Genomic DNA, 56,689 nt, shown 5'->3' with positions numbered 1-56,689 from the left:
CCGTGACCACTTTCTCGCCGTTCTGCACACCCTTGGTAACCATCACCCGCCCGTCGCGACGCTCGCCGGTTTCGATGAAACGCCGCTCGGCGATCAGGACGGGTTGGCCCTTGTCATCTTTCATGACGCTGCCGTCATCGGCTTTTTTCTGCGCCACCACGTACAGCGAGTTGCCATAGAGGGTGTAGGTGATTGCGCTTTCCGGTACGACGATGCGCGGCTGCGGGTCGGGCAGCAACACCTGCAGGCTGGCGAACATGCCCGGCAGCAATTTGCCATCGGGGTTGGCCAGGGTTGCGCGGACCTGCACGTTGCGCGTGGTGTTTTCGACTTTCGGGTTGATCGCACTGATGGTGCCGGGGAAGGTTTCTTTCGGATAGGCCGCGACGATGACCTGCACCGACTGGCCAATGCCAATTTTCGGTATTGCCTGCTCCGGCACGAAGAAGTCGACATAGAGGCTGCTGAGGTCCTGCAGCGTGGCGATCATCGTGCCGCTGGCGACATAGTCGCCGACATCGACCTGACGAATACCGATGGTGCCGCTGAACGGGGCGAGAATGCGTTTCTTCGCCAGCGAAGCCTTGAGCTGGTTGACCGTGGCCTGATCCTTTTTCATGATCGCCAAGAGTCGGTCGAACTCACCTTTGGAGATGGCCTGGCTGCCGACCAATTGGCTGCCACGGTTGTAGTTGACCGTCGACAGCCCGAGGTCTGCCATTGCCGTTTCCAGCAACGCCTTTTCCACATCGCTGTCGAGTTGCACGATCGGTTGGCCGGCCTTGACCTTCTGCCCTGACTGGAACTGCACATCCGTGACGGTGCCGGCAGTTTCCAGGCTCAGGTCGACCCCTTGCAGCGCCTTCAGCGTGCCGACGGTGGGCAGGCGCGCTTGCCACGGCTGCTCGGTCGCGGTGGCCACGGCGACACTGATCGGTGGTTTCGGTGCGGAAAAGCCTTGAATCATCGTGTAGATGGAGAAAGCTTTGTAAGCGGCCAGGACCAGCACGATCAGCAGAACAACACCCAACATGATCAGCATGCGGCGACGCAGCATAGTTCCAGTTCCTTGGAGAAATCAGGTGAGACAGTCCGGCACATTACCCCGAGTCGGAGGGGGTTTCCAACTGGTAGAACTTACAGGCAAACGGCGTCACGCCCTGTAGCCGCTGCCGATGGCTGCGCTTGCGGCTACAGGAGAGCGTGTTTAGACGAGGTGAAGGTGGTTGTCCCAAAGCCCTGCGGGAAGCTCCAGCGGTTTTGCAACCAAATCTGTCTGACGGCAATCGTAGAACCGGCAACGGCCCTGACCCGAGGTCACGACAAATCCATCCGCCACGGCACCCACCCCAGCACAGTCGGGAAGCGGTGCATCCAGGCGTACTTCGCCGCTGTCCATGTCCCAGATAAAGAAGCGGTTGCCGCGCGGCGCGGTCAAGGCGACCAGCCGCAATTCACCGTGTACCGCGACGCTGGCGGTGTAATGCCCCATCGCCTGCAACTGATGCTCAGGCACTGGGAACGCCACGAACGGTTGGCCGGGACGCTTGATCGCCAGCAACTCCGAAGACTCGTGGGACGGCCCCATGAATTGCTGGCCGGCGACGATGGTGCCGTCGCTGGCGACCCCCAGATGACGCACGCTGTTCATCTGCTGGGCGAGGGTTTCCTTGCTCAGCAGCGTGCCGTCGCGTTGCATCAGCACCAGGCTTGGTTCCATGGCATTGAGGTTCATCTCGACCCGGCTTTCAGCCTCGGTGCGAATGCCGCCGTTGGCCACCACCAAGGTCTCGCCATCGGGCATCCACGACACCTGATGCGGACCGATGCCATGGGTCGAAATCTCGCCACTGTGCACCAGTCGTTCGCCCTCGAACTTATACACACCCAGCAATCCGCGACCCGGATCGGAGGTGTCGTTCTCGGTGGCGTACAGCCAGTCACCGCTCTTGTGAATCACCGCATGACCATAGAAATGCCGGTTCTGCCGCGAGACCACGGTTTGCAGCAGCGTGCCGTCGCGCAGATCGATCAGATAACTCTCGGTGCCCGGACGCCGGGCGACGAACAGCGCGATCGGCAGCGTCGGGTGGTTGATGATGTCGTGGCAACGCTGGCCGACCCGGGTGGCGAACACGCGGGTGCCGTCCAGCCGATAACCGACGGCGTAGTGCTGGCCGTCGGTGTCGTCCCGTGCCGAGAGCAGCAACGGGCTTTTGTCCTTTTGCTTGAACAGCGTCCAGCCGCCCAGTGTCACTGCTCCCAGCAGCAAACTACCTAAAGTCAGAGCCTGACGTCGCAGCATGGCACTCGCCCTCATCAGTCACCGTCGTTGGCGTTGAAGCCCAATTGAATGCCCAGCGCCTTGGCCAGTTCGCCTTCGTGCAAGCGATGGACGACGTTGAGGCTGTCGTAAAGGTCATTGAGTTGCTGGCGTCCGGCGTCATCGTTGAGCATTTCGCTCAGCGAACGCTGGTTGCTGGCGAACAGTTTCAGGGCGGCTGCGTATGCGGCATCGATCTTGTCGGCCAACGGCTTCTGCTCGCTCGGCAACAGACCGCGAAGGCCTTTGTTGTCGACGCCTTCCCACACCGTTCTGGCGGCGGCGAGGCTGGCTTCCATACCCGTGAGGGATGACTGGCTACGCCATGCATCGGCCTGGAACGGTTGTGGCACGCCCTTGGTCTGGCGGCCCATCGGCGTGCCGAGTTTTTTCTTCAGGGTGTCGAGGGCGGTGACCTGCACACGCAGCAAATCGGCGATCGCCTCGTGGGAATCGGCGTAGCGCTGGTTCGGAAACTTGCTCATCTGCGCGAGCATGCCGTCGGTGTTGTTCCAGGTTTTCAGGATCTCTTCGGCCAGCTGTTTCTGCCGCTCGCCAATCGCCTTTAACAGCGGGCAATACCTGGCTTTCTGCGCTTCGTTGGCCACATCAGGCTTGCTGTCGAACAGGATGTATTCGTAGGCGGAAAGGCCCTGCACCACGACGCTGGACTTGGCCAGCTCGGCGGCATCGATCTGCGGCTGCGCGGTAACCAGTTGTTCGACCTGACGGCCCACAAGGTTTTTCTTGTCCGGCCAGAACTGCACCTGCCAGGCGCGATTGCCTTCGGCCAGCGGCCCGATCAGCAGCGGTTGCAGTTCGGCCCAGGCTTTCTGCGCGTGCAGGAAATCGGCGCGGGCGGTGTCGAGGTTTTCCTTGCCTTCGCAGTAGGCGAGGGCGCTGACGGCCAATTGACGGTCGGCTTCAACCCAGCGCGTGTAGGTCGGCAGGATCACTGACTTGGCAATCGCCGCAGAGGTGACAGCTTGTGGGTCCTGTGGCGAACAGGCGCCCAAGGCTAGCGCTGCAAGGCTGGTGAATAACAACTTGGGACGGAACATGTCGGGCTCCCGATTCTTTATCAGTGTTCAAAGAGAATTCAAAAACGCCAGCAACGCAGCGCGCTGCTCGGCATTGAAAGACAAAACCTGTTGCTGCGCCGCCTGGGCTTCGCCGCCATGCCAGAGCACGGCTTCGAGCAGGTTGCGGGCGCGGCCGTCATGCAGGAACTGGGTATGGCCACTGACCGCCTGCGTCAGGCCGATGCCCCACAACGGCGGGGTGCGCCAGTCGCGGCCGCTGGCCTGGAATTCGCTGCGGTTGTCGGCCAGACCGTCGCCCATGTCGTGCAGCAGCAGATCGCTGTACGGGCGAATCACTTGATTGGCCAGTTCCGGTTCGGCGGCGTTGGCGGCGGTGGTGTATTTGGGGGTGTGACAGGACTGGCATCCGGCCTGGAAAAACAGGTTCTTGCCGGCCAGCACTTCGGGCGCGTTGACATCGCGGCGGGCCGGTACGGCAAGGTTGCGGCTGTAGAACAGCACCAGGCGCAGAATGTTGTCGCTGACTTCCGGCTCGCCCTCCGGACCATTGCCGTTGGGCGCCTGTTTGCACGCAGTTTGCGCATCGGTGCAGTCGTCGAAGGGCCTCAGGCTGGTGGTCAGGCCCATGTCTCCGGAAAACGCGTGGACGTTTTGTTGATTCAGGTTCGGTTGTCCGGCCTTCCAGCCGAATCGGCCGAGGACGGTTTTTTGTTGCGCGTCATCCCAGACCCGGTTCGGGCGTCCGGCGATGCCGTTTTTGTCCTTGGCCTGAGCTTCGGCGTTGGCCAGGATCGCCTCGTCGGGAATGGCTTCGAGCAAGCCCAGGCCGATCATTGGTGGCGCGACCCGGGCTGAGAATCGGGTGTCGGGGTGCATCGGGCCATAGCCCAACCGGGAAATGTTCAGGCTCGGCTTGCGCAATTCGACTTCGGTGCCGTCCTTGAAACGCACGGGGACCGATGTGTAATCAACACGCACTTTGCCTTCCGGGGCCACGCCCGGCACGGCCATGTCCTGGAGTTGGCCACCGTAGACCGGCTCCGGAACCACACCCAACTGCTCGATGACCTTGGCATAGGCCGGCGCGTCGGGGATCGACAAACGCACCAGCATCGACACCGCATTTGGCGCATCGGGTGTGGGCGGATGACCGCGGCCATCCTTGATATGGCAGCCCTGGCAGGCGTTGGTGTTGAACAACGGGCCGAGGCCATCCCGGGCGGTGGTGGTCGATGGAGCGATCACCCAGGGGCTGCGAAAGAAACTGTTGCCGACACTGAAGTCCACGCGCCGTGATGGCGGCAGGTTGGCAGAGGGCAGGGAAAAGGCGTTCTGATCAGTCTTGCGCACGGTCGCTGCGCCACCGGACCGGGATTCACCGGGTTCGGCCTTGGTAAAACGCGGGGCGTCATCGCAGGCACTCAGGCCCAGGGCCAGAAACAGTGCGGACAAGCGAAGAAGCAGCGAGGGCATCAGACATCCTGCAAGACGAGCAAAACAAGGGCGCAAAGTCTAACAGGGCATGGGAGTTTGAATAAGAGGAATTATCGTTTACTTGATGTGGGGCAAGAATTGTTGGGTTAACACGATCCCCCTGTGGGAGTGAGCCTGCTCGCGATAGCGGTGTGTCAGGCGCCAGCGATTTCAACTGACACACCGCTATCGCGAGCAGGCTCACTCCCACAATGGATCGGCGGTTGGCAGGCATTAAAAAGGCGACCCGAAGGTCGCCTTTTTTGTACAGCGAGCGTTGATCAGAACTCGTGATCAGCGTTGTCCGGGTTCAGGTCGCTGATGCCCAGTTTGCCGGCGGCGGCTTCGATCGAACCGGTCTGCTTGACCAGCGAAGCAATTGCGTCGCGCACGATCTGGTTACCGGCAGTGTTGCCGGCAGCGATCAGTTGGTCGTAGTGCTCACCCTTGTTGGCGTGATCGACCATGACCTGGATCTTGGCTTCGGTTGCGGCCAGGTCGGCTTTCAGCGTGGCGTCGGCGGCCGGGTCGGCCTTGGCCACCAGGGACGACAGGCTCGCGCCAGTCATTTTGGTGCCGTCGACGCGGGTGTATTCGCCCAGGTACACGTTACGAATGCCCTTGGCATCGTAGAAGTGCGAGTTGTGGGTGTTGTCGCTGAAGCAATCCTGTTCGTCTTCCGGGGAGTTGGCTTCCAGGGAAACCTTCATGCGCTCGCCGGCCAGTTCGCCCAGGGACAGGCTGCCCATGCCGAACAGCATTTTGCGCAGGCCCGTATCAACCGGTTCCGCTTCCAGGGTGGCGCGGTAGTTGTCGGCCACGTTCGGCTTCCAGTTGCCGACCATTTCTTCCAGGTCGCTGACCAGCAATTGGGTCACGGCCTTCAGGTAGGCGCGGCGACGATCGTTGTGACCGCCGGTGGCACCATTGCCTTCCAGGTAGTCGGAGGCCGGGCGGTTGCCGGCGCCAGGGCCGGTGCCGTTCAGGTCCTGGCCCCACAGCAGGAATTCGATGGCGTGGTAACCGGTGGCAACGTTGGCTTCCGAACCGCCCAGCTCGTTGAGGCTGGCGAGTTTTTCCGGGGTGATGTCTTTGACATCGACCTTGTCTTCGCCGACCTGCACTTCAGTGTTGGCGATGATATTGGCCGTGGCGCCCGGGTTACCCAGTGCGTGTTCGTAGGACTTGTCGACATAGTCGATCAGGCCTTCGTCCAGTGGCCAGCTGTTCACCTGACCTTCCCAGTCGTCGATGATGGTGTTGCCGAAGCGGAATACTTCGCTCTGCAGGTACGGAACGCGGGCAGCGACCCACGCAGCCCTGGCGGCTTTGAGGGTGTCGGCGTTCGGCTTGGCGAGGAAGGCGTCTACGGCGGTTTGCAGGGTTTTCGCGGTGGATTCGGCATCGCTGTAAACGGCGAAGACCATGTCGGCGTAATGCGCGATAACGGCTTTGGCGGCGGCTTCGTCGACTTTGCTGGCGGCTGCCGGGGCGGCAGCGGGTGCCGCAGTGCTGGCAGCCGGCGTTGGCGCAGGCGCCGCGGCGGTCTTGTCTTTGCCTTCGCCACAACCGGCGAGGGAAATAGCGATGGCCAACAGACTGGCGGTGGCCAGAGGCATACGAATCATGGCGAACATCCTGCTTCGAGAGGGTGGAATGGCGCAGCAAGCGCGCAAAGCTGCGACATAATGCAAATCTTTCGCATTATGTGTAAAGGGCGCGGTTGGAAATATTTCTTATTCAGACAGGTGTTGTTCATGGATCAAAAGATCGCAGCCTCGTTTCACTCGACAGCTCCTACAGGGGGTTCATGATTCCTGTAGGAGCTGTCGAGTGAAACGAGGCTGCGATCCTTGATCTTCTACAAAATGGCCGCATTGCTGCGTTGCGCCTGCCTGAGGTAGGCGCTCAATTCCCGTGCCGGCAGTGGCTTGCTGTAGTGGTAGCCCTGACCTTCATGGCAGCCTTCGGAAATGATGTAGGCCTCTTGCTCGGCGGTTTCCACGCCTTCGGCAATCACCTGCATGCCCAGGCTCTTGCCCAGCTGGATGATCGCCCGGACGATGGTTGCATCGTCGTCGTCATCGAGCAGGTCCTGCACGAAGCTCTTGTCGATCTTGATCTTGTCCAGCGGCAGGCTTTTCAGATAGCTCAGTGATGAATAACCAGTGCCGAAGTCGTCGATGGCGATCAATGCGCCGGAGCGACGCAGGCTCAGCAAATGTTGGGCGGCGGTGCTGATGTCTTCCATCAGGCCGGTTTCGGTTACTTCCAGTTCCAGGCTGCGCGGCGGCAGACGGTACATTTGCAACAGATTGTTGACCACCCGTGGCAGCTCGGCGTGGTGCAACTGCACGGTGGACAGGTTCACTGCCATGCGCAAATCGGGGAAGCCCTGATCGTGCCAATCGCGCAGTTGTTTGCACGCTTGATCCAGCACCCATTCGCCAATGGCAATGATGGTGCCGTTCTGCTCGGCCAACGGGATGAACAGGTCCGGCGGTACCAGGCCATGCTCGGGATGCTGCCAGCGTATCAGCGCTTCGACGCCCACCACGCGGTGATCGCGGTAGCTGATCTGCGGTTGGTAGACGAGGTAGAACTGCTCGCGGGCGAGGGCGTCGCGCAGGTCTTTTTCCAACTCGCGACGTCGGCGCATTTCGGTGTCGACGCTGGCGATGTAGAACTGATAACGGTTGCGCGAGCGGGTTTTGGCCAGGGTCATGGTCTGCTCGGCCTTTTGCAGCAGCTTCTCGGTGCTGTCACCGTCCTCGGGGAACAGGGTGATGCCGATGGTGGCTCGCAGGCGGATTTCCTGATGATCAAGGGCGAATGCCGCTTCCAGGTCATCGAGAATGCTTTGTGCGAGTTCGGCGGCTTCGTAAGGTTGTTCGATATCGGCCTGGACCAGGGCGAACTGGTCGCCACCCAGGCGGGCGAGGGCGCCAAGACGACCGCTGTGAGCCCGCAGGCGATCGGCCAGGGCCAGCAGCAATTGGTCGCCGGTCTGATAACTGAACTGTTCGTTGATGCCTTTGAAATCGTCCAGGCCTACCACCAGCACCGCGACCCGACGTTGCAATTTGCCGGCGTCGACCAGGATCTTGTCCAGTTGCTGCTGCAATTGCTGGCGGTTCGGTAAACCGGTGAGGAAGTCGTACTGGGCCATGCGCAACAGGCTGTTTTCCGCCTCGTGACGCAGGTGGGTGTTGCGTTCGATGGATTCGAGCAACTGGTTGGCGGTGCTGATCCAGATCCCCAGTTCGTTCTTTTCGTGGCCTTTGAGCTGCGGAATCTTGTGTTCGCTGGGGCGGTCCGGGTTGATTTCGGTCAGGTGTTCGATGATGCGCGACAGCGGTTTGGTCAGCAGCCAGTGGTAGACCAGGTACAGCACCAGGCCCATGGCCAGGGCGCGCAGTACGCCGGAAATGAAGATGATCACCGAGCTGACGATAAACCCCTGGCCGTAGGTGGCGGTGTCGAGGGTGATGCTCAGGTCGCCGTAATATTCGCTGTAGGGGCCTCGGCCGACGAGTTGGGTGGTGAAAGTACGCTCGTTGCCGAGGATCAGGTCGGTCAGCCAGCGACTGTGCGAATGCTGCAGTTCGCGAGATTTTTGCGCGAGCATGGCTTCGTTGGGATGGCCGATGGAGGCCTGGCGCACGGCGTCGTCCTGGAACAGGCCTTCGATGACCTGCATGCCCATTTCCCGGTCCAGGCTGTAGACGGCCTGGGTGGAGGGGTCGCGGAACATGTCGAGGATGCGTTGGGCATCGTTGGCCACGGCCTGGCGTGTTTTATAGGCATCGAAAACGATCTGGGCGCAGCTCAAGACTACGCCGACGATCAATGCCGACAGGAGTACGACCCGGAGCAACTTCACCGACAAGCTGTTCTTGAGTTCCAGCTTCAAAGGGTTATTCCTTGTTCCGTGCGGGTAGCATCAAGTTGCCATGAGTATTGGCAATCCTGTGACGGCAGTCAAAGGGACATTCAATCACAAGGGAGTTGTCTGTGGGCTTGGACGATTTGCTGTTGTTTTGAGTCTTTGCCCTATTTGTACTGTGTCGGTTGTTGGGGCCTTCAACTTGAGCGGGATTGGGATATTTTTCCTTACTGGTTGATGGTAGCCGGGTATGGCGTTGGGGCAAGGGGCTGAACGCTGGTTTCATTGTCGGAAATTGTCACTGGGCTTTGGCTGTTTTTCGTGTCGGCCTTTGGGCCGACCATGTTTTGGGGTTGACCGGGTGTATATCCGTTGCTGCGGTAACGGCGACTTAGGGTTTCGCCCTGACGGCGACTCACTTTTTTTGACAGACGCCTCAAAAAAAGTAAGCAAAAAAAAGGCTCGCCCCGGCGTCCGGCCCCTCGCTGGGGCTCGGCGTCCCTTCGTTCCGGCATTCATCTGGGGGCATCGCCTCCGGTCTGCTTCGCGACGACCTCCTCTCGATGTGTTCGACTTCGTCGAACGGCGCTACGCGCCTGCCCCCCAGATGAACGCCTCCACTCAGCCTCCCGAAGGGGCGGGTAGATCAAAAGCCAGATCAAGAGCTGCAGGCGAGCTACCGCTCGGCCTGTTGAGTGGTTAGGAGCGGGCGGTAGACACCGGTCTATTGTGGGAGCTGGCCTGCCAGCCGACCAATCTCTTGCAGGTGTACCCGGTCAACTGTGGGAGCTGGCCTGCCAGCGATGGCGGCCTGTCAGCCAACCAGTCTCTTGCAGGCGCACATCGAACCCTGTGGGAGCGAGCTTGCTCGCGATGGCGGCCTGTCAACCGACCAATCTCTTGCAGGTGCACACCAAACCCCTGTGGGAGCTGGCCTGCCAGCGATGGCGGCATGCCAGCCGACCAATCTCTTGCAGGTGCACACCGAACCCCTGTGGGAGCGGGCTTGCCCGCGATGGCGGCCTGTTAGTCGACCAATCTCTTCCTGTTGCCTATTGATCGTTCCCTACGCTCCGCGTGGGAATGCAGCCAGGGACGCTCTGCGTTCCATTTTTGTGTTTAACGATGTGTAAGAAACGCAGCACTTTCCCACGCATTTTTCAGGTTGCCGGGTAGGAAGCCATGTCTCTAACCTCTGGCTGTCGCTGAAACCTCAGCGACCGGGTGTGAGAACCCGACAGGTTAAGAGTTTTAATCGAGCGCCAGTACCACCATAATTGCCGCCAGCTTTTTCGCTGTCTGCAATGCTCTATGGCGGCTGTGTGCGGGCAGACTTCGGTCTGGCCGGGTTGGCTCTTCACCGGTTTCTCACTCCGCACATAGCTGTCACCACTTCGTCGCGTGAGAAACGGCAAGTGATGGCTCCAATTGAGAAAGAGCATATCCATGAATAAGCCAGTTCCTGACCCACCCTTCAATACCGTCACCCCTGAAGCCGAAGCCACCGAAGCCGAAGCGCTCATCAAAGACCGCGAAGCCATAAACCGCGCCCTCGATTACTACCTCGATCCGCCCGAACCCTACAGCGTCAAAACTCGACGCCCGAGCACGATGTTCATGATCGCTCCCGACACGGATACCGAAAGTCTGCTGGCCCAGGCCTGTGAGTCATTGGCTTCTGCCAGTGTCATGGCCAGCGATTTCGCCACAAACCTGATCGGCCCTCAGCGCAACACCGTGTTGGCGATTCAGCAGATCGTCATGCTCGCGGAGTTGGCGGTGAACCGGGCGCTGGATAATGTCGATCCGCAAGGGGCCTGACTTTTTCCAGGCCATAAAAAACCCGGCATAAAGCCGGGTTTTTTTGACTGGTGTCGATCTTAAGCGGTGAAGGTTTTGCCTTCGAACTGCTCAGCCACGAATTTCCAGTTGACCAGGTTCCAGAACGCTTCGACGTATTTCGGACGAAGGTTACGGTAGTCGATGTAGTAAGCGTGTTCCCAGACGTCGCAGGTCAGCAGCGGGGTGTCGCCGCTGGTCAGCGGGTTGCCGGCGCCGATGGTGCTGGCCAGGGCCAGGGAACCGTCAGCCTTTTTCACCAGCCAGCCCCAACCGGAACCGAAGGTGCCGATCGAGGTTTTGCTGAATTCTTCTTTGAACTTGTCGAACGAACCGAAGGAAGCGTTGATGGCTTCAGCCAGTGCGCCGGTTGGTTGACCGCCGGCGTTTGGCGCTAGGCAGTTCCAGTAGAAGGTGTGGTTCCAGACCTGAGCGGCGTTGTTGAAGATGCCACCCGAGGAAGTCTTGACGATTTGTTCCAGGGTCTTGCCTTCGAACTCGGTGCCTGGCACCAGGTTGTTCAGGTTCACGACGTAGGTGTTGTGGTGCTTGTCGTGGTGGTATTCCAGAGTTTCCTTGGAAATGTGCGGCTGCAGGGCATCGTGTGCGTAAGGCAGCGGCGGCAATTCGAAAGCCATGATGATTCTCCTAATCAGGTCAGTTGCGGTGAGCGCAAGGCCGATCACGGGCGGCCAGACAAGCGCCGGGGAGTTTGTACTCTTTGCGGCGCATCGGATCGGATCATAGCACCGGGGGTGCGGCATAACCACGCAACAACTGTGTGGGATAGAGGTTCCAGAGCCTTTTGGAATAATCAGGGGGCGACGATTAATTGAAAGGCCACCGCAAACATCATCACCGCCACCAGCAGATCGAGAATCCGCCAGGTGCTGGGCCGTGCCAGCCACGGCGCCAACCAGGCCGCGCCCAGGGCCAGGGTGAAGAACCACAGCAACGACGCACTGGCCGCACCGACGACATACGCGCCGGGCTCGGTTTGTTGGGCGCCGAGGGAGCCGATCAACAAAACCGTATCCAGATAAACGTGCGGGTTGAGCAAGGTCACCGCCAAGGCGCTGAGCATTACTGCACGCAGTGAGCGAACGGTTTGGTTTTCACCTTGTTGCAGGCTCTGTTTCGAGCAGGCCCGACGCAGCGCCTGACTGCCATACCAGATCAGAAACACCGCGCCACCCCAACGGGCGACTGCCAACAGGGTCGGGTTTTGCGCGAGGACGGTTGCCAGGCCGAATACGCCCGCGGCGACCAATAATGCATCGCAGGCCACACACAGCGCCGCCACCGGCAGGTGATGTTCGCGGCGAAGGCTTTGCGCCAGGACAAACGCATTCTGGGTGCCGATGGCCATGATCAATCCGGCGGCCACCAACAGGCCGTTCACATAACTTTGCCACATAGGTTTTACTCCGCGTTGGCTGCTAGGTCGCGCAGCACTTGCAGTGCGCGTTGGGCGTCGGCCTGACCGACGAATAAATGGTCGTGGTAGTAGCCGGCGATCACGTTGCAACTGATGCTGGCCTGACCCAGGGCCGTGGCGAACGCGGCCGTCAGGCCGACGGCTTCGAGGGCCGAATGCACGTTCAAAGTGATCCAGGCCGCGACGTAGTCGAAGCTGAAGCCGGCCTGTTCAGCGTGGGAACGTTGCAGAATCACCGTCAGGCCTTCCTGCTCGCGGAAGCTGCCGATGATCTCAAGTCCTGCCGGCAACGTGCTGTCGCGCAGGGTGCAAAACACGTATTCGCCGTCGTTGAGTTGCGGGCTCATGCTGCGCAGCAAGGTGGCCAATGAAGTTTCGCCAGCCATGTCGATGTTCCTTGTGAAAGAGTGCTTGCCGGGCATTCTCCGCTGCTAACCTGTATAAGAAAAACCAATCATGCTGATCGCTCATTAGGAAAACTGATGTTCGACTATAAATTGCTTTCCGCCTTGGCCGCCGTGGTCGAGCAGGCTGGATTTGAACGCGCAGCGCAGGTGTTGGGGTTGTCGCAGTCGGCGATTTCCCAGCGGATCAAACTGCTGGAAGCGCGAGTCGGCCAGCCGGTGTTGGTGCGGATCACTCCGCCAGCGCCGACCGAGATTGGTCGGCGCCTGCTTAACCACGTCCAGCAGGTGCGTTTGCTTGAGCGGGATCTACAGACGCTGGTCCCGGCGCTGGACGAAGAAGGTCTGCCGGAACGCCTGCGAATCGCCTTGAACGCTGACAGCCTCGCCACATGGTGGGCCGCTGCCGTTAGTGACTTCTGCGCCGAGCAGCACTTGCTGCTGGATCTGGTCGTCGAAGACCAGACCGTCGGCCTCAAACGCATGCGCGCGGGCGAAGTGGCCGCGTGCATTTGCGCGAGCGAACGGCCGGTAGCCGGTGCGCGCAGTGTGTTATTGGGCGCCATGCGTTATCGGGCGTTGGCCAGCCCGGCGTTTATTGAACGGCATTTTCCTCAAGGGGTTCGGGCTGATCTGTTGGCGAAAACCCCTGCACTGGTCTTCGGCCCGGACGATTTCCTGCAGCATCGCTACCTTGCTTCGTTGGGGGTCGAGGGTGGTTTCGAACACCATTTATGCCCCTCATCCGAAGGCTTCATCCGCTTGACCGAGGCCGGTCTCGGCTGGGGCCTGGTGCCGGAATTACAGGTGCGCGAGCAACTGGAGCGCGGCGTTCTGGTCGAGCTTTTGCCAGATAAGCCCATCGATGTGCCGCTGTACTGGCATCATTGGCGCAATGGCGGTCAGCTTCTGGGGTTGTTGACCGATCAATTGGTGCGTTCGTCGAAGCAATGGCTGGTGCCCTGGAAGCAGCCATAAGCGTCAAGCTGCAAGCCGCAAGTGAAGCGCTTGCGGACCGTTTTTAACTTGCAGCGTGTAGCTTGAAGCTCACCGCTGCATTTGTTGGAGCTCTACATGAAAATTCTGGTCACCGGCGCAAGCGGCTTCATTGGCGGACGCTTTGCGCGTTTCGCCCTGGAGCAAGGCCTGGACGTGCGGGTCAACGGTCGCCGGGCCGAAAGCGTTGAACACCTGGTGCGCCGTGGCGCCGAGTTTATCCAGGGCGACTTGAGCGACCCGGAACTGGCGCGCGAGCTGTGTTCAGATGTCGAGGCCGTGGTCCATTGCGCTGGCGCGGTCGGATTGTGGGGGCGTTATCAGGACTTTCATCAAGGCAACGTGCAGGTCACCGAAAACGTGGTCGAGGCCTGCCTCAAGCAGCGCGTTCGGCGCCTGGTGCATTTGTCGTCGCCGTCGGTCTACTTCGATGGCCGCGATCATCTGGGGCTGACCGAAGAACAGGTGCCTAAACGCTTCAAGCACCCTTACGCGGCCACCAAGTTTCTGGCCGAGCAGAAGGTCTTTGGCGCCCAGGAGTTCGGTCTCGAAACCATCGCCCTGCGCCCGCGTTTCGTGACCGGGGCCGGTGACATGAGCATCTTCCCGCGCCTGCTGAAGATGCAGCGCAAGGGCCGGCTGGCGATCATTGGCAACGGCCTGAACAAAGTCGATTTCACCAGCGTGCACAACCTTAACGAAGCATTGCTCAGCAGTTTGCTGGCCAGCGGTTCGGCTTTGGGCAAGGTCTACAACATCAGCAACGGCGCCCCGGTGCCGTTGTGGGATGTGGTCAATTACGTCATGCGCAAGATGGATGTCCCACAGGTGACGCGCTACCGTTCCTATGGCTTGGCCTACAGCGTTGCCGCGCTCAACGAAGGGGTGTGCAAGCTGTGGCCGGGCCGTCCCGAACCGACGCTGTCGCGACTGGGCATGCAAGTCATGAACAAAAATTTCACCCTGGACATCAGTCGCGCCCGGCATTATCTGGACTACGATCCGAAGGTCAGTCTCTGGACGGCCCTCGACGAATTCTGCGGCTGGTGGAAGGCTCAGGACCTTCGCTGACTGTCCGGTTGCCCGTCTGCCAGCACTGAACCGAGTTTGCGGTTGAGGGTCAATCCGTCGGCAGTGGGGTTTATACTCGCCGCATAAAGCCATCACCGCGTTCCACAAAGGTTGACTCAATGTCCATGCGTAACGATGCCAACGACGACTTCGACGATGTCCCAAGCCTGCGTGCCGACGTCCTCGACGACGATGATTTCCCCACCACTGCGCGCACTTCCGTGCACTCGCGGCCGGTGCCTGTCGTCAAAGTCAAAAGCGCCAGCACCGGTCCGTTGTGGGCGTTGGTCGGCGCACTGTTCTTTGCCTTCGCAGGCCTTGCCTGGTGGAGCTTCCAGCAGATTTCGCTGATGGAACAGCAACTGGTGGCGACCCAGGAAAGTTTCGCGCGCATCAGTGAGGAAGCGGCGGGGCGCTTGCAGGATATTTCCGGCAAAGTGGTCGCCAGCCAGACCAACGTCAATAGCGACAGCGAAGCCTTGAAGCTGCAAATCAAGCAACTGGAAAGCAAACTCCAGGACCAGAGCCAGCAGCAGCAAGGCGTGGTCGGCCAGACCTCGGAGCTGGACAAACGCCTGGCGCAGATGACTGCGCAAACCGCCGATCTGGATAAGCGCCTGGCGCAAATGACCGCCCAGAACACCGAGCACCAGACCGCCAATACGCAATTGCAGGCGCAGGTCAAAGCCCTGAGCAGTGAATTGGCCGCGCTGAAAAGTGCCTCGGACGACACCAGCAAATTTGACGCGCAGCTCAAAAGCCTGGGGGCCGACATCGTCGCTCTGAAGAAACAAGGCAACCCGAGCGCCGCCATCGAGCGTCTGGAACAAGAAATGATCGTGCTCAAAAGCGAGCAGGACAACCGCCCGGCCGTTGCGCAAGGCGCCACCAATATCGCCGAGTTCGACGCCTTCCGCGGCCAGACCACCCGCAACATCAACACCCTCCAGGCGCAGATCCAGAATCTGCAACAGCAGCTGCGCGCCCGGCAGTGAGGCCTGAATCATTCCCGGGCAGTCCGGGAATGATTTCCTTACACACTGCGATTCGCTGAATATTCATACATATCCCATTGCCGTCTACGCTCTTGAAACACTGACAAGAACGGGGGATGGACAATGGGGGTTCTGCACAAGTTGGCGGGGCTGGGCGCGATGCTGTTGCTGTGCCTGGGGCAGGTTCATGCCGCCACGGCGCAAAAGGACGACAGTCAGGCAGCCAAGGCCTTGCTGGAAAAAGCCCTGGCTTACTACCACGACAATGGCGACAAGGCGTTCGCCGCCTTCAGTCGTCAGGGCGAATTTGTCGACAAGGATCGCTATGTCTTCGTGGTCGACACCAAAGGCGTGATGCTCGCCAGCGGCGGGCCATCTTCGGCATTGATCGGGCGTGATGTGTCCGAAACCCTCGGGCCGGAGTTGCAGAAAGCGTTCAAGGACGCCTTGAGCGTGCCGGAAGGCAATGGCATCCAACAGGCGGAATATCGCTGGCAGAACTGGTCCGACGGCAAGGTTGAACGCAAGCATGTGTTCTACCAGCGCGTCGGCCAGCGGATTCTGGCTGTGGGTTATTACCTGCCACGTGCCTCAGCGGAACAGGCGATGGCTTTGCTGAACAAAGCGGCGACCGATCTGGTCAAGGACGAAAAGGGCACGCTGAACGCGATCAACTCGCTCAAGGGCGGTTACTTGCAGGATGACCTGTATGTGTTTGTGGTCGACCTCAACACCCAACGCTACGTCGCGCACGGCACCAACCTGCGGTTGATCAATACCGACTTCGGCAAGATCAAGGACCCGGAAGGCAAACCGGTGGGCGAGCCGATCCTGGGGTTGATTGCCAAGCAGGATTACGGCGAATACGAATACCGCTGGAAAAACCCGGTGACCGGCAAGGTTGAAGACAAGCATGCGTACCTGAAAAAGGTCGGGCATTTTCTGGTGGCGGTCGGGTATTACAGCCCTTGAATGGCGGTGCCTGACAGACCGCATTCGCGAGCAAGCCCGCTCCCACAGTTGACCGCGATCTCAGAATCAATTCGGTCTAATGTGGGAGCGGGCTTGCTCGCGAAGGCAGGCGACTCGGTCCCACTATCGGACCTTATCCTCGCGCCCCCGCAACACCATATTCGGCATCACAATCGCCGCCGCCAGCCCCAGCAACGACACCGCCGCGCTGACCATCAGCAAATGCCGGAAGGTCAGCAGCAGTCCCGCGCGCAGGGCATTCTGCGCATCGCCGGGTGCGGCATTCAAACCATCGAGCAACACATTCCCCGAGTGGCCCTCGCCAATCATCGACGAGCCGGCCAGGTGGGCAAAACTCGAATCCTGCAACAACGCCAGCAGCAACGCTGACATCAATGCCACACCCACCGCGCCACCCAGGGAACGAAACAGGTTGGTGGTGCTGGTCGCGACGCCGATATCGCGCTGCTCAACCGAGTTCTGTGTGCCGACCAGTGACGTCGGGAATTGCATGCCACTGGCGATACCGCTGAGCAACATAAACAGACTGCTCAACAGAAAAGCCTGGGGCGGGCTGAAGGCCATGCCGAGAATAGAGATCGGCATCAGCACCGCCCCGGTCAGGATCATCGGTTTGTAGCGCCCCGTCACCGACGTGCGGCGCCCGGCGAAATACGCGCCAATCGGCAAGCCCATGGCCAGCGGCAACAGGTGCAGCGCGGCGCTGTCGGCCCCGGCACCCGTGACGCTCTGAAAGCGCAGTGGCATCAGCACAATCAGCGAGATGGCCTGGAAACTGGTGAAGAAAATCGTGCACCAGCACAGGAGCGCGTTGCGGTTGGCGAACAGATGCATCGGCAACAACGGCTCACGCGCCCGGCGTTCATGCCAGACAAACAGCGCGAGCACCAACACCGCGCACACGAGCAGGCTCAACACTTCGGCACTGCGCCAGGAATGGCCTTGCCCGACCTGAGTTATACCCAGCAACAAAGCGGTCAAGCCGATGATCATCAGCAAGGTGCCGAGGTAATCGATGATCGGTTTGCGTTGCGGCACCGGCAGCCCGACCAGCGTGCGATTGGCCACCAGCCAGGCACCGAGGCCCAGTGGCAGGTTGATCAGAAACACCCAGCGCCACGACAAATACTCGGTCATGTAACCGCCCAGCACCGGACCGGCGACGCTGGCCACCGCGTACATGCTGCTGAAATACCCCTGATAACGACCGCGTTCGCGGGGCGGGATAATGTCGCCGATGATCGCCTGGCTGACCGAAATCATCCCGCCCGCGCCGATGCCCTGAAGAATCCGCGCCAGCACCAGTTGTTCCATGCTCTGGGCCATGCCGCAAAACAGCGAAGCGATCGTGAACAGGCCCATACCGAACAGCATCAACTTGCGCCGGCCATACAAATCGCCGAGCTTGCCGTAGATCGGCACCGCCACGGTCATCGCCACCATGTAGCCGGAGATCACCCAGGCCAGCAGGCTGACGTCCTTGAATTGCGCAGAAATGGCCGGCATCGAAACGGCGACGATGGTTTGGTCCAGCGCGCCGAGGAAAATCGCCAGCATCAGAGCGATCAACACGCTGCGGATGGCCGGTTTAGGCGATTCAGGCTGGTTTAGATTGGTCACGGGTAAAGACCTGCGGGCAGTGATTGACCCGCAAGGGCAAGGCGAGCGGGGATGCTCGCCAGTGTAAGTCGGTAGCAGGCTATTCGATAGCCTCATAAGGAAGGCCTACGTAATTTTCTGCAATGGTTTTGCGACCGGCCTCGGAGTCGACGAAGTAATTCAGCTCCGACTCGCTGATGCGCTGGCTGAAGGCGTCGTGATCGTCAAAGCGGTGCAGCATCGAGGTCATCCACCACGAGAAGCGTTCGGCTTTCCACACCCGGCGCAGACAGATTTCCGAGTACTTCTCCAGCAAATCCACGCGTCCTTCGCGATAGACCTTGAGCAAGATCTTGAACAAGGTGCTGACGTCGCTGGCCGCCAGGTTCAGGCCTTTGGCGCCGGTGGGCGGGACGATGTGCGCGGCGTCGCCGACCAGGAACATCCGTCCGTACTGCATCGGTTCAACCACAAAACTGCGCAGCGGCGCGATGCTTTTTTCGATGGACGGGCCGGTCACCAAGGTGTTGGCCAACGCAGAAGGCAGGCGCGCTTTAAGCTCATCCCAGAAACGCTGATCCGACCAGTCCTCGACCTTTGCGTCCGCCGGCACTTGAAGGTAATAACGTGTGCGGGTGGCCGAGCGCATGCTGCACAAGGCAAACCCGCGCTCGTGGCGGGCGTAGACCAGCTCTTCATGGACCGGCGGCGTATCGGCCAGGATGCCGAGCCAGCCAAACGGATAAACCCGCTCGAAGACGTTCAGGCAATCAACAGGAATCGACTGTCGCGCCACGCCATGGAAACCGTCGCAACCGGCGATGTAGTCGCAATCGAGGCGATAGGTTTCGCCATCCTTTTCAAATGTCACAAACGGTTCGGCGGTTTTCATCCCGTGCGGTACGACGTTGGCGGCTTGATAAATCGTCTGCGCGCCGGCCTCCCGACGAGCGGCCATGAGGTCGCGGGTGACCTCGGTCTGACCATAAATCATCACGGTTTTGCCGGCGGTCAGTGCGTGCAGATCGATGTGCACCCGACGGCCGTCGAGGGCCAGTTCGAACCCACCGTGGACCAATCCTTCGGCATCCATGCGCTGTCCCACGCCGGCCTCACGCAACAGCTCTACCATGCCTTGTTCAAGGACTCCGGCGCGGATGCGTCCGAGCACGTAATCCGGGGTCTGGCGTTCGAGAATAAGGGTGTCGATGCCGGCGTTGTGCAGCAATTGGCCGAGCAATAAACCGGCGGGGCCGGCGCCGATGATGGCGATTTGGGTTTTCAGCGTTTTCATTGTTTTTATGACTCGCAAGCTTCACACGGCCCAGGCCGGTGAATGATTTTTATGGATCGAGTGCTTGCATTTTTCCCTTGCGGGTCTGTCAATTGAAGGTGAAAACTGAGCCGATACCTGTACATTCTGCCAATCGGTGCGATTATCGCCCGTAAACCTCTGAGGCCTGGATTGAAGTGATGAACAAGCCTGACCTGCCTTCGATTCCAGTGTTCAAGCTCTACGGTGAAAGCCTGGACTGGCCGACCCCCGACTTGCTGCACTGTGAAACCATTTCCAAACGCAGCCGCGAACATCAATGGGAAATCAAACCCCATCGTCACGCCGATTTGTGTCAGTTTCTCTTCGTTTTCAAAGGTCAGGCAGAGCTTGAAATCGAAGGCAAACGCACTCAGTTGACTGAGCCGACCGTTCTGGTTTTGCCGCCGTTATCGGTGCACGGTTATCGTTTTTCCGAGGATGTCGAAGGATTTGTCGTAACGCTGGCCGCGCCGTTGGTGGCCCATCTTCAGGCGCAGTTGGGCAGCTCGGTGAGCACACTGACCCAGGCCGAAAGTTATCCGGCAGGCAAGGACGGCGACTACCTCAACAGCCTGTTTTCGGCGTTGCAAGAGGAGTACACCGGCCACCAACCGGCACGCGAGATGCTGATGCATTCGCTGGTCAGCGTGATCATGGTCTGGGTCAGCCGCCAGGTGATTTCCCGTCGCAACGCCAGCCAGCGACCGCAACGGGCCCGGGAATACCTCAACGGCTTTATTCAACTGGTGGAAGAAACCTACCGTCAGCACGTCAAGGTCGAAGACCTCGCGCATAGGCTGGGGATTTCCGTGTCCCACCTCAACGGCACCTGCCGAGAGCTGGCGGGGCAACCGGCGTTGCAGATCATGCACGAGCGTCAGTTGCTGGAGGCCAAGCGTTTGCTGACCTACACCAGCATGACCATTTACGAAATGTCCGACGTGTTGGGGTTTTCCGATCCCACCAACTTCACGCGTCTGTTCCGACGTCGAGTGGGGATCTCGCCCAAGGCGTTCCGCGACCGCTTGAAGGCCGATCAGGACAACGAGGCCTGACCGCTTTCGTCACCGAAGGGCGTTGAGGGTCGCGTTGTGGGGGATGCAGCGCTCGAAGTTACAGCTCGCATAGTCGCGGGGCAGTTGCCGCAACTGCTCCACGCGCCAGGCGGCGGTGCCATACAGCGCCAGCGTTGCCGCGCAGGTGATGAAAATGGCGAGGTATCTTCTTGTTCTGGTGTTCATGGCGTGGACCTCTGAACGAATACCCTTCGGTATTACTTTGAGCATAGGTCAGCGCCACTGAGTTGCCAGCAAAACGGCTCGTGTATGTAACCCGACATTCAGAACACTGATATCCCCTGTGGGAGCGGGCTTGCTCGCGAATGCGTCGGTACATCCAGCATTGATGCGACTGATACACCGCTTTCGCGAGCAAGCCCGCTCCCACAAGGGAATCCGGTTACAGGCCGATATCCCACTCCGGTTCTTCCGGGAATCTCGAAACAAGAAAATCCAGCAGGCTGCGCAGCGCCGCCGGCATGTGCTTGCGTGAGGCGTACACCGCGTAAATGCTCATCTGCCGTGGCTCGGCATCGGGCAGCAGTCGCACCAGTTCGCCGCTGTGAATATTCACACCGGCCTGATAAGTCGGCAGCATCGCCACGCCGGCTCCGGCGAGGGTGAGGCGCAACAGCGTGCTGGCTTCGTTGGCGCTGATGCTGCCCTGCACGGGCACCGACACCGGTTCGCCATCCTGATCGAAGTGCCAGAGGCTTTTGCCGAAGTAGGAGTGCGTCAGGCAGTTGTGCTGGCTCAAGTCCTCGACCCGTTGCGGCGTCGGGTGTTGGCTCAAATAAGCGGGGGAGGCGCAGATCACCGAGCGGCAGACCGTCAACCGCCGGGCGATCAGGTTCGGGTCCAGGTCGTTGCTGGTGCGGATGGCCAGGTCGATGCGTTCATCCACCAGGTTCACGGTGCGGTCGAGCATCTGCAGGTCGATGCTGACGCCGGGGTAGCGTTGGACATACGCCGCCATCGCCTCTGCCAGTTGTGCCTGGCCAAACGAGGTGCTGACGCTGATCCGCAACAGGCCGCGTGGCGCTTCATCCGGCTCGCTGACGGCGGCTTGCATGTCCGTGGACAGGTCGAGCATCTGCCGGCAGCGCGGCAGGATTTCGCTGCCGGCGGCGGTCAGGCTCAATTTGCGCGTGGTGCGGTGCATCAGGCGTGCGCCGACCCAGTCTTCCAACTCCGCCAGATAACGCGACACGACTGGCCGTGACAGGTCCAGATGATCGGCGGCGGCCGACTGGCTCCCCAGGTCTACCACCGTGACGAATACGCGCATTGCTTGAAGACGATCCATGATTTGCCCGATTTTAGAAACAAACTATGTTCAAGCATCGCATTTTTTGTACTGAGTTACGCAACTAAGCTCTGTCCCATCGCCAAGCACGGCATTCAGATTACGGAGCAACAGATGATCGGCTTCACCTCTCTCAAGCGTATTTTGCTGGCCACCGCCACCCTGGGTTTCGCGGTCCACGCCGCTGCGGCGTCGACCCTGACCCTGGATGTCTACAACCCGGGTGAGAAAGCGATCTTCCCGGTTACCTCGGTGCTGGTCAGCGGCGAGAAGGAAGCCATTTTGGTGGACGCGCAGTTCGGCAAGTCCCAGGCCGAACAAGTGGTGGAAAAAATCCGCGCCAGCGGCAAACAACTGACCACCATCTACATCAGCCACGGTGACCCGGATTACTACTTCGGTCTCGACACCCTGACCGCCGCTTTCCCGAACGCCAAAGTGCTGGCTTCGCAACCGACCGTGGATCACATCAAGAAAACCGTCGACGGCAAGCTGGCGTTCTGGGGCCCGAAAATGGGCGCTGATGTGCCTGCCAAGACCCTCGTGCCGGGCGTGCTCAAGGGCGACAGCCTGATGCTCGAAGGACAGAAGTTGCAGGTGGTGGGCCTGGACGGCAAGCAGCCGGATCGCACTTTCGTCTGGATCCCGTCGATCAAGGCCGTGGTCGGTGGCGTGGTCGTCGCTGAAAACATTCATGTGTGGATGGCGGACACCCAGACCGCGCAGTCCCACGCCGATTGGTTGACTACGCTCAAGGCCATCGAAACCCTCAAGCCGAACACCATCGTGCCGGGTCACTACCTGGATGAAAGCAAGCGTTCGCTGGTCGCCGTGCAGTTCACCGCCGATTACATCAAGGCCTTCGACGAAGAAACCGCCAAGGCCAAGGACTCCGCCGCGTTGATCGGCGCGATGAAAAAACGCTTCCCGACACTGGGTGAAGAAAGCTCGCTGGAGCTGAGCGCCAAAGTCGCCAAGGGCGAGATGAAGTGGTAACCCGATTTACCCACCCACTGGAGTGATCGTTCCCACGCTCTGCGTGGGAATGCAGCCCGGGACGCTCTGCGTCCCATCAACTGCCGAACGCGGAGCGTCCGTTGAGGCATTCCCACGCAGAGCGTGGGAACGATCAACGTGGGAACGATCTATCAGGTACAACCAAGCCAACTGGAGAACGTCATGAGCAAGATCGCAATCATTGGTGCCACCGGTCGCGCTGGTAGCCAACTGCTGGAAGAAGCCCTGCGTCGCGGTCACAGCGTCACCGCCATTGCCCGCGACACCTCGAAAATCGCCCCGCGTGCCGGGGTGGTCGCCAGGAATGTCGATGCGCTGGATGCCCAAGCGTTGCAAGCGGCCATCGCCGGCCATGACGTGGTGATCAGTGCGGCGCACTTTGCGACCCTGCCTGCCAGCGCCGTTGTCGGGTCGGTGAAAAAAGCCGGGGTGAAACGTCTGTTGGTGGTTGGCGGCGCGGGTTCGTTGTTGTTGCCGGACGGCACTCGCGTCATCGACAGCAAAGGCTTCCCGGAGGAGTACAAGGCTGAGGCCAGTGCCGGTGCGCAATTCCTGCAAAACCTGCGTGAAGAAAAAGACCTGGACTGGACCTTCCTGTCACCGTCGGCGGAGTTTGTCGAAGGTGAGCGCACAGGAACGTTCCGGATCGGTCAGGATGATTTGCTGGTGAGCAGTGCAGGGCGCAGTTGGATCACGTTTGCCGATTATGCGATTGCGATGCTCGATGAAGTGGAAACACCGAAGCATTCACGTCAGCGGTTCACCGTCGGATATTGAGCTCATGATCGTTCCCACGCTCTGCGTGGGAATGCAGCCCGTGACGCTCCGCGTCACTGGACGCGGAGCGTCCCTTGAGGCATTCCCACGCGGAGCGTGGGAACGATCATCACCGCGCCTGAGCCTGCTCCACCAACCATCCCATTAATTCGCGCAATTTCGGCGAAGGTCCAGGCTTGTCGGGGAATACCAGGTAATACGCCAACCCCGTTTTTACTTTCAATTCAAACGGCATGACCAGCCGCCCGGCGCTCAGGTCATCGCCAATCAACGACCAGTCCCCAATGGCCACGCCCGTCCCCTGGGACGCCATCGACATCGCCAGGTCCAGCGTTTCAAAATGCTGACCCTTGCCGACATTGCTCAAGCGAACATTTGCGCTGGCCAGCCAGGCCTTCCAGTCCCGCTCATCGCGAGTCGGGTGCAGCAGCATGTGCTGTTCCAGATCTTCGGGCGTTTGCAGCGGCACCGGACCTTCGAGCAGTGGTTTGGAACAGACCGGCGTCAGTTGTTCATCAAACAGCCGATGGGAGTCCAGTGAGGTGTCCGGCGGCACGCCATACACCACCGCCGCATCGAACTGCTCGCGATGAAAGTCCACGCCGTGCTTGACCGTGGTGGTCAATTCCACCGGCACGTCCGGACGCTCCCGTTGCCACTGCAACAGGCGCGGCAGCAGCCAGCGCATCACGCAAGTCGGCGCTTTGAGTTGCAGGGTTTCGCGCTTCTCGCCGATCTGCTCCACCGCCTCGTCGATCAGCCCGAAAATCTGCTGCACCCGTGGTAGCCATTCGCGTCCTTCGGCGGTCAGGGTCAGGCCCCTGGCCTGGCGAATGAACAGCTCATAACCCAGGTTTTCTTCCAGCCCGGCGATCTGCCGACTCACTGCGCCTTGGGTGATGTAGAGCTGTTCGGCGGCGCGGGTGAAGTTGCAGCACTGCGCGGTGATCAGAAAAGTGTGCAGCGCCGGCAAGGGAGGCAATCGTTTCATTTGGATCCAAGGTATGACGTAAGGACATGGCTAGTATGACTTTTTATCCATTGTTGCGGCTATGTGTCGCCCGTTCCAATGAGGCCATCCCTGGACCTGCCAACTCATCATAAACACTGCGCAGGCCCGGCGTCTCAAACGAACAAAAAGGGCAATGACATGGCGACGTGCGGCGAAGTATTGGTCAAGTTACTCGAAGATTACGGGGTCGAGCAGGTGTTCGGCATTCCCGGGGTGCATACCGTGGAGCTGTATCGCGGCCTGGCCCGTTCGAGTATCAACCACGTCACTCCGCGTCACGAACAGGGCGCTGGTTTCATGGCCGACGGTTATGCACGCACCAGCGGCAAACCGGGCGTGTGCTTCATCATTACCGGCCCTGGCATGACCAACATCACCACCGCGATGGGCCAGGCTTACGCCGACTCGATCCCGATGCTGGTGATCTCCAGCGTGCAATCGCGCAGCCAGTTGGGTGGCGGTCGCGGCAAGCTGCACGAGCTGCCGAACCAGAGCGCCCTGGTTGGCGGCGTGGCGGCGTTCTCCCACACCCTGATGTCGGCGGCTGAATTGCCGGGCGTGCTGGCCCGCGCGTTTGCGCTGTTCCAGGCCGGTCGTCCGCGCCCGGTGCACATCGAAATTCCGTTGGACGTGCTGGTCGAAGAAGCCGATGACTTGCTCGCCAGCCTTCCGGTGAACATCGACCGTGCCGGTGCCGCGCCGAGCGCCGTTGCCCGCATGACCGAGTTGCTGGCCGGCGCCAAGCGTCCATTGATTCTGGCCGGTGGTGGCGCTATCGACGCCGCCGCCGAGCTGACTGAACTGGCCGAGCTGCTGGATGCGCCAGTGGCCCTGACCATCAATGCCAAAGGCATGCTCGAATCCGGCCACCCATTGCTGATCGGCTCGACCCAAAGCCTGGTCGCAACGCGTGCCTTGGTAGCCGAGGCCGACGTGGTGCTGGCCATCGGCACTGAACTTGCCGAGACCGATTACGACGTGACCTTCGCTGGCGGCTTCGAGATTCCTGGCGTGCTGCTGCGGGTGGACATCGACCCGGACCAGACCGTGCGCAACTACCCGCCGAAAGTCGCCCTGGTGGCGGACTCGCGCAACGCCGCCCAGGCCTTGCTGAGCGAGCTGTCCCATCACTCGCTGGCCGAGCGCCGCAACGATTGGGGCCAGGTTCGCGCCGCCCGTCTGCGCGAAGACCTCGCCGCCACGTGGGATGCCCCGACTTTGGCCCAGACCCGTTTCCTGGAAACCGTGCTGCACGAACTGCCAGACGCGGTCTTCGTCGGTGACTCGACCCAACCGGTTTACACCGGCAACCTGACTTTCAACCCGGAACGCCCGCGTCGCTGGTTCAACTCCTCCACCGGTTACGGCACCCTCGGTTATGCCTTGCCGGCAGCGATTGGTGCCTGGCTCGGTGGCAGCGTCGAGGGCGGTTCGCGTCCTCCAGTGGTGTGCCTGATCGGTGACGGCGGCCTGCAATTCACCTTGCCGGAGCTGGCCAGCGCCGTTGAAGCGCGCACCCCAGTGATCGTGTTGCTGTGGAATAACCAGGGTTACGAAGAGATCAAGAAATACATGGTCAACCGCGCCATCGAGCCGGTGGGCGTGGACATCTACACCCCGGACTTCATTGGTGTCGCCAAGGCGCTGGGCTGTGCAGCCGAAGCGGTCAACACTGTCGAGAAACTGCGCAGCGCATTGCGCCACGCCGCTGATCGTCAGGGCCCGACCCTGATTGAAATCGATCAGACCCAGTGGATGAAGGCGGTGTCGAAATGACTTTGCGCATGACGTTCCCAACGGCCCTCGACGGCCTGTACATCAACGGCCAATGGTCGGCGGGCAGCGAACACCTTCGCGTGATCAACCCGGCGACCGAAGCCCTGCTGACCACCGTCAATGGCGGCGATGAGCGCTCTGTCGAACTCGCCGTCACGGCCGCGACGGACGCCTTTGCCGATTGGTCGAAAACCACCGGCGCCGAGCGTGGCGCGATCCTGCGCAAGATTGCCGCTGGCGTTCAGGCCGGCCGCGAACAACTGATGAACTTGCAGTCGAGCAACAACGGCAAGCCGCTGTTCGAAGCCGCCATCGACGTCGATGACGTGATCGCGACCTTCGAGTATTACGCCGGTCTGGCCGAAGGACTCGATGCCAAACAAGACAGCAACGTCGAGCTGCCTACCGACGACTTCAGCGCTCGCGTGCGTCGTGAACCGTGCGGCGTGGTCGGCCTGATCGTGCCGTGGAATTTCCCGATGGTCACCACGGCGTGGAAACTCGCCCCGGCCCTGGCTGCCGGTTGCTGCGTGGTCCTCAAACCGTCGGAAGTGACGCCGTTACCCGAGCTGCAACTGGCGACCATCATCGCCGAGGCCGGTCTGCCCAAGGGCGTGTTCAACCTGGTCTGCGGCACGGGCCTGGCGGTCGGTGCGCCGATGTCGGCGGACCCGCGCATCGCCAAGATTTCCTTCACCGGCAGCAATGCGGTCGGCGTACAGGTCATGCAGCGCGCGGCTGAAACCGTCAAAGGCGTGAGCCTGGAACTGGGCGGTAAATCCTCGCTGCTGGTGCTCAAGGATGCCGACCTCGATCTGGCCGTGGACGTGGCCAGCGGCGGCGGGTTCTTCAACGCCGGGCAAATGTGCTCCGCCACCAGCCGCGTGTTGGTTGCTGATGAACTGGCGGATGAATTTTTATCGAAGCTGAAAAACCGCGCTGAAGCCATTCGCGTCGCAGACCCGTTCGACCCGGACGTGGAAATGGGCGCGCTGGTCAATCAGGCCCAATACCAGCGTGTACTCGGTCACATCGATCGTGGTTTGAGCGCCGGCGCGACGCTGGTGTGCGGCGGCAATCGCCCCGCAAACCTGCCGCGCGGATATTTTTTGCAGCCGACAATTTTCACCGACGTGCCCCAGGGCAGTGCGTTGTGGTGTGAAGAGATTTTCGGCCCGGTGATCTGCGTGCGCAGTTTTGCCAGCGAAGCCGAGGCGATTGCCCTGGCCAACGACAGCCAGTTCGGTCTGGTCGCCAGCGTGGTGACCCGTGACGCCGAGGCGGCGGATCGGGTCGCCAATGCTTTGCAGGCGGGGCTGGTGTGGATCAACGCACCGCAAGTGATCTTCCCGCAGACCGCCTGGGGTGGCTACAAGCAGAGCAGCATCGGCCGCGAATTGGGGCCGTGGGGCTTGCAGGCTTTCCAGGAAATCAAACACGTGATTCGCGCCGTCTGATGGCACGAAAAAGGTGAGCGCATGCCTCCATACGAGGCATGCGTTGGCGTCATGGCTTCAATGAATTTTTATCGATAGTCAGGTGTTTTGCACGACCTCAGGATGAAGCGGTCGGCTCAGCTCAAGCCCTTTGAAACCGGGGGTTTAAGCGGATCCGATCGCGCGGATGCAACGGTTGCGACCAACCTCATACTTAAAAAAACAAAGGGAGTCCTTCATGGGCGAGCATGATCTAAACAGACGTCAATTCATCAAGACCGTAGGCGTAGCCTCGGTCGCAGCGGCGGCCATGAGCATGCCGTTCATCAAGGCCAATGCCAGCGACACGCGCTTTCAGGGCAAAACCCTGCGGTTGCTGACCTGGTCCGATGACACCGGCCTCGCGGCACTGCGCAACATTGCCGCGACCTTCGAAGACAAATACGGCTGCAAGGTCATCGCTGACCGCACCGGCAGCACCTCGGAAATGGTCGCCAAGCTCAAGGCTGGCGGTGATCGTCCGCAGTACGACGTCATCACTTTGGCTGGCGTCGGCGCCGAAGGCCTGGCGGCGGCCAACCTGCTGGAAAAACCCGATCTCAACCGCATTCCCAACCTGGTCGACGTGCCGGAGAAATACCGCACCGGCGCCAATGGCCACGGTATCGGTTACCTGCTCTGGTGCAACAGCCTGGTCTACAGCACCCGCACCCTCAAGGAAGCGCCGGACAGCTACGCGTCGCTGTGGGATCCGGAGTTGGCGCCGAACATCTTCCTGCCGCCGCCGAACTGGACCGAAGCGATGGACCTGATCATCATCGCCGCCAAACTGGCCGGTGGTGACGAGCACAACATCGAGCCTGGCTTCAAGAAACTCGCCGAGCTGAAAAGTCGCGTGGTCACCCTGGGTGAAAACCCGAACCAGATCGCCGAGCTGTTCCGCACCGGTTCCCTGGACATGGGCGGCCTGTACGCACCGGCGTTCTTCCCGAAACAGATTCGCGACCCGGCCTACGGCCTGAGTGCAACATTTGGCATGAAGGAAGGTTTCTACACCGACTTGATGCAATCGGTGATGCCGAAAAACCGACCGGGCGACACCGACATGGCGTACGCCTTCATCAACCACTCTCTGGACCCGCTGGTACAGGGCAAGATGGCTGAAGACATCTACAACGGCCCGGTCAACTCCAAGGCGATCATCTCCGCCGAAGCGCGCAAGAGCCCGTACATCCTCACGCCAGAGCAGATTGCCGAGAAGGCGATCATGCACGACAACGCCTTCCTGGCCACCGTGCATGACCAATGGATTCGTCGCTACACGGAAATCTTTTCTTCCTGATCGAGTGACGAGCGCAAGTCTTTAGAACACTGCCCCCCATGTGGGAGCGGGCTTGCTCGCGAATGCGTCGGTACATCCAACATGGATGTGACTGACACTTCGCTTTCGCGAGCAAGCCCGCTCCCACAGGGTTCGCGATGGTTTTGAGACTTGTGTTTTGTCAGCTGCTTTCCATTGACGAGACCCTTGCTATGGAACACCAACCTCTGACTCATCCGGTCGCCGCCGCTGCATCGCGCACCAATCGGGGTGTTTCGCCGACGACGCGCGCCTGGTTTTTCCTCTCGCCGTCGATGCTGTTTCTGGGCGTGCTGATTGCCGCCAGCCTGCTGGTCTTGCGCATGAGCGTGGGCACCAAAGGCGCGGAATGGACCGGGTTCAGCCTGGCCAGTTATGCCCAATTGCTGGAACCGTATTACCTCAAATCCTTGCTGCTGACCCTGCGCCTGGCGCTGATCAGCGCAGTGATCGCGGTCATCCTGGCGATTCCGGTGGCCTACACCATGTCGCGCCTGACCTCACCGTTTGTGCGACGGATTTTCCTTGCCGCCGTGTTGCTGCCCCTGCTGGTCAACCTGTTGCTGCAAAGCTACGGCTGGCTGGTGATTCTCGGTCCTGGCGGCATGCTCAATCAGGCGCTGATGGGCCTGGGCCTGATCAAGCGGCCGATCATGCTGCTCTACAACCAGAACGGCGTCTTGATGGGCCTGGTGCAAACCGCGTTCCCATTGGCCGTGCTGCCGATTGCCAGCGCCATGCGCGGCGTCGCCCGTACCTATGAAGAAGCCGCTGCGACCCTGGGCGCCAGTCGCTTCCAGGTGTTTCGCCAAGTGGTGTTGCCGATGAGCATGCCGGGGATCATCACCGGTGCGACGTTGGTGTTTGCCTACAACGCCAGCAGCTTCGTGGTGCCTTTGCTGCTCGGTGGCCGTCGCGTGCCGATGCTGGCGGTGATGGTGCACGACCAGATCGCCCCGCTGATGAACTGGCCCGCCGCGTCCGCTGCCGGTGTGGTGTTGATTGTCACCACGCTCGCGATCATGACCTTGTCCGAATTCATCACTGGCCGTCGTCGGCGCATGCTGGAGGCTTCCCAATGAGCACCCTGACCAAGAAACGTTATGGGCTGCTGCCCGGCGAGACCGGCAAGTTTGCCGGCATCCTTTCGGGCTTCATCCTGCTGCTGGCGGTGTTGCCGATCCTGACCATGATCGTGATGTCGTTCAGCGGTGCGTCGAACCTCGACTTCCCGCCGAGCAGCTACAGCCTGCAATGGTACAAAGCCGCCTGGCACACGTTCGTGTCGCCCGATTCCAGCGATGTGCTGAGCCTGGGCAAAGCCATGACCACCAGCCTGATGGTGGCGTGCCTGACCATGGTTTTCGCGACGATTGTGGCGGTGCCAGCGGCGTACGCGCTGACCCGTTGCGAGTTCCGCGGCAAAGCCGTGGCGCTGCAATTGATGTCGCTGCCACTGGTGTTTCCGATGGTGGTGTTGGGGCTGGCGCTGCTGTTGGTGTTCGACAGCCTGCCATTCCAGATCACCACCTCACGGCTGGTGATCGCCCATGTGATTCTGGCCTTGCCGTTCGTGGTGAAGAACTGCACCGCCGCCATGCTTTCCATCGGCAGCGAAGTCGAGGAGGCCGCGCAAATGCTCGGCGCTTCACCGCTGCGCGCGATCGTCGATGTGGTGGTGCCGTTGATGAAGTCGGGGATCCTGGCGGGCATGCTGCTTGCGTTCATCGTCTCGTTCAACGAATTCACCGTGACCTATTTCCTCTACACCATCGACGTCATGACCGTGCCGATCTGGATGTACAGCCGCACCGTGTCATCGCTCGACCCAACCGTATTTTCGTTTGCCGTGCTGATCGTGCTGATCGACTTCGTGCTCATTTGGGCGCTGGAAAAGTTGGTTGGCGAAGGCGGCGTTTCGTTCTGATTTCTTGAGGTGATTCAAATGACTGGTCTGATTCTGGAAAACGTCGAGAAACATTACGGCTCGGCCTGCGCGGTAAAGGATGTGAACCTGCATTTGCCGGAAGGCAAACTGGTGTGTTTCCTCGGCCCGTCGGGCTGCGGTAAAACCACTTTGCTGCGCATGATCGCCGGGCTTGAAACCCTGAGCGGCGGCGAGATTCGCCTGGACGGTGAAGACATTGGCCACACACCGGCGCATCAGCGCAATTTCGGCATGGTGTTTCAATCCCTGGCGCTGTTTCCGCACATGACGGTGGGCGAGAACATCGCCTATCCGCTGAAACTGCGTGGCGTCAGCAAGGCTGATCAGCAGGCGCGAGTGGTGGAATTGCTGGAGCTGATTCAGCTGAGCGAGATGATTGATCGCCCGGTGGCGAAGCTGTCTGGCGGTCAACGCCAACGCGTGGCGATTGCCCGGGCGATTGCCAACCACCCGAAAATCCTTCTGCTGGACGAACCGCTGTCGGCGTTGGACGCCAAGCTGCGTGAGTCGATGCAGGTGGAAATCCGTCAACTGCAACAGCGCCTGAACATCACCACGATCATGGTGACCCACGATCAACGTGAAGCCATGACCATGGCCGATATCGTCGTGGTACTGGGCGAGCATCGGGTGCAGCAAGTCGGTTCGCCGATTGAGATCTACCGGCACCCGGCCAACGAATTTGTCGCGGACTTTATCGGCTCCGGCAACATCTTCCCGGCCACCGCGCTGGGCAACGGCAAAGTCGGCTTGCCTGGTGGCGATGCGCTGGAAGTGCCGATCTGCAGCAGCATTGTGGTCGGTGAGAAAGTGAAGATGCTGATCCGCCCTGAAGACCTGCAACTGTCGCACCCGCAGGCAACGGCGGGTAACCGGTTGCTGGGCAAGGTGACGTTTGTGCGCGATATCGGCGCGACGATTGAAACGACGGTGGAGTGTTCCGGGGTGTCGTTTACGGCGTTGAGCACGCCGTGCCAGGGGTTCGGGTTGAGCATTGGCAACCCGGTGTCGGTGACGTTGCCGGCCGAGGCTTGCCGGGTGCTCGGAGCCTGACTCTAGAGGTTGGCTGGATTTACTGGCCCCATCGCGGGCAAGCCCGCTCCCACATTGGATCTATGTACACCAAACCCTGTGGGAGCGGGCTTGCTCGCGATAGCGCCGGCAAAATCACCGCAAGAATCCGATCAGACTGATAGCCGCAACCGCGCCAAATCCCGCAACGGGGGCGCGCCGAACAACCGGCTGTACTCACGGCTGAATTGCGAAGGGCTTTCATACCCCACCCGATACCCCGCCGCCGATGCCTCCAACCCCTCCGCCAGCATCAACCGCCGGGCTTCCTGCAACCGCAGCTGCTTCTGATATTGCAGCGGGCTCATCGCCGTCATCGCCTTGAACCGGTGATGCAACGTCGACACGCTCAGGTTCACTTCCTTCGCCAGATCATCGATGCGCAAGGGTTGCTCATAGTTGCCGTTGAGCCACTTGATCGCCTGGCTGATGCGATGGCTCTGGCTATTGGCGATGGCAATCTCATAGAGCCGGTGGCCCTGCTGACTGCGCAACAGCCGATAAAGAATCTCCCTTCGAATCAGCGGCGCGAGCATGGCGATGTCTTTCGGGGTATCGAGCAAACGGGTCAGGCGCAGCACGGCGTCGAGCATCGCGGAGTCGATCTGTTCGACATACAAGCCGCGCCCCGTGGGACGTGTGGGGACGCCGAGAGGGCCGGCGTCGGCAATCAGCGCGGTAATCTCTGCCGGGTCGATGTCCAGCCGCACGGCGAGGATCGGCTCTTCAGAGGTGACATTCACCACTCGTCCGCTCAAGGGCATCGAGACGGACACCACCAGATAATTCAGCGGATCGTAATTGAAGTATTCGTCAGCCAGCCGGACCTCTTTGCGGCCCTGCGCCATGATGCACAATGCCGGTTGCGCCAACACCGGGGCAAAGTCATGGGACTTGCTGTGTTTGGACATGAACAGAGAGCCGATGGCAGTCGCATAATTGCCATCCTCCATCGTGTTGCGACGGATGATCGCGGCCAGTTCTGCTCGCTGTTTCTCCATGTCCGCATCCAGCGGGGCTTGAAAGTGATCGAGCGACGACATGCAAGGCATCCTCTGCTGAGCATTGGTAATGGGCTGAGCTTAAGTTTGTGCAAGGACCGGCGGTAGACACATCCTGCCTCAACCTTGCCTGATTCTGCACGGAGTTAATAAACGGCGCCTCTATGGCTACATAACTTCGGGGAAACTTGCTTGAATGCCGTGTTCCGGTGATATGAACGCATTTACAGGTAGATACAGGTTGTTTGAGACGCCGCGCAGAATTGTGCAAGACGGCGGCAGGAATCGACTAACTGCGCTTCAACCCGCGCGTTTAACCTTGGATCCTGTCGCAGCCCGTCCCACGGCTGCAACCGGACTACCTGGGAGGGTTGAACATGTCTACGCAGATCCCCGTCAGTCATATGGCTTTTGTCCGTGCCCGCGCCGGGCGTTCGGCGGAACTCGGTGCGCGCTTGAGCGCCCTGATCGAGCCGTCACGCAGCGCGCCGGGCTGCCTGAGCTTTGCCCTGCAGCATTCGCAATGTGATCCGCAGTTGTGGCTGGTGTCCGGTTTCTGGACGAATCAGCAGGCAATGACCGCGTACTTCGGCACCCCGGCCATGGAAGTTTTCGCCCGGTTGGTGCAGGACCTGGTCGTCAACAGCCTGGATTTTCACACCTTCAAGGACGTGTCGGCCGCCCAGGCGCAGGGCCAGTCCGAGTCATGGGTACACAAAATGGCGGGTTGAGGGTTTAATGGTGCAACTCTCAATTAACCAGGATTCGCGACATGGCACGCAAAGCCTTTGATCATTTTGAAGCTGTATCCGCTGTAGTACCGGGCGAGGGTGGTTATCACGCCGCGATCGCCGTCAAAGCCATTGGTGGCTCGGGTGCGCCGCGCTTTCACAAAGTGCTTGAGGGGCAAATCTTCAAAACGGCAAACGAGGCCGACCTCGCTGCCGCCAAAGAGCTGACCCGCCTCAAGGACGTCAAAGAAGACGCCGACTTGCTCTGGTAAGTTATTTCTTCGCCCCCGGGCGATACATCTTGAACAACGCCTCTGGCCCCAGCTGGAAATAATCCGCTGGCCCGCCGCCGCGCAGAATCGGTTCTGCCGCGGCGGTGTCGTACACCCCATCCTTCAACAGCCATTTGGCGATATGCACGGCGACCACTTCGCCGAGAATCAGCCAGCTTGGCACCACATTTCCGTCCGCTCGCTGCAACTGAATGATCTGCGTGACCTTGCACTCGAAGGACACCGGGCTTTCGGCGACGCGCGGCACCTGGATGATTTTCGAAGCAACCGGCGTCAGCCCCGACAACTCGAACTCGTTGACCTCGGGCGGGACCATGGCGCAGCTCTGGTTCATCTGCTCGGCCAGTGGCCGGGTCGCCAGGTTCCAGGCAAATTCGCCGGTCTGTTCGATGTTGTTCAGGCTGTCCTTACGGCCAACGCTGGAAAAACCGATGATCGGCGGAATGTAGTTAAAGGCGTTGAAGAAACTGTAAGGCGCCAGGTTCAGGTGGCCGTTGGCGTCCTGGGAGGAAATCCAGCCGATGGGCCGTGGGCCGACGATGGCGTTGAATGGATCGTGCGGGAGGCCGTGGCCGTTGGCGGGTTCGTAGAAGTGGATGTCGTCTGCCATGGCACAAATTCCTGGGTTCTCGATAGGCGGTCATGGTGCAAGGACGAGCGGATAATTTCCAGCGACGTGATCAAAATGTGGGAGCGAGCCTGCTCGCAATCTCCACTCATTGGCGTGCATGACAGATTTTTCATAAAGCACTTACCTATTTTTCACCGGGCCGTCGTCAGTCTGCGCCCCGACTATTACCTGTGAAAAACGGTCGATTTGACCAATGGAGTTCTACCCTCGATGAATAAACTTCCGCAAATCACCTTGGCATTCTGGGTGATGAAAATCTGCGCGACGACCCTGGGAGAAACCGCTGGGGATTTACTGTCGATGACCTTGAACGTCGGTTACGCCGTCAGCTCGCTGATTTTGATCAGCGTGTTCGTACTGACCTTGGTCGCACAGTTGCTGTCGAAAACCTACAAGCCGATGCTGTACTGGATCGTGATCCTGTCGACCAGCACGGCGGGCACGACCATGTCGGACTTCATGGACCGCACGCTTGAACTCGGCTACGCCACGGGGTCGATGATCCTGATCGCGATTCTGCTGGGGATATTTGCCGCCTGGCGCATGAGCGGTGATTCGCTGAACGTCACCAAGGTCCAGACCTTTCGCGGTGAGATGTTCTACTGGATGGCGATTCTGTTTTCCAACACCTTGGGCACGGCGCTGGGCGATTACCTGGCGGACGACTCTGGCTTGGGCTTTGCCGGTGGCGCGCTGTTTATTGGCTCGACCATTGCGGTGGTGGTGCTGCTCAAATACTTCACGAAGATTTCGTCGGTCGTGTTGTTCTGGGTAGCGTTCGTACTGACGCGGCCGTTCGGCGCAACGCTGGGTGATTTCCTGACCAAGCCTCATGCGAAGGGTGGTCTGGATTTCGGCACCATCGGGTCGTCGCTGGTGTTGGCGGGGATTCTGGTGGTGATGATTGCCGGGGCTTCTTACGCACAGAACAAGTACGCGAAGCCTGCAGTTGCCGAGTTGACCTGATACCGAGGCGTGGCCATCGCGAGCAAGCCCGCTCCCACAGGGTCTGGTGTACGCAGATCCAATGTGGGAGCGGGCTTGCCCGCGATGAGGCCAGTAAAGCCACCATCAATTTAACTGTCAGTCAGTCTCGATCCGCGAATGCTTGCGGGTGTCTTTCATGGTCACGTACACCAGCAACGACACCGCGATGCACGCCGTGACATACCAGTAGTAACCGGTTTCCATGCCGATGCTCTTGAACCACAGCGCGATGTATTCAGCGGTACCGCCGAAGATCGACACGGTCAGCGCATACGGCAAACCCACGCCCAGTGCGCGGATCTCGGTCGGGAACAGTTCGGCTTTGACCACGGCGTTGATCGAGGTGTAACCGCTGACAATGATCAGCGCGGCCATGATCAGGAAGAACGCGCCCCACCAGGATTGAACGGTGTGCAGGGTGGTCAGGATCGGTACGGTGAACAGCGTCCCCAGAATGCCGAAGGCAATCAGGATCGGACGTCGACCGACTTTATCCGACAACGCGCCAACGATCGGTTGCAGGCACATGAACAGGAACAGCGTCGCTGCCGAAATGGTGGTGGAGTCGGAAATGCTCATGCCGACGGTGTTCACCAGGTACTTCTGCATGTAGGTGGTGTAGGTGTAGAACGCCAGGGTGCCGCCCATGGTCAGGCCGACCACAGTCATCAGTTCCTTGGGATGGCGCATCAAGGTGCGCATGGCGCTTTCCTTGGACTTTTCCTTCTTGGTGAACGACTCGGTTTCTTCCATGCCACGACGCAAGTACAGCGCGACCACGGCACACAGCGCGCCGATGGCGAACGGGATGCGCCAGCCCCAGGCGTACAACTCTTCAGTGGTCAGCACCTGTTGCAACACGATCAGCACCGCCAACGCGATGAGCTGGCCGGAGATCAGGGTCACGTACTGGAAGCTGGAGTAAAAGCCGCGACGTTCCTTGGTCGCCATCTCGCTGAGGTAAGTCGCCGAGGTGCCGTATTCGCCGCCGACCGACAAACCTTGCAGCAAACGCGCGAACACCAGCAGGATCGGCGCGCCGATGCCGATGGTTTCATAACCCGGGCTCAGGGCTATCAGCAACGAGCCGAAGCACATCAGGTAAACCGAGGCCATGAGCGCGGCTTTACGACCGGCCTTGTCGGCGTAGAGGCCCATCAGCCAACCGCCGATCGGGCGCATCAGGAAGCCCACGGCGAAGATCGCTGCAGTGTTCAACAGTTGCGCAGTGGTGTCGCCTTTGGGGAAAAAGGCCTTGGCGAAATACAGCGAGAAGGCGGCGTAGACGTACCAGTCATACCACTCGACCATGTTGCCGACAGAGCCGCTGAAGATCGATTTGATGCGGCTGGCGGTGGTTCTGGTTTTGGCGGGCACGGCAGCCGACCCAAGGGGCAGGGCGTTAGAGTTATCCATTGAAGGATCCTTCGTTTAATTGTTTTTGTGGAGCGCGTTAAAACGCAGCCTGCTCGGGCTATAGCAGGAGCTGTGCCAGATCGGGGAGGGCCGGTTTAGAGGGGTTTTGACGTTTGAGTGAGCGGAAATCCGCTTATTGGTAAGGGTGACTGAGCGGAAAATCGCTTACCTGGCGGGAGGATTGCTTTGTCTTGATCGTTCCCACGCTCCGCGTGGGAATGCCTCAACGGACGCTCCGCGTTCGGCTTTTGGGACGCAGAGCGTCCCGGGCTGCATTCCCACGCGGAGCGTGGGAACGATCATTCACTCAGGAACATCTCGCGGGTCAGGCCATGCCGCTGCATCTTTTCATTGAAGGTCCGGCGCGGCAGTTGCAGTTCTTCAAGCACTGCTTTCACATCACCCTTGTGCCGGGTCAACGCCGCGCGCAGGCAGTGCGCTTCGAACGCTTCCGCCTGCGCCGCCAGTGACTGCCCGGGATCGATGCCCATCGGTTCCGGCTCACCCAGCCCCAGCACCTGGCGCTCGGCAACGTTCGCCAGTTCGCGCACATTGCCCGGCCAGTCATGACTCAACAGATGGCTCAGCTGCGGCCCGCTCAACGGTGGAAAAGTCCGCCCCAGACGCTCGGCCGCATTCTGCGCAAAGTTTTCGAACAGCAACGGAATGTCTTCGCGCCGCTCGCGCAACGGCGGCAGCCGTAATTCGGCGACATTCAGTCGATAGGCCAGATCCTCACGAAAACGCCCGGCCCGCGCCTCATCCAGCAGATCAGGTTTGGTGGCCGCGATGATCCGCAAGTCCACGCGAATGCTCTGGTTCGAGCCCAGTCGCTCAAGCTTCTGCTCTTGCAACACTCGCAGCAGTTTCACCTGCTGCGCCAGCGGCATGCTTTCGATCTCATCGAGAAACAGCGTGCCGCCATCGGCGTATTCAAGTTTGCCGATGCGTTTGCCCGCAGCGCCGGTGAACGCGCCGCTTTCATGGCCAAACAATTCAGCCTCGAACAGCTGCTCGGGAATCGCCGCGCAATTGAGCGCCACAAACGGCTTGTCCGCCCGTGGCCCGAAGTCGTGCAGGCAGCGGGCGACCAGCTCTTTGCCGCTGCCGGTTTCACCACGGATCAACACGTTCACCGGCAGTGCCGCCAGATCCAGCACCTGCCGGCGCAACGTCTGCAAACCGCGGGACACGCCCAGCAGCGTTGCGTCGAGCTTGGCGCGGTTGTCTGCCAGCTCATGCAAGGCGCGGTTTTCCAGCACCAGCCGGCGCTTGTCCAGCGCCCTGCGCAAACTGCTGAGCAAGGTTTCCGGGCTGAAGGGTTTTTCGAGGAAGTCATAGGCGCCATCGCGCATCGCTTCGACCGCCATCGGCACATCGCCGTGACCAGTCAGCAAAATCACCGGCAGGTCGGCATCACGACGCTGAACTTCGGCCAGCAACTCAAGGCCTGTCATGCCGGGCATGCGCACATCGCTGAGGATCACGCCGGGGAAGTGACCGGGTAAATTCGCCAGGCACTCATCGGCGCGGCTGAACAACTGCACCTCGAAGCCCGACAGGCTCAGCCATTGTTCGACGGCGCTGCGAATACTGCTCTCGTCGTCGACCACCATCACTGAGTTCAGCATGGGCTGTGAACCTCCAGGTCGATGGGCAAGGTCAGGGTGAACACCGCGCCGTTTGCACGATTGTCGGCGCTCAGGCGTCCGCCCGATTCGTGAACGATGGCGAACGATACCGCCAAGCCAAGGCCCAGGCCATCGCCCACCGGTTTGGTGGTGAAGAACGGATCGAACACGTTCGCCAGGTGTTCCTCGGCGATACCACCACCGTTATCGCTGACGCTCAGGCGCCAGAGTTGTTCGTCGGCTTCAATGCGGATTTCCAGGCGCTTGCAGGGTTTATCCCGCATGGCATCCAGGGCATTGCGCAGCAGGTTGATCAGCACCTGCTCCAGACGAATCGCATCACCGCGCACCCAAGCCGGGCGTGTCAGGTGCAGCACGGTGCTGACCTGCTCGTCACGCAAACGGGCGTCGAGCAATTGCAGCGATTGGTCCACCACCGCCGCCAGATCGAGCCGTTCGCGCAGGCCGCTGGGGCTTTTGCGGGCGAAGGTTTTCAGATGGCCGGTGAGGGCAGCCATGCGCGTCAGCATGTCGTCCACCGGTTTCAGAGCCTTGTAGGCATCGTCGACCCGACCGTGATCGAGCAGCAGCCTCAGCGTCGCAAGCTGCATGCGCTGGGCGGTCAGCGGCTGATTGATTTCGTGGGCGAGGGCGGCCGACATCTGGCCGAGGGCCGCAAGTTTGGCCGATTGCACCAGACCGTCCTGCGCGGTGCGCAGATCACGGGTGCGTTCTTCGACCAATTGTTCGAGTTCTTCGCGGCTGCGCTGACGCATTTTTGCCAGGCGCCAGCGCTGATTGAGGAACAGCAACAAAAACACCAGCGCCAGCCACAATCCGGCGGCGGCGAGCGCGGCATTGCGGCTGTCTTCGAACGCAACTTGTGGGCGACGCAACAGGTGCAAGGTCCAGCCTTCAGTGGCCAGCGGCAGCGATTCCCAGAGGTAATCCGCCGTACCGTCAGGCCCGACGACGCGCATCAAATTGCTGTTGTCGTCAAAGTGCTGCAGCGCTTGATGGTCCAGCGGTGTCAGAGGTTGTTTGTCGTATTGTCGGGTGACCTTCAGCTCGCTGTGATCGCTGTCGCTCAGCGGTTTCAAGAGGCGATAGCGCCAGCCCGGCTGATTGGCGATGAAAATGATGCCGCGTGCATCGCTGACCAACAGCGTGTCGCTGCCCTGACGCCACTCGCGCTCCAGCTCCGGAAACTCGAGCTTCACCACCATCGCGCCGAGAAACTCGCCGCTGTCGCCGGTAACCGCGCTGGACAGGAAATACCCCGGAATCCCGCTGGTCACGCCTACCGCATAAAAGCGCCCGGTGCCCTGGGTGCGGGTCTGGCTGAAATAAGGGCGAAAACCATAGTTGTGGCCGACGTAACTGCTGGGCAAACGCCAATTGCTGGCGGCCACGGCGAGACCGTTACGGTCGAGCAATTCCAGGGTCGAGGATTGCGCAGCGCCGTTGATTTTTTCCAGTTTGAGGTTCAAAGCGGCCTGTTGCTCAGCCGATACCGGGCCATTGAGGGCGCCGCGCAACTCCGGGTCCAGCGCCAGCACGGCGGGCAGGGCGCGGTAACGGTCGATCAGTGTGTGCAGAGAATTGGCGTACAAGGCCAATTGCTGGTTGGCGCGGGCCGCGTCCTCGACCAGCGCCTGGCGTTCGGCGTGACGCACGGCCAAGCCTGCCGCCAACGCGGCACCGGCGATGATAAGCAAGGTATAAAACGACAAACGCAAGGTACGAGAAATCGGCAGCATGCTGTGGGAAACAGGAAGAGATATGGGCACGCACCATAGCATGCCGTCCGCACTGGTTACTGTCGTGACAACGACCTGTTTCTCAAGCAGCAGTGACTCTGGACGACCGAGAGTGCAGCTTGTGTATGGGAATCTCTGAGTTCGCTACACGTCCTTGTCTATCAGATGGATAAAGGCTGGGAGTTTTGATTGCCAACAGCTTTACGAGCCAGCAACAAAACGGCCGGGTCGTCATGTGACGAGCCGGCCGTTGGGGTCAATCGAAGCGCTTACTGCACTTCGACTGCCAGGCTTTCACTGATCTTTTTCTGCCAGATGGCAGGACCGGTGATGTGTACCGATTCGCCTTTGCTATCCACTGCAACGGTCACCGGCATGTCTTTGACCTCGAACTCGTAGATCGCTTCCATGCCCAGTTCGGCGAATGCCACCACGCGGGATTTCTTGATCGCTTGCGCTACCAGGTAAGCCGCGCCGCCGACTGCCATCAGGTAAACGGCTTTGTGGTCCTTGATCGCTTCGATTGCGGTCGGGCCGCGCTCGGATTTGCCGATCATGCCCAACAGGCCGGTTTGCTCGAGGATCTGACGGGTGAACTTGTCCATCCGCGTTGCGGTGGTCGGACCGGCAGGCCCCACCACTTCTTCGCGCACCGGATCAACCGGGCCGACGTAGTAGATGAAGCGACCTTTGAGGTCCACCGGCAAGGTTTCACCCTTGTTCAGCATCTCGACCATGCGCTTGTGCGCGGCGTCGCGACCGGTGAGCATCTTGCCGTTGAGCAGGACGGTTTCGCCCGGCTTCCAGCTCTGCACTTCTTCAGGCGTCAGGGTGTCGAGGTTGACGCGACGGGCCGATGGGCCTGCTTCCCAGACGATTTCCGGGTAGGCGTCCAGCGGTGGCGCTTCCAGCGAGGCCGGACCGGAACCGTCGAGCACGAAGTGCGCGTGACGGGTGGCGGCGCAGTTGGGGATCATGCACACCGGCAACGAAGCGGCGTGGGTCGGGTAATCCATGATCTTCACGTCGAGGACGGTGGTCAGGCCACCCAGGCCCTGGGCGCCGATGCCCAGTTGGTTGACCTTCTCGAACAGCTCCAGACGCATCTCTTCGATACGGTTCTGTGGGCCGCGTGCCTTGAGCTCGTGAATGTCGATGGACTCCATCAACACTTCCTTGGCCATCACGGCGGCTTTCTCGGCGGTGCCGCCGATGCCGATGCCGAGCATGCCCGGTGGGCACCAGCCGGCACCCATGGTCGGAACGGTTTTCAGCACCCAGTCGACGATTGAGTCGGACGGGTTGAGCATGGCCATCTTCGACTTGTTCTCGGAACCGCCGCCCTTGGCTGCCACGTCCACTTCCACTGTGTTACCCGGAACGATGGAGTAGTGGATAACGGCCGGGGTGTTGTCCTTGGTGTTTTTACGAGCGCCCGCCGGGTCGGCGAGGATCGAGGCACGCAGGACGTTTTCCGGCAGGTTGTAAGCCCGGCGCACGCCTTCGTTGATCATGTCGTCCAGGCCCATGGTGGCGCCATCCCAACGTACGTCCATGCCCACGCGAACGAAGACGGTGACGATGCCGGTGTCCTGGCAGATCGGGCGGTGGCCAGTGGCGCACATCCGCGAGTTGATCAGGATTTGCGCGATGGAGTCGCGGGCTGCCGGCGATTCTTCGCGCAGGTAGGCCTCGTGCATCGCCTGGATGAAGTCAACGGGGTGGTAGTAGGAAATGAACTGCAGGGCGTCGGCAACGCTCTGTATCAGGTCGTCTTGCTTGATCACGGTCATGAGTCGCGCTCCTCTAAAAGACGGGAACATTCAATAAGGTGCTTGCAGCTTGGGTGCATCGGTCGGTTGCAAGCACCTTTCAAGGCACGCCGGGCATGCTGGCGCGACGCTAAAAAGGCGCGGCAGTATAACGCGCCTCGCTGGCGGGTACACGCGCCAACGGTCAATCGTTGGTCGCATACCGCCCACAAGTTCTGGGCAGAGACCAGGACTCAGATGAAGCGGGACATGCTTTTGACGCCAGTTTTTTGCCCCTAAAATTGAATGGTCATTTGTCAGACACCCCACTAAAGTGGCATTCGGTCTGTAGAGTAGGACACTCGATCAGCCTCCTTTCGCACGGTGAGTCAACGATTGACCCATAACGCCATCCAACGGCTTCTGCTCAAACGCTTTGCCCTCGCAGCCGGCACCTACGCCCTGGCTCTGGTATTGCTGTGGCTGGCTTTTTTTACCGGACATTACGATCAACCGTTGACCAGCGTGGCCGTCGGCAGTGCGCTGGTGGTCATCAGCCAAGCCGCGTTGTTCGCGATGTTTTATAGCGGCTGTAACCTTAAGTGCGCCGATCCGAGCCTGACGGAAGTGCAAGTGTTGATGGGCCTGGGGTGGCAGACATGGCTGATCGCCAATCTGGATGAAGCCCGCGGTTCCTTTCTGGTGTTCTACGTGCTGATCCTGTTGTTCGGCCTGTTTCATCTTTCGCGCCGGGCCTTTTTGCGCTGCACGTTGCTGGTGTTTTTCAGTTTCAGCGCAATCACGCTGTGGGAGGGTTACCACTTCCAGTTGACCGATCCTGCACTGGCCGCGCTTCAGGTATGCGTGCTGTTCATCGTGCTGGTGTGGCTGGAGCTGTATGCCCGTTACGTCCAGGCTTCGCGCCAGCGTATGCGTCAACGTCGATTTGCCTTGCAGGCGCACCAGGACACCCTGCGCGGGATGATGCGCCAGCTCGAAGATCTGGTCGCCACCGACGAACTGACCGGGCTGTTCAATCGCCGCCATTTCCTGCGCCTGGCCTCTCGCGAATTGAACGCCATGGACGCCGGTGTTGTGCACGGCCTGGCCTTGATCGACCTCGACCACTTCAAGCGCATCAACGACATTCATGGCCACGCCGCGGGTGATCAGGTGCTGCAAGCCTTTGCGGCGGTGGCCAGTGCCTGCCTGCGTGAAGGCGATGTGCTGGCCCGTTATGGTGGCGAAGAGTTTGTGGTGCTGCTGCCCGACTGCAATCCCGAGCGGCTGACCTCCTGCTGTGAACGACTGCGCATCGCCTTCACCGACGTCGAGTTGATCGGTCTGAAAGTGGGCAACCTCAGTTTGTCCGCAGGCATGACGTTGCTGGAGCTCGGTGATGATCTGGACGACGCGTTGCAGCGAGCCGATCAGGCGCTTTACCGGGCCAAGCGCGACGGCCGCAACCGTTGCGCGGCGGCGTGGGAGAACGTCGATGCCTGAGTTGCGCGTCGGCGAGCGTCATTGGTCGGTGGCGCCGGGCAGCAACCTGCTCGATGCCCTGAATCAAAACGGCGCGGCCGTGCCCTACAGCTGTCGCGCCGGCAGTTGCCATGCCTGCCTGGTGCAATGCGTTCAAGGAACGCCCGGCGACAACCGCCCCGATGCCTTGAGCGCCGAGCAACGTCAGCAGGGCTGGCGTCTGGCGTGTCAGTGCCAGGTGGTCGAAGACCTGCAGGTGCACACGTTTGATCCGCAGGTGGACGGTCGTCCGGCCAAGGTCGTTGCGGTCGATTGGTTGAGCGCCAGTGTGTTGCGTTTACGCCTGATACCCGAGCGTCCGTTGCGCTACAGCGCCGGGCAGCATCTGGTGTTGTGGGCGGGCAACGTGGCCAGGCCCTATTCCCTGGCCAGTCTGCCGGAAGATGACCGTTTTCTGGAGTTTCACCTCGATTGTCGTCAGCCGGGAGCGTTCAGCGATGCGGCCCGCCAGCTGAAAATCGGCGATCCGATCCGCCTAGGCGAACTGCGCGGCGGGGCGTTGCACTATGACCCGGACTGGCACACCCGGCCCCTGTGGCTGCTGGCCGCCGGCACGGGGTTAGCGCCATTATTCGGCGTGTTGCGCGAAGCGCTGCGTCAGGATCACCAAGGCGCTATACGCGTCATTCACCTGGCCCATGAGGCGAGCGAGCATTACCTCGCCAAACCCCTGCAAGCCATGGCCGATGGGCGTCCCAACCTCAGTGTCGAGTTCTGGACCCCGGCCGGGTTGCCGCAGGCATTGGCGCAACTGCGGCTTGTTTCCCGGCAAACCCTGGCCTTAGTCTGCGGAGCCCCCGACAGCGTCGATGCCTTTGCCCGGCGTTTGTACCTGGCCGGATTGCCGCGCAACCAACTGCTGGCGGATGTCTTTGTTCCCCGTGGTTGAGCGCTGATCGTTTAACGACGCGAGACTCGCCATGCCCAATGCCATTGAAGTTGAACGCGAACGCGGTCTGCTGACCCTGCGCCTGAATCGTCCCGAAAAGAAAAACGCCCTGACCCGCGCCATGTACAGCCACTTGGCCGAGGCGCTCAAACAGGCCGATGCCGACCCTGAAATCAACGCCGTGCTGATCACCGGCAGCGCCGAGTGCTTCACCGCCGGCAACGACATCGCCGATTTCATCCAGCAGCCGCCGGGCAACCTCGACAGCCCGGTGTTCCACTTCATGCTCAATTTGCTGGAATGCCGAAAACCGGTGATCGCTGCCGTGGCGGGCGCGGCAGTGGGGATCGGCACAACGATGCTGCTGCATTGCGATCTGGTGTATGTCAGTCGTGATGCGCGGTTGCGTATGCCGTTCGTCAATCTCGGGTTGTGCCCGGAGTTCGGCTCCAGCCTGATCCTGCCTCGAATGCTCGGCCATGCCAAAGCGGCAGAGCTGTTGCTGCTGGGAGAAGGTTTCAGTGGTGAACAAGCCGCGCAGTGGGGCATTGCCACCGAGGCGTTGGGCAGTGGCGAAGCGGCGTTAGCCAAGGCGCGGGAAATGGCGTTGCGCTTTGAGTCGTTGCCACCGGAAGCGGTGCGCGTCAGCAAGCAATTGATGAAAGCGCCGGACCGGGAATTGTTGCGCAAAGTGATAGAAGAAGAGGGCGCGTTATTCACACAGCGGTTGCGCTCGCCGGAAGCGATGGCGGCGTTGTCGGCCTTTATCAACCGGCAATGACACCGATCGTTCCCACGCTCTGCGTGGGAATGCAGCCCGGGACGCTCTGCGTCCCAAAAGCCGAACGCGGAGCGTCCGTAGAGGCATTCCCACGCAGACGGTTCGACGCCTCGACGTGGGAACGATCATCTTCCGGATCAGAAACCAAAAAGCCCCGCCATTCACATGGCGGGGCTTTTCTATTTCAGCAACCGGTCAATCAGACCATCGGGTCGCCAACGTGCAGGATTTTCATCCCGTTGGTGCCGCCGATGGTGTGGTAGCTGTCGCCCTTGGTCAGGATGACCCAGTCGCCTTGCTGGACTACGCCGCGTTTGAGCAACTCGTCCACCGCAGCCTGGCTGACTTGCTCAGGCGGCAAGGAAGCCGGGTCGAACGGTACGGTGTAGACGCCGCGGAACATGGCCGCGCGGGCCTGGGTTTCGCGGTGCGGGGAGAAGGCGTAGATCGGCACCGAAGAACGGATGCGCGACATGATCAACGGCGTGTAGCCACTTTCGGTCAAGGCGATGATCGCCTTCACGCCCGGGAAGTGGTTGGCGGTGTACATGGCCGCCAGCGCGATGCTCTGGTCGCAGCTTTCGAAGACCTTGCCGATGCGGTGGCTGGAGGTCTTGCTGGTCGGGTGCTTTTCAGCGCCGACGCAGATGCGCGCCATCGCCTGCACAGCTTCCAGCGGATACAGACCGGCAGCACTTTCCGCCGACAGCATTACGGCGTCGGTGTAGTCGAGCACGGCGTTGGCCACGTCGGACACTTCAGCGCGAGTCGGCATCGGGTTCTGGATCATCGACTCCATCATCTGGGTCGCAACGATCACAGCCTTGTTGTGGCGGCGTGCGTGCAGAATGATTTTCTTCTGAATGCCCACCAGCTCGGCGTCGCCGATTTCCACACCCAAATCACCACGGGCAACCATGACCGCGTCGGACGCCTGGATCAGCGCGTCGAGGGTTTCATCGTCGGCCACGGCTTCGGCGCGTTCGATCTTCGCCACCAGCCAGGCAGTACCGCCGGCCTCGTCGCGCAGTTGACGGGCGTATTCCATGTCGGCGGCGTCACGCGGGAAAGACACGGCGAGGTAGTCGACTTCCATCTCGGCGGCGAGCTTGATGTCAGCCTTGTCTTTCTCGGTCAGGGCTGGAGCCGTCAGGCCACCGCCGCGACGGTTGATGCCTTTGTGGTCGGACAGCGGGCCGCCGATCAGTACGGTGCAGTTCAGTTCGGTGGCAGTGGCGGTATCGACGCGCATCACCACGCGGCCGTCATCGAGCAGCAGCTCGTCGCCCACGCCGCAGTCCTTGACCAGGTCCGGGTAGTCGATGCCGACCACTTGCTGGTTGCCTTCGGTCAGAGGATGGCTGGTGGAGAAGGTGAATTGATCACCGATCTTCAGCTCGATCTTCTTGCCGGCGAATTTGGCGATACGGATTTTCGGGCCTTGCAGGTCACCCAGCAGGGCAACGAAGCGCCCGTGCTTGGCAGCGAGGTCCCGCACCAGCTTCGCGCGAGCCTTGTGCTCGTCGGGAGTGCCGTGGGAGAAGTTCAGGCGGGCGACGTCCAGGCCAGCCAGAATCAGCTGTTCGAGAACTTCCGGCGAGTTACTGGCCGGGCCAAGGGTAGCGACGATTTTGGTGCGACGGACGGACATTCAAAGACTCCTGAGTTCAAGCGCTGAGTGAGGCTACTATGGTCTCGGGGTGTAGTCATTGTTCGTTTGCACTACTTTTTGTGAAGAGCTTTGTTATTCGCTTGTTTATTGAAACGAACATTCCTGAAGATTTCACGCACCGGGTCGATACAGAGCTCAAGACAGGAGATTCCCCATGCGATTCGTGCCCATTGCCGCCCTTGCCCTCAGCGTTCTCAGTGTGACGGGGTGCGCCCGTTGGTCGATGAACCACCATTTGAATAACGCCTACAGCGCATACGATCGCGGCAATTGCGAGCAGGTCATGCTCGAACTGTCGAAAGTCGAACGCTCCAGCCGCGCGCGGCCTTATGTGTGGCCGGAAGTGTCGATGATGCGCGGCCAGTGCCTTGAACGACAGAAGCTGTTCATCGATGCGGCGCAGACCTATCAGTTCATCATGGCGTCGTACCCGCAAAGCGAATACGCCTACCGCGCCCGTGCACGTCTGGAAACCTTGCAGAGCCTGGGTCATTACCCGACGCGCGGCGCGGCGACCGTTCGACCGTCCCAGTTCTGATGACGCAGATCATGCAGAGGCTGGCCTGCTGACGTCGGTGAGCTATAGTCCAATGGATCGGTTTTAGAGCCTTGCCTCTAAACCGAGGTCACACCTGTGATCGGCAGGAGTAAGCGTCAGCGGTTTGATGAACTGACGCACCGGGATCGGGTAGAGCGTGCCAGGCTTTGAAAAAAACCGGCCCGTTCCGAAGCATTAGTGCGGCCCTGCTTAAGGGCCTTGCTGGGCCATTTGCGCATGTTCACCGACCGCCGGATCGAGCGGCATCAACTGCCGTATTTTCTGAGAGTGTTCAACAGTGTCACCGACAAACCCATCGGCTTCCTGGGCAACGTGTCCGCAGACGGATTGATGCTTATCAGCCAGTTGCCGATGATGGTGGGCGCCGACTTTGACCTGCGATTAAAAATCCCCGCAGGCAACGGCTGCCAGCAGGTCATCGACCTGACGGCGTGTTGCCTGTGGTGCCATGAAGACACCACTCCGCACCACTACGACGCCGGGTTCAGCCTGCAACGGGCACCGCCGGAGTATGAGCAGTTGATGCAGGCGTTGAAGCAGTATTTCAGCTTCCAGTCGTTGCCAGCTTCGGCCTGACAAGCAAAAAATCGCAGCCTCGTTGCACTCGACAGCTCCTACTGGGATATCGCATACATCCTGTAGGAGCTGTCGAGTGCAACGAGGCTGCGATCTTTTGATCTGGCGCCTTACGTCTCCTTGATTGCCTGCTCGTTATCCAGCGAGCGCTCCACCAGCATCAACCCCAACTCACTCATCCGATAAATCGCCATCGCTAGATGCCGCTGCTTGTCGTCCAGGCTTTCAGCGAGGTCGAGCAGCAGGATGCTGACCGAGGAAAAGGTTTCGTAAGTCTCGATGGTCAGGGCTTCAGTTTTGGCATCAGGGACAACGGTAAACATCTTCATGGAGCGTTCCTCGGTGGTGCGTTCGTTAGCAAGGGACGATTTAATGTTTGATTGAGATAGTGGTTAAGAGCTTTTTGGGCGGCGGCATGAAGTTTTTTTGGATTTGAAATGGCATGCGGCGAGCGTGGAGGCTCGGATGGGACAGGTATAGCCTTTGACATTGGGTTAACTCCTTATGGATCGCTGTTGAATTGCGATAGGAGAACCTTAAATCGGGTTGGCGTTCGCCCGAAGTCAGTCAAGGGCATCACATGTTGTAGGCAGAAGCGCCTGATGATGTAGCCGTTGTACGGCCACATGTAGGACCGGAGTGAATGCAGGCTTTGACCATGAGCATTAGCCACTGCAAAGCATCGCTTTCTACGGCGTCACTCCTAGCTTTAGGTAAAAGGTTTAGAAAGCTTGAATAGCTACTCTCCTTGGAAGTCACTTGAAATAGATAGTAAGGCCAAAGAAATAAACTCTTGGTTTTGATCCACTGTTTCCAGCGCATCTCTTATGTTACCTGCGACGGCGATGGCGCCTTGCTTCTCAGCCCAGATAGAGAGCTCGTCTATCGCAGCGCTCAAAGCCAATTGGCTGTGGTTGATTTTGTTTAGCAGTGAGGCGATGAGCTGTTTATCGTCCATGATTTATTCCTTACTAACTATTTGGTAAGTCGGATTTTCATTCACCGAGAGCTGTATCAGCAGCGGCTATTCTGTAGTGCCGAGGGCCATTTTCACCTTGTTTATCATTAAGGAACGAGCACCTCAACGTATCGCTATTACATAATTCCTGCCTTCTTCCAACCCAAATACCGCGTCACCAACTCGGCGCCCAACTCCTGGGGCCGAGCATCCACCACCAGCACTCCATGAGCCTTCAACCGCTCATGGAGCTGCGCCCGGTCATTCAAATAGTCCACCGTCCCGCAATAGGTTAGCGCCTCCGGCAAAGTTTGCACGGGCGTGTGCCGTAGATTGTCGAGCAAGTCTTCACGCAGGCTCGCCACCAACACCCGATGCAGTTTGCTCAGGCGTTTGACGGCGGTCAGCAGTTCTTCGTCGTCTTCATCCCGCAGGTTGGTGACCAGTACCACCAGCGCCCGGCGTTTTTGTCGGGCCAGTAGCTGTGTGGCGGCAGCCTGATAGTCGGCGGGGCGTTGTGTGCTGTCGAGGTCGTAGACGGTGTTGAGCAACACGTTGAGCTGGCCCGTGCCTTTGACCGGGGCGAGGTAGTGCGGTTGGTCGCTGGCGAAGGTGCTGAGGCCGACGGCATCACCCTGGCGCAGGGCGATGTAGCTGAGCAACAGGCAGGCGTTGAGTGCGTGATCGAAATGCGCGAGTTCGCCATCCTGGCTGCGCATGCGCCGGCCGCAATCGAGCATGAAGATGATTTGCTGGTCGCGCTCGTCCTGGTATTCGCGGGCGATGGGGGTGCGTTGGCGGGCGGTGGCTTTCCAGTCGATCTGGCGCAGGCTGTCGCCTTCGCGGAATTCGCGCAGTTGATGGAATTCCAGGCCAAGGCCGCGACGTTGTCGTTGGCGCACGCCGAGCTGGCTGAGCCAGTTGTCCACCGCCAGCAGTTCGCCGCCGTAGAGGCGGGCGAAGTCGGGGTAGACGCGGGTGTGGTCGAGCAGGGTGAGCAGGCGTTTGTCGGACCACAGCCCCATGGGGCTCGGCAGGTTGATTTCGCAGTGTTCGAAGCTGAAGTGGCCGCGTTTGAGCGGACGCAGTCGGTAGCCGATCTGGCTCTGTAGACCGGGTTGCAATTCGGCCGACAGGGGAAGGTGTTCAAAGCTCAGGCCGTCAGGGACGTGGTCGAAAATCTGAATGTTCAGTGAGTAAGCAAAGTCATGCTCGACTTCCAGGCGCACTTCGCTCCATCGACCCAGTGCGAGGCTGCCGGGCATTTGTCGCTGGATGCGCGGAGACGGCAGGCGCTTAAGGCGAACGGCGTCGAGAACGGCCAGTGCCAGCAATGCCAGGAGCAGTCCCCAGTTGATCGACAACAGGGTGGAGGGCACGTCGTATTCCAGCGCCCGCAAGGTGCCAAGCACAATGCCGATGCCCAGCAGGATCGCGAGCCAGATCAACAGCAGGCGTGACGGTTTCACAAACGCGGCGCCGACACTTGGTCGAGCAGTTGCTTGAGCACCTGATCGACGTCCAGCCCTTCGATGTCCAGCTCCGGGGCAATCCGCACCCGATGGCGCAACACCGCGAGGGCGCAGCCTTTGATGTCATCGGGAATCACGAAGTCGCCACCGCGCAGCAGCGCACGGGCGCGAGCGCAACGCACCAGGGCGATGGACGCCCGTGGCCCGGCGCCGAGGGTCAAGCCCGGCCAGGTTCGGGTGGTGCGCGCCAGACGCACGGCGTAATCGAGCACCTGATCGTCAAGCGGCAGATCGCTGGCGATGCGCTGCAAGGCCAGCACGTCCTTGGCTTGCAACACGGTGCGCAACGGTTGCACGTCGAGCATGTCGGCGCGGGTCGAGCGGCTGACCTGGCGAACCATGTCCAGCTCTTGCTCGGTGTCGGGGTAATCCATGCGGACCTTGAGCATGAAGCGGTCGAGCTCGGCTTCCGGTAACGGGTAAGTGCCTTCCTGTTCGATGGGGTTCTGCGTGGCAAGGACCATGAACGGTTGCGCGATGGGCAGGGCGCGGCCTTCGAGGGTGACCTGGCGTTCCTGCATGGCTTCGAGCAGCGCGGCCTGGGTTTTCGCCGGGGCGCGGTTGATTTCGTCGGCCAGCAGCAGGTTGGTGAACAGCGGGCCTTTGCGCAGTTTGAACTGCTCGGTGTTCAGGTCGTAGACCGCATGCCCGGTGACGTCGCTGGGCATCAGGTCCGGGGTGAACTGGATGCGCGCAAACTCGCCACCGAAGCAACGGGCCAGCGCCCGCACCAGCAATGTCTTGCCCAGCCCCGGGACGCCTTCGAGCAGCACATGGCCGCCTGCGATCAGTGCGGTGAGGACGTCATCGATCACGGTATTCTGGCCGATCACCGCTTTGCGCAATTCAGTTCTGACCGCTTGGGCCAACTGACTGGCGCGCTGGCGTTGCTGGGCGGCGTGGGTCGCGCTGCCAGGCTCGATCTGTTGACTCATAGCGTGTTCCTCAAGGTTTGCAGGTGGGCGACCTGACGGCTGAATTCAGCGCTGGACAGCCGCTGCTTCGGTGGCGGGCTCATGGCCTGGCTGATGGCGCGTGTGGGTTGGCCGGTCAGGCGTGCGAGCACCAGCCATTGTTCGGCGACGCCGAGTTGTTCATAACCGGGGTGGCGGTGACGGACCCGGCGCAGGATGTCTTGCTGCAAGGCTTGCAACAGGGTGTGCTGACCGCTGCGGCGCAGGATGAAATCGGCGCTGGCGCGCAGGTGTTCCTGAAGTTGTCGGCGGGCTTTGGGTGCCGGTTCCAGCAGCGGACCATGACGGACCCCGACGCGCCAGATCCCAAGACCGATCAGGGCAATCAGCGCTACCAGTGCCTGGGGGAAGTTGCGCAACAGCAAGGTCGGCAAGCTGTCGTGATCGGTATTGAACAGCAGTGTCACGCTCGTGTCGGCGGTCAGGTACCAGAGCAGCCAGGCGTTGTCGTACTGTTCGATGGCCGGGTTTTTCCACAGGTCGGCGTCGGTCACCACGGTGATCGAGCCGAGGCCGTGGTTGAGCTGCATCATGTGTGTGGCCTTGGCACTGTTGGCCCAGGCCTGCGCGAGGTTTTTCGGGTCTTCGAGATGGAACGCGGTGTCGAAGCTGGCGTAAGCCGGAGCTGTTTCATCCTCCAGATACAGCTTGGTCAGTTTCGGGTAGGGGTCGTCGAGGACGTCCGGCGGCGGTGCCTTGAGGTCTTTACTCAGCAACTGGTGCAACTGCACTCGATCAAGCAGCAGGTCGTTGCTCTGGCCGGTTTTTTCATCCCACACGGATTGGGCCACAAACAAAAGACGTCCGCCGGCCCGGGTCCAGTTCAACACCTGATCAATCTGGCGCGGCGACATGTTCGCGCGATCGCCGAGCAACAACAGGCTGTGTTGACGTGGATCGAGGATCGGCAAGATGTCGAGGCTGTTGGCGTGACTGACGCTCAAGCCCTGTTGGCGCAGGAAATACTCGGCGGCCAGATACGGATTTGCCTGGGCATCGGGGGATGGACCGTGATCGATTTCTACCTGATAGGGCGTGGCCTTGAAGTACAGATAGAGGCTTAGGCCGCCAAGCAGCAGCGCGATGAGCGCGCCTCCACCGAACCACAAACGCCGGCTCAACGGACTGCTCCCGGGCCGAACAATGCGCGCCAGCCATCACACAGTTCCTGCTGCAAGTGCGCGGGTGGCAGTCGATGCCCGTAGGCCATGTTTTGCCAGTGCAAGGTCAGGGTTTTGCTGAAAGCGAGCAAGGCTGGTTGATGCAGTTGCGCGACGCGCTGGAGCACTTCGCCTTCGGTGTCGGCCGCTTTTAGCGCCATGTTGTGCTCATGCAACAGGTGGCTGAGCAGGGCGCGATACAGCAACCCGAGGGCGGCGCGCGGGTTGTCCGGCCAGAGACTTTCGGCGCTGGCTGCAATGTCGGCGGGCAGGGTTTCGCGATTCAACTCCAGGCCGAAAGCGCGTTGCGGCACGGCACGCGCAACCCGGCGGTTTATCGGTGGTCGACGGCTGACGAACGTCTGCAACCAGTCGCGGTAACGCCAGATCAGCAAACCGACGGCCCCGATCACGGCGCCCCACAGCAGCACTTCGATCAAGTTGGCGAGAAAACCGAAACGCTGGCTGTCGAACAGGCTTGCCAGCGCTTTCAACCAGTCAGGTGTCTTGCCGTCGTTCGGGTTTTGGCGGCCAGGTTCGTCTTCGCCAAATCGATAGCGGGTGACCGTTTCCTTATTCTTGAACGGGGGCTGGGCGAGGAGGGTTTTGATGCTGTCTTTGGAGGCCTGGCTGGTCAGCGGTTGATCCAGCAGGCGCGGACTGTCCGGCGTAATAGCCGGCTCGTCGGCCCAGACGTTCTGTGCAGCCGGCACCAGCATCATCGCGGCCAGCAGCAATGTGACTGCCGTACTCATGAGGCGTTGGCGCAGTCGGCGGAACACCAGTTCGATGTCCCAGGCTTCCAGCGACGTGCGTCGATTCAGGTAAAGGCTGAAACCACAGGCCACATAAACCGGCTCCCAGACAATCAGCACCAGCACGTAAAAGGTATTGGTCAGGTGCTCCAGCCATCGCCATTCCTGCACGGCGGCGGTAATCAGGGTTTGCCATCCCCAATCCAGTTCGACCTGTTGTGGCAGGAGCATGTAGAACAGCACCAGCAAACCAATCCACAGCGCACTTTCCAGGTGCACGCCAATAATCGTCAACCATTGCGCGGCGCCAGCGTTGCGCTGCAGCAGTACGCTTAAACGTTGTTGGCGTGCTTCGCCCCCCAGGCCTTCGAGTTGCACCACCGGCATCAGAAAACTGCGGCTCAGGCTTAGCCGTCGCCAGGTCAGGCTGGCGAGCAATTGTGGTTTGAGCAGGTGCGGCCACTGGCGCAGCGCCTGTTTCAAGGTCGGCGTTTCACCGAACATTGCGCTCGACAGGATGTACAACGGCAGTCGTTCGAACGCCGGTTTGAGCCACCAGAAGATGAACAGCGCGAGGGACGGTGAATCCCACAGAAACACGGTGAGCAGGGCGAAGACCGGCAAGGTGACGATGGCCCAGCTGGTCATCAGCAAGCGTCGATGGCGCTGGCTCAACAGGACGCCCAGGTCCATGGCTTCCCATGTCGAGCGGGGGCGGATCACGACCGTGGCGTCACTCAGGCGCATGGCGGGTCCGTCCGGCAAACAGCAGATACGTCGCCATCAACACCCATAGCGCCGCGCCGACCAGGTATTTGGTCATGGGGGGCGGCGCGGTCATTGATGACCAGTACGCTTCGATAAACGCCGCAATCAATAGAAACAGCATGACGCCGCAGATCAGCAACACGCTTTTGCGCGCCGCCAGTCGCAATGCTTCGGCGCGGGGCAGGCGTCCCGGTGCGATCAAGGCCCAGCCCAGTTGCAGGCCGGCGGCACCGGCCAGGGCAATGGCGCTCAGTTCGAAGGCACCGTGCCCGATGACGAATGACCAGAAGGTTTGCCCATAGCCGATGTGCGTCAAATGCCCGGCCACGGCCCCGATCATCAGCCCATTGAAGAACAGGAAAAACACGCTGCCCAGGCCAAACAGTATTCCGCTGGCGAAGGTCTGAAAGGCGATGCCGATGTTGTGCATGATGTAGTAACCGAACATCACCCAGTCTTCACTGGCCGCACGCTGCGCCGAACGGCCCAAATGGCCGGCGACGGGGTCGTACATGCTTTGCATCTCACTGATCTGCTCGGCCGGGATCAGGTTGTAGACGAGGTCCGGGAACAGATACACCAGCAGCGCGAAGCCTATCAGGCTGCCGAAAAACATCAGGCCGGCGGCGAGTACGAAGCGCCATTGCTCGCGCACCAGTCGCGGAAAATCAGCCAGGATGAAGCCCAGGACGTTGGCGCCCAGTCGACTGCGATGCCGATACAGTTGCTGATGCCCGCGCAGCACCTGTTGCTGCAACGAGTCGATCAGGAAACTGCTGTAGCCGCGTTCCTGAGCTAGTGCCAACTGGTGGCAGAGGCGTCGATAGTCTTTGGGGAAGCTGGCGATTCGGGTGGTTTCCTTGCCACGCTCCAATTGCTCGAGCATCAGCGAAAACTGCGTCCATTCGGCCTGGTGACGATTTTCGAAAAGACTCTGCTTCATGCCGGACCCAACAAACCACGGGCAATGCCATTGAGTTCGGCCACGGCCCGCGGCTCTGACACCTGCAACGGCTGGGCGAGGATGGACGCCAGTTCATTGACCCGTGCCGCCGAGAGTTCGCCTTGGCGCTCGGCGAAACCGAGGATGGCGCGTTGCTCGATCAGCGTCAGTGCAAACGCCGGGCGTAGGGGAGGCGCATCCGGCAGTTGCGGACGGGCAAGCGGTTGCTCGCGGTAAATCACCAGCGTGCCGGCGGCCAGGTCTCCGAGGCGTTTGAAGGTGGGATGTTGCAGGCAGCAGATGGCCCCGAGGAAATAGCCGAAGGGCAACAGGTCGACGAATCGCAACAGGTTGCGCAGCAGCGAAGCGGACCAGCCGACCGGCGTGCCGTCGTCGTGCACCACGCGCAATCCCATCCATTGTTTGCCCGGCGAGCGACCCTGGTTGAGTACTTCGAACAGCACCATGTACCACCAGCTCACCGCGAACAACAGAATCGAGCCAAGCCCTGCGCCGAGTTTTCCCAGAAACGCCAACACGACAAACAGGATGCCGAGGATCAGTCCGCGCAGGCCCAGGTCGATGGCGAAGGCCAGCGCACGGACCATCAACCCGGCCGGGCGCAGTGGCAAGTCGATGCCTTCGGGCGTTTCGACCTGATACCGCGTGTCCAGTGGCGGGGACAGCGTCGCTTTCCTTTGCAGTGCTGTGGTCTCGAGCATGGGCAACCTTATGTGACCTGTTCGGGATTCGATGTTCGTCCGATGCTAGCAGCCTCTCGGGGGGAAACGACATAACTATGTATTGCACGGTAAGTAGGCAGAGGTGATTGAATGACAAGATTACTGGCCGGGGCGGGATGTGAACGCCTAGACTTTGCCGATCTTCAGTTCAGGAACAGCCCGTGACCTCGATCTTCTGGTACGACTACGAAACCACTGGCATCAATCCGCGATGCGACCGCCCGCTGCAGGTGGCGGGGATTCGCACCGACTTCGATCTCAATGAAATAGACGAACCGGTCAACCTCTTTTGCCAGCCCAGTGAAGACATCCTGCCGCATCCGGCCGCCTGCGCGATCACCGGCATTACCCCAGGCCAGTTGGCCGAACAGGGTTTGCGTGAAGCCGATTTCATGACCCGTGTGCACGCCCAGCTCGCAGCACCTGGGACGTGCGGGGCGGGGTACAACACGCTGCGTTTCGACGACGAGATGACGCGTTATAGCCTGTATCGTAATTTT

At 60.4% G+C, this 56,689-nt stretch carries 51 protein-coding genes and 2 pseudogenes (2 of these 53 cut by a window edge); 24 read left to right on the top strand and 29 right to left on the bottom strand.

What is annotated here, in order from left to right; translation table 11 throughout:
- The 6 genes from HNR03_RS10555 to HNR03_RS10530 all read right to left on the bottom strand — a co-directional run.
- Positions 1–1,057 carry the 5' portion of an efflux RND transporter periplasmic adaptor subunit gene (locus HNR03_RS10555; RefSeq protein WP_222588234.1) on the bottom strand. The gene continues 92 nt to the left of window position 1, outside the view, so only the first 1,057 of its 1,149 coding nucleotides appear in the window; it begins with the start codon at positions 1,055–1,057; its stop codon lies off the left edge, out of view.
- 150 nt (positions 1,058–1,207) lie between these two features.
- Complete coding sequence (locus tag HNR03_RS10550) at positions 1,208–2,305, bottom strand: DUF1513 domain-containing protein (RefSeq protein ID WP_259153310.1); 1,098 nt, start codon at positions 2,303–2,305, stop codon at positions 1,208–1,210.
- A gap of 14 nt (positions 2,306–2,319) precedes the next feature.
- Positions 2,320–3,384: an imelysin family protein gene (locus tag HNR03_RS10545; protein WP_259153309.1), complete on the bottom strand. Its 1,065-nt coding sequence runs from the start codon at positions 3,382–3,384 to the stop codon at positions 2,320–2,322.
- A gap of 27 nt (positions 3,385–3,411) precedes the next feature.
- Positions 3,412–4,839: a di-heme oxidoredictase family protein gene (locus tag HNR03_RS10540; protein WP_259153308.1), complete on the bottom strand. Its 1,428-nt coding sequence runs from the start codon at positions 4,837–4,839 to the stop codon at positions 3,412–3,414.
- Positions 4,840–5,120: 281 nt separating this feature from the next.
- The gene (locus tag HNR03_RS10535) at positions 5,121–6,467 is read right to left on the bottom strand and encodes an imelysin family protein (protein ID WP_259153307.1); all 1,347 of its coding nucleotides are present in this window, start codon (positions 6,465–6,467) and stop codon (positions 5,121–5,123) included.
- 233 nt (positions 6,468–6,700) lie between these two features.
- A complete protein-coding gene (locus tag HNR03_RS10530) occupies positions 6,701–8,752 on the bottom strand; it encodes a bifunctional diguanylate cyclase/phosphodiesterase (RefSeq protein ID WP_222588229.1) in 2,052 nt (683 codons plus the stop codon).
- Between the two features lie 1,419 nt (positions 8,753–10,171).
- Here HNR03_RS10530 and HNR03_RS10525 point away from each other — a divergent pair.
- Positions 10,172–10,546: a DUF6124 family protein gene (locus tag HNR03_RS10525; RefSeq protein ID WP_259153306.1), complete on the top strand. Its 375-nt coding sequence runs from the start codon at positions 10,172–10,174 to the stop codon at positions 10,544–10,546.
- Positions 10,547–10,605: 59 nt separating this feature from the next.
- Here the strand turns inward: HNR03_RS10525 and HNR03_RS10520 are convergent, their stop codons facing one another.
- From HNR03_RS10520 to HNR03_RS10510, 3 genes are all read right to left on the bottom strand, one after another.
- A complete protein-coding gene (locus tag HNR03_RS10520; protein ID WP_090187617.1) occupies positions 10,606–11,202 on the bottom strand; it encodes a superoxide dismutase in 597 nt (198 codons plus the stop codon).
- A 176-nt stretch (positions 11,203–11,378) separates the two neighbouring features.
- The gene (locus tag HNR03_RS10515) at positions 11,379–11,981 is read right to left on the bottom strand and encodes a LysE/ArgO family amino acid transporter (RefSeq protein WP_222588225.1); all 603 of its coding nucleotides are present in this window, start codon (positions 11,979–11,981) and stop codon (positions 11,379–11,381) included.
- Positions 11,982–11,986: 5 nt separating this feature from the next.
- Positions 11,987–12,388, bottom strand: a complete 402-nt coding sequence (locus tag HNR03_RS10510) for an ACT domain-containing protein (RefSeq protein ID WP_259153305.1) — start codon at positions 12,386–12,388, stop codon at positions 11,987–11,989.
- Positions 12,389–12,484: 96 nt separating this feature from the next.
- On the opposite strand from HNR03_RS10510, the gene HNR03_RS10505 reads away from it, so the two are divergent.
- From HNR03_RS10505 to HNR03_RS10490, 4 genes are all read left to right on the top strand, one after another.
- The gene (locus HNR03_RS10505) at positions 12,485–13,384 is read left to right on the top strand and encodes a LysR family transcriptional regulator ArgP (RefSeq protein WP_259153304.1); all 900 of its coding nucleotides are present in this window, start codon (positions 12,485–12,487) and stop codon (positions 13,382–13,384) included.
- Positions 13,385–13,480: 96 nt separating this feature from the next.
- Complete coding sequence (locus HNR03_RS10500) at positions 13,481–14,473, top strand: NAD(P)-dependent oxidoreductase (protein WP_259153303.1); 993 nt, start codon at positions 13,481–13,483, stop codon at positions 14,471–14,473.
- A 119-nt stretch (positions 14,474–14,592) separates the two neighbouring features.
- Positions 14,593–15,468 carry an ATPase gene (locus HNR03_RS10495; protein ID WP_259153302.1) on the top strand — a complete coding sequence of 292 codons (876 nt, stop codon included), beginning with the start codon at positions 14,593–14,595 and terminating at the stop codon, positions 15,466–15,468.
- Between the two features lie 123 nt (positions 15,469–15,591).
- Positions 15,592–16,440, top strand: a complete 849-nt coding sequence (locus HNR03_RS10490; RefSeq protein WP_259153301.1) for a cache domain-containing protein — start codon at positions 15,592–15,594, stop codon at positions 16,438–16,440.
- A gap of 123 nt (positions 16,441–16,563) precedes the next feature.
- Here HNR03_RS10490 and HNR03_RS10485 read toward each other — a convergent pair whose 3' ends face one another.
- Both HNR03_RS10485 and pobA read right to left on the bottom strand, forming a co-directional pair.
- Positions 16,564–18,081: an MDR family MFS transporter gene (locus tag HNR03_RS10485; protein ID WP_259153300.1), complete on the bottom strand. Its 1,518-nt coding sequence runs from the start codon at positions 18,079–18,081 to the stop codon at positions 16,564–16,566.
- A gap of 79 nt (positions 18,082–18,160) precedes the next feature.
- Positions 18,161–19,345 (bottom strand): 4-hydroxybenzoate 3-monooxygenase, encoded by a 1,185-nt coding sequence (pobA, locus tag HNR03_RS10480; RefSeq protein ID WP_259153445.1) that lies wholly within the window; start codon positions 19,343–19,345, stop codon positions 18,161–18,163.
- A 188-nt stretch (positions 19,346–19,533) separates the two neighbouring features.
- Between pobA and HNR03_RS10475 the strand changes: the two genes are divergently transcribed.
- Positions 19,534–20,430, top strand: a complete 897-nt coding sequence (locus tag HNR03_RS10475; RefSeq protein WP_259153299.1) for a helix-turn-helix domain-containing protein — start codon at positions 19,534–19,536, stop codon at positions 20,428–20,430.
- Positions 20,431–20,439: 9 nt separating this feature from the next.
- Here the strand turns inward: HNR03_RS10475 and HNR03_RS10470 are convergent, their stop codons facing one another.
- Positions 20,440–20,616, bottom strand: coding sequence for a hypothetical protein (locus tag HNR03_RS10470; protein WP_167360513.1), 177 nt, complete (start codon positions 20,614–20,616; stop codon positions 20,440–20,442).
- Positions 20,617–20,833: 217 nt separating this feature from the next.
- Positions 20,834–21,739 carry a LysR family transcriptional regulator gene (locus HNR03_RS10465; RefSeq protein WP_259153298.1) on the bottom strand — a complete coding sequence of 302 codons (906 nt, stop codon included), beginning with the start codon at positions 21,737–21,739 and terminating at the stop codon, positions 20,834–20,836.
- Between the two features lie 114 nt (positions 21,740–21,853).
- On the opposite strand from HNR03_RS10465, the gene HNR03_RS10460 reads away from it, so the two are divergent.
- Together HNR03_RS10460 and HNR03_RS10455 are read left to right on the top strand one after the other, a co-directional pair.
- Positions 21,854–22,735: an MBL fold metallo-hydrolase gene (locus HNR03_RS10460; RefSeq protein WP_259153297.1), complete on the top strand. Its 882-nt coding sequence runs from the start codon at positions 21,854–21,856 to the stop codon at positions 22,733–22,735.
- A 183-nt stretch (positions 22,736–22,918) separates the two neighbouring features.
- Positions 22,919–23,533 (top strand): NAD(P)-dependent oxidoreductase, encoded by a 615-nt coding sequence (locus HNR03_RS10455; protein WP_259153296.1) that lies wholly within the window; start codon positions 22,919–22,921, stop codon positions 23,531–23,533.
- Positions 23,534–23,642: 109 nt separating this feature from the next.
- Here HNR03_RS10455 and HNR03_RS10450 read toward each other — a convergent pair whose 3' ends face one another.
- Positions 23,643–24,524 (bottom strand): LysR substrate-binding domain-containing protein, encoded by an 882-nt coding sequence (locus HNR03_RS10450; protein WP_259153295.1) that lies wholly within the window; start codon positions 24,522–24,524, stop codon positions 23,643–23,645.
- Positions 24,525–24,683: 159 nt separating this feature from the next.
- Here HNR03_RS10450 and HNR03_RS10445 point away from each other — a divergent pair, with 159 nt between their 5' ends.
- From HNR03_RS10445 to HNR03_RS10420, 6 genes are all read left to right on the top strand, one after another.
- Positions 24,684–26,321, top strand: coding sequence for a 5-guanidino-2-oxopentanoate decarboxylase (locus HNR03_RS10445; protein ID WP_259153294.1), 1,638 nt, complete (start codon positions 24,684–24,686; stop codon positions 26,319–26,321).
- Positions 26,322–26,329: 8 nt separating this feature from the next.
- Positions 26,330–27,778, top strand: coding sequence for an aldehyde dehydrogenase family protein (locus HNR03_RS10440; protein ID WP_259153293.1), 1,449 nt, complete (start codon positions 26,330–26,332; stop codon positions 27,776–27,778).
- Positions 27,779–27,995: 217 nt separating this feature from the next.
- The gene (locus HNR03_RS10435; RefSeq protein ID WP_222588214.1) at positions 27,996–29,099 is read left to right on the top strand and encodes an ABC transporter substrate-binding protein; all 1,104 of its coding nucleotides are present in this window, start codon (positions 27,996–27,998) and stop codon (positions 29,097–29,099) included.
- 191 nt (positions 29,100–29,290) lie between these two features.
- A complete protein-coding gene (locus HNR03_RS10430; protein WP_090187571.1) occupies positions 29,291–30,199 on the top strand; it encodes an ABC transporter permease in 909 nt (302 codons plus the stop codon).
- Complete coding sequence (locus HNR03_RS10425; RefSeq protein WP_090187568.1) at positions 30,196–31,044, top strand: ABC transporter permease; 849 nt, start codon at positions 30,196–30,198, stop codon at positions 31,042–31,044. Before HNR03_RS10430 ends, HNR03_RS10425 begins: the two co-directional genes overlap by 4 nt.
- Before the next feature lie 18 nt (positions 31,045–31,062).
- Positions 31,063–32,118 carry an ABC transporter ATP-binding protein gene (locus tag HNR03_RS10420; protein WP_090187566.1) on the top strand — a complete coding sequence of 352 codons (1,056 nt, stop codon included), beginning with the start codon at positions 31,063–31,065 and terminating at the stop codon, positions 32,116–32,118.
- A gap of 131 nt (positions 32,119–32,249) precedes the next feature.
- On the opposite strand, the gene HNR03_RS10415 is transcribed toward HNR03_RS10420, so the two are convergent.
- Positions 32,250–33,179 carry an AraC family transcriptional regulator gene (locus tag HNR03_RS10415; RefSeq protein WP_222588212.1) on the bottom strand — a complete coding sequence of 310 codons (930 nt, stop codon included), beginning with the start codon at positions 33,177–33,179 and terminating at the stop codon, positions 32,250–32,252.
- 335 nt (positions 33,180–33,514) lie between these two features.
- On the opposite strand from HNR03_RS10415, the gene HNR03_RS10410 reads away from it, so the two are divergent.
- Together HNR03_RS10410 and HNR03_RS10405 are read left to right on the top strand one after the other, a co-directional pair.
- Positions 33,515–33,868, top strand: a complete 354-nt coding sequence (locus HNR03_RS10410; protein WP_259153291.1) for a putative quinol monooxygenase — start codon at positions 33,515–33,517, stop codon at positions 33,866–33,868.
- 41 nt (positions 33,869–33,909) lie between these two features.
- Positions 33,910–34,140: a hypothetical protein gene (locus HNR03_RS10405; RefSeq protein ID WP_259153289.1), complete on the top strand. Its 231-nt coding sequence runs from the start codon at positions 33,910–33,912 to the stop codon at positions 34,138–34,140.
- A 1-nt stretch (position 34,141) separates the two neighbouring features.
- Here the strand turns inward: HNR03_RS10405 and HNR03_RS10400 are convergent, their stop codons facing one another.
- Positions 34,142–34,771, bottom strand: a complete 630-nt coding sequence (locus tag HNR03_RS10400) for a flavin reductase family protein (RefSeq protein WP_259153287.1) — start codon at positions 34,769–34,771, stop codon at positions 34,142–34,144.
- Positions 34,772–35,002: 231 nt separating this feature from the next.
- Between HNR03_RS10400 and HNR03_RS10395 the strand changes: the two genes are divergently transcribed.
- The gene (locus HNR03_RS10395) at positions 35,003–35,758 is read left to right on the top strand and encodes a hypothetical protein (RefSeq protein ID WP_259153286.1); all 756 of its coding nucleotides are present in this window, start codon (positions 35,003–35,005) and stop codon (positions 35,756–35,758) included.
- Positions 35,759–35,875: 117 nt separating this feature from the next.
- Here HNR03_RS10395 and HNR03_RS10390 read toward each other — a convergent pair whose 3' ends face one another.
- From HNR03_RS10390 to HNR03_RS10375, 4 genes are all read right to left on the bottom strand, one after another.
- Positions 35,876–37,195: an MFS transporter gene (locus tag HNR03_RS10390; RefSeq protein ID WP_259153285.1), complete on the bottom strand. Its 1,320-nt coding sequence runs from the start codon at positions 37,193–37,195 to the stop codon at positions 35,876–35,878.
- Between the two features lie 299 nt (positions 37,196–37,494).
- Entirely contained in the window at positions 37,495–38,826 is a 1,332-nt protein-coding gene (locus tag HNR03_RS10385) for a sigma-54 dependent transcriptional regulator (protein ID WP_259153284.1), read from the bottom strand.
- Positions 38,820–40,586 (bottom strand): ATP-binding protein, encoded by a 1,767-nt coding sequence (locus tag HNR03_RS10380; protein WP_259153283.1) that lies wholly within the window; start codon positions 40,584–40,586, stop codon positions 38,820–38,822. Before HNR03_RS10380 ends, HNR03_RS10385 begins: the two co-directional genes overlap by 7 nt.
- Before the next feature lie 269 nt (positions 40,587–40,855).
- Entirely contained in the window at positions 40,856–42,379 is a 1,524-nt protein-coding gene (locus tag HNR03_RS10375; protein ID WP_222588203.1) for a fumarate hydratase, read from the bottom strand.
- Positions 42,380–42,733: 354 nt separating this feature from the next.
- On the opposite strand from HNR03_RS10375, the gene HNR03_RS10370 reads away from it, so the two are divergent.
- The 4 genes and pseudogenes from HNR03_RS10370 to HNR03_RS10360 all read left to right on the top strand — a co-directional run bounded on the left by HNR03_RS10370 (position 42,734) and on the right by HNR03_RS10360 (position 45,549).
- Positions 42,734–43,840, top strand: a complete 1,107-nt coding sequence (locus HNR03_RS10370; RefSeq protein WP_222588202.1) for a GGDEF domain-containing protein — start codon at positions 42,734–42,736, stop codon at positions 43,838–43,840.
- Positions 43,792–43,902 (top strand): annotated as a pseudogene (locus HNR03_RS31915) (hypothetical protein); the annotation flags it as partial. The gene HNR03_RS10370 and the pseudogene HNR03_RS31915, both read left to right, overlap by 49 nt.
- On the top strand, positions 43,869–44,768 hold the full coding sequence (locus HNR03_RS10365) for an iron-sulfur-binding ferredoxin reductase (RefSeq protein WP_405046054.1): 900 nt from the start codon (positions 43,869–43,871) through the stop codon (positions 44,766–44,768). The pseudogene HNR03_RS31915 and the gene HNR03_RS10365, both read left to right, overlap by 34 nt.
- Before the next feature lie 31 nt (positions 44,769–44,799).
- The gene (locus HNR03_RS10360; RefSeq protein WP_259153250.1) at positions 44,800–45,549 is read left to right on the top strand and encodes an enoyl-CoA hydratase-related protein; all 750 of its coding nucleotides are present in this window, start codon (positions 44,800–44,802) and stop codon (positions 45,547–45,549) included.
- Positions 45,550–45,748: 199 nt separating this feature from the next.
- Here HNR03_RS10360 and pyk read toward each other — a convergent pair whose 3' ends face one another.
- Positions 45,749–47,200: a pyruvate kinase gene (pyk, locus tag HNR03_RS10355; protein ID WP_090187526.1), complete on the bottom strand. Its 1,452-nt coding sequence runs from the start codon at positions 47,198–47,200 to the stop codon at positions 45,749–45,751.
- 175 nt (positions 47,201–47,375) lie between these two features.
- Here pyk and HNR03_RS10350 point away from each other — a divergent pair, with 175 nt between their 5' ends.
- Both HNR03_RS10350 and HNR03_RS10345 read left to right on the top strand, forming a co-directional pair.
- Positions 47,376–47,759: a tol-pal system YbgF family protein gene (locus HNR03_RS10350; protein WP_222588199.1), complete on the top strand. Its 384-nt coding sequence runs from the start codon at positions 47,376–47,378 to the stop codon at positions 47,757–47,759.
- A 237-nt stretch (positions 47,760–47,996) separates the two neighbouring features.
- The gene (locus HNR03_RS10345; RefSeq protein WP_222588198.1) at positions 47,997–48,356 is read left to right on the top strand and encodes a PilZ domain-containing protein; all 360 of its coding nucleotides are present in this window, start codon (positions 47,997–47,999) and stop codon (positions 48,354–48,356) included.
- A 110-nt stretch (positions 48,357–48,466) separates the two neighbouring features.
- Here HNR03_RS10345 and HNR03_RS10340 read toward each other — a convergent pair.
- The 8 genes and pseudogenes from HNR03_RS10340 to HNR03_RS10305 all read right to left on the bottom strand — a co-directional run bounded on the left by HNR03_RS10340 (position 48,467) and on the right by HNR03_RS10305 (position 56,168).
- Positions 48,467–48,846, bottom strand: a pseudogene (locus HNR03_RS10340) (DUF6124 family protein).
- A 249-nt stretch (positions 48,847–49,095) separates the two neighbouring features.
- Positions 49,096–49,314 carry a hypothetical protein gene (locus HNR03_RS10335; protein ID WP_222588196.1) on the bottom strand — a complete coding sequence of 73 codons (219 nt, stop codon included), beginning with the start codon at positions 49,312–49,314 and terminating at the stop codon, positions 49,096–49,098.
- Positions 49,315–49,451: 137 nt separating this feature from the next.
- On the bottom strand, positions 49,452–50,783 hold the full coding sequence (locus tag HNR03_RS10330) for a DUF58 domain-containing protein (protein WP_222588195.1): 1,332 nt from the start codon (positions 50,781–50,783) through the stop codon (positions 49,452–49,454).
- Positions 50,780–51,781 (bottom strand): MoxR family ATPase, encoded by a 1,002-nt coding sequence (locus HNR03_RS10325; protein WP_090187506.1) that lies wholly within the window; start codon positions 51,779–51,781, stop codon positions 50,780–50,782. The genes HNR03_RS10330 and HNR03_RS10325 overlap by 4 nt, the downstream gene beginning before the upstream one ends.
- The gene (locus HNR03_RS10320) at positions 51,778–52,941 is read right to left on the bottom strand and encodes a DUF4350 domain-containing protein (RefSeq protein WP_259153245.1); all 1,164 of its coding nucleotides are present in this window, start codon (positions 52,939–52,941) and stop codon (positions 51,778–51,780) included. Before HNR03_RS10320 ends, HNR03_RS10325 begins: the two co-directional genes overlap by 4 nt.
- Positions 52,938–54,482 (bottom strand): DUF4129 domain-containing protein, encoded by a 1,545-nt coding sequence (locus HNR03_RS10315; protein WP_259153243.1) that lies wholly within the window; start codon positions 54,480–54,482, stop codon positions 52,938–52,940. Before HNR03_RS10315 ends, HNR03_RS10320 begins: the two co-directional genes overlap by 4 nt.
- A complete protein-coding gene (locus HNR03_RS10310) occupies positions 54,469–55,446 on the bottom strand; it encodes a stage II sporulation protein M (protein ID WP_259153242.1) in 978 nt (325 codons plus the stop codon). The genes HNR03_RS10315 and HNR03_RS10310 overlap by 14 nt, the downstream gene beginning before the upstream one ends.
- Positions 55,443–56,168 (bottom strand): RDD family protein, encoded by a 726-nt coding sequence (locus HNR03_RS10305; RefSeq protein ID WP_222588191.1) that lies wholly within the window; start codon positions 56,166–56,168, stop codon positions 55,443–55,445. Before HNR03_RS10305 ends, HNR03_RS10310 begins: the two co-directional genes overlap by 4 nt.
- A gap of 182 nt (positions 56,169–56,350) precedes the next feature.
- On the opposite strand from HNR03_RS10305, the gene sbcB reads away from it, so the two are divergent.
- Positions 56,351–56,689, top strand: the 5' portion of a protein-coding gene (gene sbcB / locus HNR03_RS10300; protein ID WP_259153241.1) for an exodeoxyribonuclease I. 1,092 nt of this gene lie beyond the right edge of the window; 339 of the gene's 1,431 nt are visible here — the first part of the coding sequence; its start codon is at positions 56,351–56,353; the stop codon falls past the right edge of the window.

Source organism: Pseudomonas sp. JAI111 (assembly GCF_024809425.1).
GTDB lineage: Bacteria > Pseudomonadota > Gammaproteobacteria > Pseudomonadales > Pseudomonadaceae > Aquipseudomonas.
Note: the sequence above shows the minus strand (reverse complement) of the source record. Positions and strands in the feature narration are given on the sequence as shown.

What these genes read in the sequence shown, in the direction of transcription:
- HNR03_RS10400 (WP_259153287.1), bottom strand. Translation starts at nt 34,771, where the DNA reads ATGGCAGACGACATCCACTTCTACGAACCCGCCAACGGCCACGGCCTC.
- HNR03_RS10390 (WP_259153285.1), bottom strand. Translation starts at nt 37,195, where the DNA reads ATGGATAACTCTAACGCCCTGCCCCTTGGGTCGGCTGCCGTGCCCGCC.
- HNR03_RS10545 (WP_259153309.1), bottom strand. Translation starts at nt 3,384, where the DNA reads ATGTTCCGTCCCAAGTTGTTATTCACCAGCCTTGCAGCGCTAGCCTTG.
- HNR03_RS10315 (WP_259153243.1), bottom strand. Translation starts at nt 54,482, where the DNA reads ATGCGCCTGAGTGACGCCACGGTCGTGATCCGCCCCCGCTCGACATGG.
- HNR03_RS10420 (WP_090187566.1), top strand. Translation starts at nt 31,063, where the DNA reads ATGACTGGTCTGATTCTGGAAAACGTCGAGAAACATTACGGCTCGGCC.
- HNR03_RS10325 (WP_090187506.1), bottom strand. Translation starts at nt 51,781, where the DNA reads ATGAGTCAACAGATCGAGCCTGGCAGCGCGACCCACGCCGCCCAGCAA.
- HNR03_RS10405 (WP_259153289.1), top strand. Translation starts at nt 33,910, where the DNA reads ATGGCACGCAAAGCCTTTGATCATTTTGAAGCTGTATCCGCTGTAGTA.
- HNR03_RS10345 (WP_222588198.1), top strand. Translation starts at nt 47,997, where the DNA reads ATGTTCACCGACCGCCGGATCGAGCGGCATCAACTGCCGTATTTTCTG.
- HNR03_RS10350 (WP_222588199.1), top strand. Translation starts at nt 47,376, where the DNA reads ATGCGATTCGTGCCCATTGCCGCCCTTGCCCTCAGCGTTCTCAGTGTG.
- HNR03_RS10380 (WP_259153283.1), bottom strand. Translation starts at nt 40,586, where the DNA reads ATGCTGCCGATTTCTCGTACCTTGCGTTTGTCGTTTTATACCTTGCTT.
- HNR03_RS10375 (WP_222588203.1), bottom strand. Translation starts at nt 42,379, where the DNA reads ATGACCGTGATCAAGCAAGACGACCTGATACAGAGCGTTGCCGACGCC.
- HNR03_RS10510 (WP_259153305.1), bottom strand. Translation starts at nt 12,388, where the DNA reads ATGGCTGGCGAAACTTCATTGGCCACCTTGCTGCGCAGCATGAGCCCG.
- HNR03_RS10415 (WP_222588212.1), bottom strand. Translation starts at nt 33,179, where the DNA reads ATGTCGTCGCTCGATCACTTTCAAGCCCCGCTGGATGCGGACATGGAG.
- HNR03_RS10455 (WP_259153296.1), top strand. Translation starts at nt 22,919, where the DNA reads ATGAGCAAGATCGCAATCATTGGTGCCACCGGTCGCGCTGGTAGCCAA.
- HNR03_RS10310 (WP_259153242.1), bottom strand. Translation starts at nt 55,446, where the DNA reads ATGAAGCAGAGTCTTTTCGAAAATCGTCACCAGGCCGAATGGACGCAG.
- HNR03_RS10385 (WP_259153284.1), bottom strand. Translation starts at nt 38,826, where the DNA reads ATGCTGAACTCAGTGATGGTGGTCGACGACGAGAGCAGTATTCGCAGC.
- HNR03_RS10475 (WP_259153299.1), top strand. Translation starts at nt 19,534, where the DNA reads ATGAACAAGCCTGACCTGCCTTCGATTCCAGTGTTCAAGCTCTACGGT.
- HNR03_RS10445 (WP_259153294.1), top strand. Translation starts at nt 24,684, where the DNA reads ATGGCGACGTGCGGCGAAGTATTGGTCAAGTTACTCGAAGATTACGGG.
- HNR03_RS10465 (WP_259153298.1), bottom strand. Translation starts at nt 21,739, where the DNA reads ATGGATCGTCTTCAAGCAATGCGCGTATTCGTCACGGTGGTAGACCTG.
- HNR03_RS10550 (WP_259153310.1), bottom strand. Translation starts at nt 2,305, where the DNA reads ATGCTGCGACGTCAGGCTCTGACTTTAGGTAGTTTGCTGCTGGGAGCA.
- HNR03_RS10425 (WP_090187568.1), top strand. Translation starts at nt 30,196, where the DNA reads ATGAGCACCCTGACCAAGAAACGTTATGGGCTGCTGCCCGGCGAGACC.
- HNR03_RS10540 (WP_259153308.1), bottom strand. Translation starts at nt 4,839, where the DNA reads ATGCCCTCGCTGCTTCTTCGCTTGTCCGCACTGTTTCTGGCCCTGGGC.
- HNR03_RS10500 (WP_259153303.1), top strand. Translation starts at nt 13,481, where the DNA reads ATGAAAATTCTGGTCACCGGCGCAAGCGGCTTCATTGGCGGACGCTTT.
- HNR03_RS10515 (WP_222588225.1), bottom strand. Translation starts at nt 11,981, where the DNA reads ATGTGGCAAAGTTATGTGAACGGCCTGTTGGTGGCCGCCGGATTGATC.
- HNR03_RS10435 (WP_222588214.1), top strand. Translation starts at nt 27,996, where the DNA reads ATGGGCGAGCATGATCTAAACAGACGTCAATTCATCAAGACCGTAGGC.
- HNR03_RS10525 (WP_259153306.1), top strand. Translation starts at nt 10,172, where the DNA reads ATGAATAAGCCAGTTCCTGACCCACCCTTCAATACCGTCACCCCTGAA.
- HNR03_RS10430 (WP_090187571.1), top strand. Translation starts at nt 29,291, where the DNA reads ATGGAACACCAACCTCTGACTCATCCGGTCGCCGCCGCTGCATCGCGC.
- HNR03_RS10335 (WP_222588196.1), bottom strand. Translation starts at nt 49,314, where the DNA reads ATGGACGATAAACAGCTCATCGCCTCACTGCTAAACAAAATCAACCAC.
- HNR03_RS10505 (WP_259153304.1), top strand. Translation starts at nt 12,485, where the DNA reads ATGTTCGACTATAAATTGCTTTCCGCCTTGGCCGCCGTGGTCGAGCAG.
- HNR03_RS10440 (WP_259153293.1), top strand. Translation starts at nt 26,330, where the DNA reads ATGACGTTCCCAACGGCCCTCGACGGCCTGTACATCAACGGCCAATGG.
- pyk (WP_090187526.1), bottom strand. Translation starts at nt 47,200, where the DNA reads ATGTCCGTCCGTCGCACCAAAATCGTCGCTACCCTTGGCCCGGCCAGT.
- HNR03_RS10495 (WP_259153302.1), top strand. Translation starts at nt 14,593, where the DNA reads ATGTCCATGCGTAACGATGCCAACGACGACTTCGACGATGTCCCAAGC.
- HNR03_RS10450 (WP_259153295.1), bottom strand. Translation starts at nt 24,524, where the DNA reads ATGAAACGATTGCCTCCCTTGCCGGCGCTGCACACTTTTCTGATCACC.
- HNR03_RS10490 (WP_259153301.1), top strand. Translation starts at nt 15,592, where the DNA reads ATGGGGGTTCTGCACAAGTTGGCGGGGCTGGGCGCGATGCTGTTGCTG.
- HNR03_RS10520 (WP_090187617.1), bottom strand. Translation starts at nt 11,202, where the DNA reads ATGGCTTTCGAATTGCCGCCGCTGCCTTACGCACACGATGCCCTGCAG.
- HNR03_RS10395 (WP_259153286.1), top strand. Translation starts at nt 35,003, where the DNA reads ATGAATAAACTTCCGCAAATCACCTTGGCATTCTGGGTGATGAAAATC.
- HNR03_RS10410 (WP_259153291.1), top strand. Translation starts at nt 33,515, where the DNA reads ATGTCTACGCAGATCCCCGTCAGTCATATGGCTTTTGTCCGTGCCCGC.
- HNR03_RS10470 (WP_167360513.1), bottom strand. Translation starts at nt 20,616, where the DNA reads ATGAACACCAGAACAAGAAGATACCTCGCCATTTTCATCACCTGCGCG.
- HNR03_RS10535 (WP_259153307.1), bottom strand. Translation starts at nt 6,467, where the DNA reads ATGATTCGTATGCCTCTGGCCACCGCCAGTCTGTTGGCCATCGCTATT.
- HNR03_RS10360 (WP_259153250.1), top strand. Translation starts at nt 44,800, where the DNA reads ATGCCCAATGCCATTGAAGTTGAACGCGAACGCGGTCTGCTGACCCTG.
- HNR03_RS10305 (WP_222588191.1), bottom strand. Translation starts at nt 56,168, where the DNA reads ATGCTCGAGACCACAGCACTGCAAAGGAAAGCGACGCTGTCCCCGCCA.
- HNR03_RS10460 (WP_259153297.1), top strand. Translation starts at nt 21,854, where the DNA reads ATGATCGGCTTCACCTCTCTCAAGCGTATTTTGCTGGCCACCGCCACC.